Annotated in this window: 39 protein-coding genes (1 of these 39 running past the window's edge); 11 read left to right on the forward strand and 28 right to left on the reverse strand. The window is 38.7% G+C overall.

All coding sequences use genetic code 11. The features are described 5' to 3' along the window. Window positions 1–86: 86 nt before the first annotated feature. The 14 genes from ASE74_RS14925 to ASE74_RS14990 form a co-directional block, all read right to left on the reverse strand. Window positions 87–1,829 (reverse strand): RagB/SusD family nutrient uptake outer membrane protein, encoded by a 1,743-nt coding sequence (locus tag ASE74_RS14925; RefSeq protein WP_055910749.1) that lies wholly within the window; start codon window positions 1,827–1,829, stop codon window positions 87–89. A 9-nt stretch (window positions 1,830–1,838) separates the two neighbouring features. Continuing rightward, entirely contained in the window at window positions 1,839–4,919 is a 3,081-nt protein-coding gene (locus tag ASE74_RS14930; protein WP_055910752.1) for a TonB-dependent receptor, read from the reverse strand. Between the two features lie 33 nt (window positions 4,920–4,952). Continuing rightward, a complete protein-coding gene (locus ASE74_RS14935) occupies window positions 4,953–6,653 on the reverse strand; it encodes a RagB/SusD family nutrient uptake outer membrane protein (RefSeq protein ID WP_082458793.1) in 1,701 nt (566 codons plus the stop codon). Between the two features lie 11 nt (window positions 6,654–6,664). Further along, window positions 6,665–9,679 carry a SusC/RagA family TonB-linked outer membrane protein gene (locus ASE74_RS14940; RefSeq protein ID WP_055910757.1) on the reverse strand — a complete coding sequence of 1,005 codons (3,015 nt, stop codon included), beginning with the start codon at window positions 9,677–9,679 and terminating at the stop codon, window positions 6,665–6,667. 427 nt (window positions 9,680–10,106) lie between these two features. Beyond that, window positions 10,107–11,942, reverse strand: a complete 1,836-nt coding sequence (locus ASE74_RS14945) for a beta-galactosidase (protein ID WP_055910758.1) — start codon at window positions 11,940–11,942, stop codon at window positions 10,107–10,109. Window positions 11,943–12,053: 111 nt separating this feature from the next. Continuing rightward, window positions 12,054–13,175: a glycoside hydrolase family 43 protein gene (locus ASE74_RS14950; protein ID WP_200912311.1), complete on the reverse strand. Its 1,122-nt coding sequence runs from the start codon at window positions 13,173–13,175 to the stop codon at window positions 12,054–12,056. 75 nt (window positions 13,176–13,250) lie between these two features. After that, window positions 13,251–14,498 carry a DUF2264 domain-containing protein gene (locus tag ASE74_RS14955; protein WP_055910762.1) on the reverse strand — a complete coding sequence of 416 codons (1,248 nt, stop codon included), beginning with the start codon at window positions 14,496–14,498 and terminating at the stop codon, window positions 13,251–13,253. A 14-nt stretch (window positions 14,499–14,512) separates the two neighbouring features. Beyond that, window positions 14,513–15,646, reverse strand: coding sequence for a glycoside hydrolase family 88 protein (locus ASE74_RS14960; RefSeq protein WP_055910764.1), 1,134 nt, complete (start codon window positions 15,644–15,646; stop codon window positions 14,513–14,515). Further along, window positions 15,646–17,793, reverse strand: a complete 2,148-nt coding sequence (locus ASE74_RS14965) for a family 43 glycosylhydrolase (protein WP_055910766.1) — start codon at window positions 17,791–17,793, stop codon at window positions 15,646–15,648. Before ASE74_RS14965 ends, ASE74_RS14960 begins: the two co-directional genes overlap by 1 nt. A gap of 16 nt (window positions 17,794–17,809) precedes the next feature. Then, window positions 17,810–19,135 (reverse strand): BNR repeat-containing protein, encoded by a 1,326-nt coding sequence (locus ASE74_RS14970; protein WP_055910768.1) that lies wholly within the window; start codon window positions 19,133–19,135, stop codon window positions 17,810–17,812. A 143-nt stretch (window positions 19,136–19,278) separates the two neighbouring features. After that, entirely contained in the window at window positions 19,279–23,289 is a 4,011-nt protein-coding gene (locus ASE74_RS14975) for a two-component regulator propeller domain-containing protein (protein WP_055910770.1), read from the reverse strand. Between the two features lie 249 nt (window positions 23,290–23,538). After that, window positions 23,539–23,820 carry a SelT/SelW/SelH family protein gene (locus tag ASE74_RS14980; RefSeq protein ID WP_055910772.1) on the reverse strand — a complete coding sequence of 94 codons (282 nt, stop codon included), beginning with the start codon at window positions 23,818–23,820 and terminating at the stop codon, window positions 23,539–23,541. A gap of 1,939 nt (window positions 23,821–25,759) precedes the next feature. Continuing rightward, complete coding sequence (locus ASE74_RS14985; RefSeq protein WP_055910774.1) at window positions 25,760–30,610, reverse strand: chemotaxis protein CheB; 4,851 nt, start codon at window positions 30,608–30,610, stop codon at window positions 25,760–25,762. A gap of 4 nt (window positions 30,611–30,614) precedes the next feature. Continuing rightward, window positions 30,615–32,144 carry a GAF domain-containing protein gene (locus tag ASE74_RS14990; protein ID WP_055910776.1) on the reverse strand — a complete coding sequence of 510 codons (1,530 nt, stop codon included), beginning with the start codon at window positions 32,142–32,144 and terminating at the stop codon, window positions 30,615–30,617. A gap of 336 nt (window positions 32,145–32,480) precedes the next feature. Here ASE74_RS14990 and ASE74_RS14995 point away from each other — a divergent pair, with 336 nt between their 5' ends. After that, window positions 32,481–32,894 (forward strand): SRPBCC domain-containing protein, encoded by a 414-nt coding sequence (locus ASE74_RS14995; RefSeq protein ID WP_055910778.1) that lies wholly within the window; start codon window positions 32,481–32,483, stop codon window positions 32,892–32,894. Here ASE74_RS14995 and ASE74_RS15000 read toward each other — a convergent pair. Together ASE74_RS15000 and ASE74_RS15005 are read right to left on the reverse strand one after the other, a co-directional pair. Continuing rightward, entirely contained in the window at window positions 32,869–33,984 is a 1,116-nt protein-coding gene (locus ASE74_RS15000) for a PepSY domain-containing protein (RefSeq protein WP_055910780.1), read from the reverse strand. The two genes, ASE74_RS14995 and ASE74_RS15000, sit on opposite strands and share 26 nt — an antisense overlap. A gap of 3 nt (window positions 33,985–33,987) precedes the next feature. Continuing rightward, on the reverse strand, window positions 33,988–36,339 hold the full coding sequence (locus ASE74_RS15005; RefSeq protein WP_055910823.1) for a TonB-dependent receptor: 2,352 nt from the start codon (window positions 36,337–36,339) through the stop codon (window positions 33,988–33,990). Between the two features lie 156 nt (window positions 36,340–36,495). On the opposite strand from ASE74_RS15005, the gene ASE74_RS15010 reads away from it, so the two are divergent. The 4 genes from ASE74_RS15010 (at window position 36,496) to ASE74_RS15025 (ending at window position 39,814) form a co-directional block, all read left to right on the forward strand. Beyond that, entirely contained in the window at window positions 36,496–37,284 is a 789-nt protein-coding gene (locus ASE74_RS15010) for an SDR family oxidoreductase (protein WP_055910782.1), read from the forward strand. Between the two features lie 408 nt (window positions 37,285–37,692). After that, a complete protein-coding gene (locus ASE74_RS15015; protein WP_055910783.1) occupies window positions 37,693–38,499 on the forward strand; it encodes a phytanoyl-CoA dioxygenase family protein in 807 nt (268 codons plus the stop codon). 134 nt (window positions 38,500–38,633) lie between these two features. After that, a complete protein-coding gene (locus ASE74_RS15020; RefSeq protein ID WP_235526109.1) occupies window positions 38,634–39,350 on the forward strand; it encodes a CDP-alcohol phosphatidyltransferase family protein in 717 nt (238 codons plus the stop codon). Then, window positions 39,347–39,814 (forward strand): GtrA family protein, encoded by a 468-nt coding sequence (locus tag ASE74_RS15025; protein WP_055910785.1) that lies wholly within the window; start codon window positions 39,347–39,349, stop codon window positions 39,812–39,814. The genes ASE74_RS15020 and ASE74_RS15025 overlap by 4 nt, the downstream gene beginning before the upstream one ends. 282 nt (window positions 39,815–40,096) lie before the next feature. Here ASE74_RS15025 and ASE74_RS15030 read toward each other — a convergent pair whose 3' ends face one another. Together ASE74_RS15030 and ASE74_RS15035 are read right to left on the reverse strand one after the other, a co-directional pair. Next, window positions 40,097–41,188, reverse strand: a complete 1,092-nt coding sequence (locus tag ASE74_RS15030; RefSeq protein WP_055910787.1) for a phosphotransferase enzyme family protein — start codon at window positions 41,186–41,188, stop codon at window positions 40,097–40,099. 100 nt (window positions 41,189–41,288) lie between these two features. Then, entirely contained in the window at window positions 41,289–42,641 is a 1,353-nt protein-coding gene (locus ASE74_RS15035; protein ID WP_055910789.1) for a Gfo/Idh/MocA family protein, read from the reverse strand. Between the two features lie 808 nt (window positions 42,642–43,449). On the opposite strand from ASE74_RS15035, the gene ASE74_RS15040 reads away from it, so the two are divergent. From ASE74_RS15040 to ASE74_RS15055, 4 genes are all read left to right on the forward strand, one after another. Beyond that, a complete protein-coding gene (locus ASE74_RS15040; protein ID WP_055910791.1) occupies window positions 43,450–45,264 on the forward strand; it encodes a type VI secretion system Vgr family protein in 1,815 nt (604 codons plus the stop codon). A gap of 1 nt (window position 45,265) precedes the next feature. Beyond that, window positions 45,266–45,454 (forward strand): hypothetical protein, encoded by a 189-nt coding sequence (locus ASE74_RS15045; protein WP_055910793.1) that lies wholly within the window; start codon window positions 45,266–45,268, stop codon window positions 45,452–45,454. Between the two features lie 89 nt (window positions 45,455–45,543). Then, window positions 45,544–46,398, forward strand: a complete 855-nt coding sequence (locus tag ASE74_RS15050) for a hypothetical protein (RefSeq protein ID WP_055910795.1) — start codon at window positions 45,544–45,546, stop codon at window positions 46,396–46,398. Window positions 46,399–46,480: 82 nt separating this feature from the next. Further along, window positions 46,481–46,864: a hypothetical protein gene (locus ASE74_RS15055; protein ID WP_055910796.1), complete on the forward strand. Its 384-nt coding sequence runs from the start codon at window positions 46,481–46,483 to the stop codon at window positions 46,862–46,864. A gap of 13 nt (window positions 46,865–46,877) precedes the next feature. On the opposite strand, the gene ASE74_RS15060 is transcribed toward ASE74_RS15055, so the two are convergent. The 9 genes from ASE74_RS15060 to ASE74_RS15100 form a co-directional block, all read right to left on the reverse strand. Continuing rightward, complete coding sequence (locus tag ASE74_RS15060; RefSeq protein ID WP_055910799.1) at window positions 46,878–47,690, reverse strand: helix-turn-helix domain-containing protein; 813 nt, start codon at window positions 47,688–47,690, stop codon at window positions 46,878–46,880. A gap of 554 nt (window positions 47,691–48,244) precedes the next feature. Continuing rightward, the gene (locus ASE74_RS15065; protein ID WP_055910801.1) at window positions 48,245–49,594 is read right to left on the reverse strand and encodes an alkaline phosphatase family protein; all 1,350 of its coding nucleotides are present in this window, start codon (window positions 49,592–49,594) and stop codon (window positions 48,245–48,247) included. Between the two features lie 4 nt (window positions 49,595–49,598). After that, complete coding sequence (gene eboE, locus ASE74_RS15070; protein ID WP_055910803.1) at window positions 49,599–50,780, reverse strand: metabolite traffic protein EboE; 1,182 nt, start codon at window positions 50,778–50,780, stop codon at window positions 49,599–49,601. A gap of 4 nt (window positions 50,781–50,784) precedes the next feature. Beyond that, window positions 50,785–52,029 (reverse strand): 3-dehydroquinate synthase, encoded by a 1,245-nt coding sequence (locus tag ASE74_RS15075; RefSeq protein ID WP_255352045.1) that lies wholly within the window; start codon window positions 52,027–52,029, stop codon window positions 50,785–50,787. After that, on the reverse strand, window positions 51,974–52,858 hold the full coding sequence (gene eboC / locus ASE74_RS15080; protein ID WP_235526106.1) for a UbiA-like protein EboC: 885 nt from the start codon (window positions 52,856–52,858) through the stop codon (window positions 51,974–51,976). Before eboC ends, ASE74_RS15075 begins: the two co-directional genes overlap by 56 nt. A gap of 5 nt (window positions 52,859–52,863) precedes the next feature. Continuing rightward, window positions 52,864–53,811, reverse strand: coding sequence for a TatD family hydrolase (locus ASE74_RS15085; protein WP_235526108.1), 948 nt, complete (start codon window positions 53,809–53,811; stop codon window positions 52,864–52,866). Between the two features lie 66 nt (window positions 53,812–53,877). Continuing rightward, on the reverse strand, window positions 53,878–54,741 hold the full coding sequence (locus tag ASE74_RS15090) for an EboA domain-containing protein (protein ID WP_157255437.1): 864 nt from the start codon (window positions 54,739–54,741) through the stop codon (window positions 53,878–53,880). Window positions 54,742–54,751: 10 nt separating this feature from the next. Continuing rightward, window positions 54,752–55,132 carry a transmembrane 220 family protein gene (locus ASE74_RS15095; protein ID WP_055910808.1) on the reverse strand — a complete coding sequence of 127 codons (381 nt, stop codon included), beginning with the start codon at window positions 55,130–55,132 and terminating at the stop codon, window positions 54,752–54,754. A 230-nt stretch (window positions 55,133–55,362) separates the two neighbouring features. Further along, window positions 55,363–55,653, reverse strand: a complete 291-nt coding sequence (locus ASE74_RS15100) for a hypothetical protein (RefSeq protein ID WP_055910810.1) — start codon at window positions 55,651–55,653, stop codon at window positions 55,363–55,365. A 171-nt stretch (window positions 55,654–55,824) separates the two neighbouring features. Between ASE74_RS15100 and ASE74_RS15105 the strand changes: the two genes are divergently transcribed. Both ASE74_RS15105 and ASE74_RS15110 read left to right on the forward strand, forming a co-directional pair. After that, a complete protein-coding gene (locus ASE74_RS15105; protein ID WP_055910812.1) occupies window positions 55,825–56,679 on the forward strand; it encodes a helix-turn-helix domain-containing protein in 855 nt (284 codons plus the stop codon). Between the two features lie 75 nt (window positions 56,680–56,754). Then, on the forward strand, window positions 56,755–57,447 hold the full coding sequence (locus ASE74_RS15110; RefSeq protein WP_055910814.1) for a hypothetical protein: 693 nt from the start codon (window positions 56,755–56,757) through the stop codon (window positions 57,445–57,447). A 14-nt stretch (window positions 57,448–57,461) separates the two neighbouring features. On the opposite strand, the gene ASE74_RS15115 is transcribed toward ASE74_RS15110, so the two are convergent. Further along, window positions 57,462–57,671, reverse strand: the 3' portion of a protein-coding gene (locus ASE74_RS15115; RefSeq protein WP_055910816.1) for a hypothetical protein. The gene runs 135 nt beyond the window's last position; only the last 210 of its 345 coding nucleotides appear in the window; the start codon falls outside the window, past its right edge — the gene reads right to left on this strand; it ends in the stop codon at window positions 57,462–57,464.

The following is a 57,671-nucleotide window of genomic DNA, read 5'->3' on the forward strand; positions in this document are numbered from 1 at the left end:
GTACCTGCTCCTGTAAGCCGATACCGAGGGGCCTACCCTCATCAATCAGACAGCACTGATTTGCTCGCGCAAATCATTCATGTCGCTCAATAACCCGGATTTTGCAAATATGAAGGAAGTTTCAAAATTTCACTTTGTGGAATAGGAAGAAGATAATTTGCCGGCCGGAAGTTGTGTCTTCTTATCGAGTTGGCAATTTGATAGTTATAAGAGGTACCATCGGTAGATGTAGATGTGGTGCCGGTTTTAGGAGTAATCAACATTACCTTGTTAAAAGCATTCTCCGTTACTTCGGCAATTTTCCATCTTCTCTCATCATAAAAACGCATATCTTCAAAAGCCATTTCGGTACGGCGTTCCTTAATAATCAAATCTCTGAGTTCTGATTGGCTGATATTCGCCTTTATGCCAAACCTTGCATCGGCTCCAGGTAAAATACCTGCACGTTCTCTAATTTTAAAAATATAAACAAGGGCATCATTGCTTTGTCCGGTTTCGTTAAGGGCCTCAGCGTAATTAAGCAATATTTCTGCGTAACGCATTAACGGATAACCCCTATCTGCGTTGGCACTGCCTCCATAACTTACATTTACATCGCACATTTTACGGCCGTAATACCCTGAAGTTGTTCCTATTCCGTTACCATCACTTGGCGCGTTAACATAAGTAAAAACTGGCGTTTGGGCACCGCTGTTGTTTGCATAAGCAGAACCGTTGTAAATAACAGTGTATCCAAACCTCGGATCGCGGTTGATGTACGGATTTGCAGCATTGTAACCGGAAGTTGGATCTGTAATTTGTTTACCATTACGCATATCAAACTGATCGACTAAATTTTGCGTAGGTGTAGAGTAAAATCCTCCACTGCGCGATGGCGGTAAAAAATGACCTTCAAAATCTTTATTTGGAGCTTGCGTAAAAGTAAAAATCATTTCATTGTTGGCGCGGCTGATAAACGTTTTATAAAAACCAAAACCCGGCGCGGTAGTGTTATCTACAACAAGCTCGTATTTATTCATGTCTATTACATCTTTTGCAGCCTGTGCCGCTTTTGCCCATCGGCCTGCATCATAAGTTGGGTATGCAATTATATTGGCAATTGCTCCTGTTTTAACTATGCCCCCTCCATTAAATAACGGACTGGCAGCCGTAAGCAATACCCTTGATTTTAATGCAAGGCACATTCCTTTGGTAATTCTGCCATAGTCTTGATCCAATTGATCTAACGGAAGGTTTGCAGCCGCAGCATCACATTCGCTTACAATGTAATTTACACAATCTTCATATGTGTTTCTTGGAATATCGATAATGTCATCTTTATCAAACAATTTATCGCCTAAAAGAGCTATGCCACCAAAAGATTTAACTAAATAATGGTAATACCATGCACGTAAAAATCTGGCTTCAGCAGCAACCCTTTTCTGTGTTGAAGGGGCTAAAGGCGTTGTTGGCAATTTAGACAGAAATAAATTTACTGCACGTATCTGCAGATATGGCTGTATATAAAAATCAGTCGTTGTACCTTTTACAACATTGAGTGGGTTTACGTTGCCCGAATACAGAATTACAGCATATTGGCCTGAGCCACTGTACCGGTATTCAGCATCATCTGTAGCTTCCTCAAGGTTGCCATGGCTATCCCAACGGCCTTTATTAAAGGAAAAGCCCCTGCCCTGATAAATACCGTTTAAAAAACCCAGTGTTCTTACACTATCGCTAAACACAACTGTAGCATCCTGACCAGCATTTTGCTGATCGAGATAACTGGTTGCTTTTTTGCAGGACGCTAATCCTACCAATATTAAAACAAATAAAATATATCTTTTCATGGTTAAAACTTAAAATGTTACCGATAAACCCATATTGTATAGCCTTTGTGGCGGATAGTTGGTGTTGGTATTGTTACTCGATATTTCTGGATCGTACTCATATAACGAGCCAAGCTTTGTCCAGGTAATTAAGTTTGTACCATTAACATAGATCCTTGCCCCTTTTAAACGAACTTTATTTACCCAACTCTGTGGAATTCCATAACTCAGTTCAATCGATTTAAGACGTAAATAATCTCCTCTTACATTCCAGAAGTCTGAAGGTGCTGTAGGAATAGAAATCGCATTTGGAGACGTTGATAAAATTGGATATTTGGCATTCTGACCAAGTTCTGGTGTCCAGCTTTGTTGGTGGATGGCCTGTAAATTAGAACCAAATGCCTGGATAGATTCACGGATACCCGCAACGTTAAAATTTAATGCTCCCTGAAAAAGTACATTCAAACTCAGCGTTTTGTAGTTTGCGCTTAAATTAAAACCTACAATTGTGTTAGGCGTATTTGAGTAACCAAAGTAAGATTGATCGGCATCGGTAATTGCACCGTCGCCATTTAAATCAGCATATTTAATATCGCCAGGTTTTACACCGGTTAAAGGTTTGGCACTGCTGGCAACATCTGCTGCATCCTGATAAAAACCTAAGAATTTAAACTGCCTTGGTGTGTTAATCGGGTTACCTGTATATTGCTGATATGGGAACAATGGTAAAGCTTCATCCTGAAAAACAATTTTATTTTTTGCCACAGAGATATTGCCACCAACACGGTAATTAAAATCTTTACCGATCTTATCATTATAGGCAATTTCGAGTTCAAAACCCCTGTTATTTGTTTTTCCTAAGTTAACAGGAGGCAAAGATTGACCAAATACATAAGATACTGTTCCTCTATTGGTTAAAATATCGTACCTGTTATCGTTAAACACATCTAATGTTGAGGTAACACGACCTTTAAACATGCTTAAATCCATACCGATATTTAACTTCTTAACCTTTTCCCAGGTCACATCCGAGTTGGCTAAACGTCCTTCAAATATGGCATTGTATGCATTGTGCGATGTTCCAAAAGATACGTTACCACTGTTATTATAGGTTTGTAGGTATGCATATGCATAGTTACCAATATCATCGGTACCAACAAGACCATAAGAAGCCCTGAATTTTAACCGATCTACAAACTTGATGTTATCTTTGAAAAACTTTTCTTCAGAGATGTTGTAACCAATTGATCCGGCAGGGAAAAAGCCATATTTTTTACCTGAAGCAAAAACCTCTGATTTATTGTAGCCAGCATTAAATTCGGCCAGGTATTTCCCTTTATAATCGTAACCCACACGACCTGAAAAACCACTTGTTGGAATAGGGATAAAGTTTAAAATCCTATTGGTGTTGGCAGGATCACGATAGCCGAAAAAACTCCTGTTGTTATATAATGCCAAACCTGAAATGTGGTGTGCACCAAAAGTACGATCGTAATTTAATGAGGCTTGAGGGTTAATTGTTCTTGTGGTTGAACCTGGACTATAATTTAGTGAATAAGTACCCACCCTGAACACATTCGGATCTTTTGGTGTATAACTTCCATCAACTGGATTATAAATGAAGGCAGGAAAAGTTCCTCTCGATAATCCTCTTGAATAGGTATATGTACTGCCATAAGCAATAGCCCCTCTTAATGATAAGCCCTGTGTAATAAAATCAAGCTTTTGTGTTGCGGCGGCATTGATATTCATATTGTTTTCGAAATCTCTGCTGTATCCGCCCAGCGTTAATGCCTGTACAATGTTGGGTGATGAATAACGGTTTGGTTGCGCATAGCTGTAACCATAACTTCCATCGGGGTTATTAATGGGGTAAGCAAAAGGAGCCAGTGTTAAATAACTGTTATAAAAATAAAAGATGTTCTGAATGCCATTAATATTTGGAATTACCGGATTATTCCGTTCACCAATATTACCAAACAGATCCAGCTTAACGTTTAAGGTTTTGGTTGCCTTAATATCAATGTTAGAGCGGTAATTATACCGTTTGTAATAGAAATTGTTATTTACATCTTCACCTTTCCCAAAATCGTTTAAAATACCATTTTGCGTAACCATTCCTAATGATGCAAAATACTTAACCACATCGTTACCGCCGCTAATGTCGAAATTATTGCGCCATTGGTAACTAAATTTGCGAAAAAGAACTTCTTTCCAATCCACATCCGGGTGCCCGTATGGATCATCACCCGTTCTCCAGTGTTCAAGGTCGGCATCGGTATATTGTACGGCAAGGCCATCATTTATCCGTGCCTGGTTAAACAGCTTGGCAGATTCGTAAGCATTCAGAAATTTAGGCAATCTTGTTGGTTGAGATAGTGCATATTCAGTACGGAAGGTAATGTTGGGCGGCCCAACTGCCCCACGCCTGGTAGTTACCAAAACAACGCCATTTGCCCCTTTAATACCATAAACAGCCGTTGTTGATGCATCCTTTAAAATACTTAGGCTTTCAATCTCATTTGCATCAAGGCGTGCAAACTGGGCATAAGTAAATTCAATATCATCAACAATAATTAGTGGTTGGTTAGAGCCTGTGTAAGAACCTGTTCCACGGATAAAAAATGTTGCTCCATCCGATCCTGGCTGGCCACTGGTTTGTTGTGAACTGAAACCTGGCAATCTACCAGCCAATGTATTTTGCAAACTTGCCGATGGGTTTCTTCTGATATCCTGCCCTGATACCGAACTAATTGCTCCTGTTAAGGTGGCTTTTTTAGTGGTTCCGTATCCTACCACAACCACTTCTTCTAAACCTTTTACATCAGATTCTAAAGCTATGTTAATGGTAGCCGACTGGCCAACTGTTACCTCTTTTGCAAGATAACCGATAGCATTAACCACCAATATCCGGCTTTTACCCCGTAAGGTAATTCGGAACTTACCATCCGTTCCGGTAGATGCCCCGTTACCCGGAAAATCTTTCTCAATAATGCTCGCTCCAGGAATTCCGCCATCCTTATCGCTAACCTGGCCTTGTATATTAACATTTTGCGCAAAGAGTAACTTCGACAAAATGGTAAATGCTAAAAAGAATATATATTTTCTCATAAATGCTTTCAGTTTTAACTTAATTGTTATTAATTACCAACCCTCGTTCTGTATCAGGCTTCTGTTTGTAATTACCTCTGAATATGGGATAGGCATTAGGTAAAACCGCAGATTAAATGTGGTATTGCTTACCGTAAAAGGTGTATAGGTTAAAGTACCCGTTGCTGCTTTTGTTATTTGTGTACCATGGAGTGAACCATTTAACACCTGGCCTGCAATTTTCCAACGTCTGATGTCCCAGAAGCGCTGTTCTTCAAAAGCCATCTCCACCCTTCTTTCATTTTGGATAAAAGCACGCATATCTGTTTGAGACATACCGGCTTTAATTCCATAGGCATCTGCACCTGTACCAGCTGTAATTCCAGCCCTTAAACGCAGTGATCTTAACGGTGCATAGGCATCTGCCGTTCGCCCTACCTCATTTAAACATTCTGCATAATCGAGCAATATGCCACCGTAGCGAAAAATAATAAAGTTATGATCCTGCGTAGCATAGGCCGTTGCAGCAGAAAAATCTGCCATGTATTTCTTTAGGTAATAGCCTGTTCTGGTTTGTACAGCCACCCCTCCAGGTTTATCTTTACCACCATCAAAAGTTTCTACATTACGGCTCAACCACCTAATTCCGTTATAAAAAACAGTATTATCCAATCTTTTATCCCTTCCTGCATATGGGTTAGCAGCCACATAACCAGAAGCCGGATCTGTAATACTCAACCCGTTCAGCATCGGAAATGCATCTACAAGTTCTTGCGTCGGACTCGTAAAGCCATTACTCAGTGGTGTGGTATAACCTATAGGTGCATTGTTGGTTTCCAGATCGAAAGTTTTAGCTCTTTGTTTGGCCAATATTACCTCTGTATTTTTTCTGCCAATAAATGCAGCATTAAATGTTGATGTAAGCTGATAAGCATTTAAATTGATTAAATCTTGCAGTGCATTTAAAGCCAAAGTCCATCTTCCGGCATCATATGTTGGGTAACCTGCCAGTGCTTTTCTGGTTGCATCAGCTGCAATTCCTCCACCATTAAAAAGTGGACTTGCCGCATATAGCAATACTCTTGCTTTTAGTGCATAAGCTGCACCCCGTGTAATTCTGCCTAAGTCAGAATCTGCAACCGGCTCTACTCGCAATAAGCCTTTAATGGCATCGCATTCGCTTACCAGATACGTTACACATTGCTCAAAAGTATTACGTGGAATCTGTAAATTATCGTCAGGAGATAATACTTTATCACCTATTAACGGTACGCCACCATATCTTTTAATCATTTCGAAATAATTAATCGCTCTGATAAAACGTGCTTCAGCTTTCCAATATTGAAGCGTTTTAGGCGCATTAGCATCAACAGGAACAACATCTATATTGGCTAAAAAATCGTTTGCGGCACGAATTGCCCGGTAAGCATTTTCCCAGTTATTATCTGGATTATTGGTTGAATTAAGCCTGCCATTGGTGAAATATTCTACAACTTTATTTGGTCTTGATGGAATTGCATCATCACTGCCGGCATCAAGAAAATCACCAACGGTACCATCACCGCTAACCCTGTTAAAACCATCAGGAAGTGAAGTATATAAATCCGACAGTACCTGCCTGGCATAATCGCCATTTTTATCCAAAGGATCGTAAACATTGCCCTTATTAATTCCCTGTAATGGGGTTTCTTCATATTTTTTACATGATGCCATGGCTACTAGCGCAATCATGAAAAGTATTATTCTCGTATTCATCTGTGATGAGATTAAAATTTAACGCTTAAACCGCCATTAATTACCCTCTGAATGGGATATACTCCACCATTGGTTTCCGGATCAACCCGATCAAACGAGGCACTTGTAAACAAATTTGTACCGTTTACAAATAATCTGATGCTCGAAACTTTTATTTTATTGGTAAACCGCGATGAAATGGTATAACCCAGTTCGATGTTTTTTAACCGCAAATAATTTCCACTGTGCATCCAGAATGAAGAAACAATATTGTTATTGAAGTTATTGCCAACGGTAACTCTGGGATAGGTGGCTGTTGCAGCCGTTGTTGGCGTCCAACGCTCCAAATTATGCTCATAAGCTTGCCCAAACCCGCCGTTCTGAAATTCCCATTCACTGTTGCCCGTTAACAATAAGTTCCTGTTTGCAACTCCTTGCAGCAACACACTAAAATCGAAGCCAGAATAAGAAAAACCAATGTTTGCGCCATAATAAACCAAAGGCTTATCGGTGCCTATTTTGGCTTGATCAAACTGATCGATTACGCCATCACCATTAAGATCTTTATAGCGGATATCTCCCGGAACTGGATTATACCCTGTAATTTTAGCAGCTGAATTTATTTCTGCCTGCGATTGAAAAAGCCCGTCGGCAATGTAACCAAACTGCTGCCCAACCGGCTGGCCGGTACGGCTTTGGTAACTGTATGCTCTATAAACCTCGTTTTGATAAATTACTTTTGATTTTAACGTACTTGCATTACCAGCTATGAAATAACTAAAATCTCCAAAAGATTGATGCCAGTTTAATTGCAGTTCTACACCGCTATACCTATTGATACCTACATTCAGGTTTCTTAATGTTGTACCCACAATGGTAGATAAATTTGGCGAGGTAAGCAGATCTGAATATTTGTTGTTAAAATATTCTGCCTGCATAAATAATTGGTTCTTAAATAAGGTAGTTTTTAAACCCAGATTCAGCTTATCGCCTTTTTCCCAAGTAACATTAGGGTTGGCCAATACATCCTGGCGTAAGGCAGAACTGCTTGAAGCACTTGTACCAAAGAAATACGAACTCGGACTGCCTACATAAAACTGTTGGAAAACAAAATAACCTGCCGCATCATTACCCGTACGGCCATAACTTGCAAATAATTTTAAATCATTTAACCATTGCAGCTGAGGCATAAATTTTTCCTTGGTTAATGTCCAGCTTAAACCCACAGCAGGAAAAAATCCCATCGGAGAATCTTTTGGATACCTGTTGGTTTTATTTAATCCAAACGCTACCTCAGCGGTATAACGCTCATCAAAACTATAAGCCGCCCGGCCCGATCCTCCATAATAATTCAGACCAAGGTCTCCCCCATTATTAACATTATCGCTGGTGGCCCTAATTTGTGCATCAATCTGGTGCAAACCAAAATTTCTCTTATACCCAACTGCGCCTTCAATGTATGATTGCCTGTTTTGGTAATCGGTAGAGGTATTGTTGTTCTGAGTTCCGTTTGTTCCAAAAAGCTGATAAGAAGCTGTAGAACCTGAACCATTCTGTTTATAAACCGCAAATGATTTGCTTCTATCCGTATTTTCTGATAAACCCGAGTAAAATGATACCAATACCTGTACCCATAAACCAGGTACAATGTCATCTAAATTCCGTCTCAAAGTTAAGTCTGTAATAATATCCCTTCTGTAATTTAAGCGATAACCAGAGTTAACAGTTTGCGCATAAATATTATTTTGGAACTGTGTGTTGCCTCCATAACTACCATTCTCATTGTAAATAGGATATGCATTATTTGGAGTGTTCAATATAGAATTAAAAATGGTGGCTGCGGTGTTTCCAGGTTGGGTGTAATTACCAATCCTTCCAAAAAGATGAAGTCCGAGTGTCATTTTTGGCGTAAGATTAATATCTACATTAGAGCGTACAGTATAATTGCTAAAGCTTGTATTGGTAGAGTATTCGTTTAAATCACTTTCGTTAAACTGGCCTTTTTGATTCTGGTATTCCAAGCCAACATAGTACCGTGCAGTATTACCACCGCCTCTGAAATTAAGATCGTAACGGCTAAATGTAGATTTATCTTTTAAAACCTGATCTTGCCAATTTACATCCGGATGCCCAATAGGATCAGATCCGGTTCTAAATGCATCAAGGTCAGATTGTGTGTAAACCGGCTGGTCGCCACTATTTCGCCTCGCTTCGTTATATAAGTTAGCATAATCAAAAGCACCTAATGTTTTGGGTAATTTAAGTGGACTTTGAATACCCGCCTGTGCGGTTAGTGAAATTTGCTGCGCACCAATAAAACCTTTCTTTGTTGTAATTGCAATTGCACCACCAGATGATCGAAGACCTAACATTGCAGTAGAAACAGCATCTTTAAGTACAGTTACAGATTCAATTTCTTCCAGATCGATCATCGTAAGATCTCTTGGTATTCCATCAATAAGTACAATCGGATTCTGCCCCCTCAACAATACAGATACCTCATCAAGCCCGGGGCGACCGCTGCTTTGATTGGTGTATAAACCTGCCAAACGACCTGTAAGTGCATTTTTAACACTTGTAACTGTTGATTTTATCAGATCGTTATTGTAAACAGCCTGCGTAGATGATGTTGTTAAATTTGCTGCCAGTTTAATATCATTGGTTAATACCACTTGCTTTTGTAACTTAACAAGAGTATTGTTACCATCGATTCTGATAATTTGATTTACATTGCCGTTAGCCGTATACTCTTTTAACAGTTTACCTTTATATTGGATGCGTATAACATCATTATTCTCAGCATTTAACTTTGCTGTTCCGGTACTATCTGTTTTAATGGCATTATTTAAACGGACATTGATTACATCAGCCCCTATTAATGGGAAATCATTCTCATCAAGGATGGCAAATGTGATGCGCTTAAGCTGCGAAGTATCCTGACGGAGGATTGAATTTACCGAATTGCCATAACTCAGGTTGCCAAAATTCAGAAATGCCCAGGATACAAGGACGAAGCCCAGGAGTTTGAGTATTCTTTTTTCACTCATAATTTTATATTAGTTAGTTGGTTACACAGCTTGCAGCGGTTTCGAATTAGGGATTTCGCAAACAGTGTTGATAAAAATTAGGCACCAAAATGACTATAGCCATATTGGTTTAGCGTATTTAATCACCCGGTAACAATTGGTAAAATTGTTAGAGATGATAATTAAAACCGACTAGCGCAGTAGTAAATATTTTTTCATATGATTAATAGTTTGGGATTAGGGATAAAATAGAGGGGGGAAATTAATGCGGTACAACCGCTTAGTCTGATCTGCTGTGAAAGTTACTCATGAATAGGGATTTGGTTATGGCAAAGTAACTATTAAAAAACCCCTCTATTGAGGGGTAATACGGTAATAAATAGGGGTTAAATCGTTACTTTTTACTTGATTTTAGCCTTTAACCCCTATTTTTAAGATTTTTAAACGTTTAATCTACGTTTAACTTTTTGAGTGTGTTTAAAATTGATTCGTCAATTGCCTTTAACATATTTTGATCAGGTTTGATCAGTTCTAAAACAGTAACCTCATTCTTCCCTTTTTTTAACCACTCTTGCGGAACATATAAGGTTTGTTGCGGCCCAATAGCCCAGTACTTCCCTAAGTTGTGTCCGTTAATCCAAACCACACCCTTACCCCAATCGCTCATGTCTAAATAAGTATCGGCTACCGTCGAAATCTCGAAAGATCCCTTTTGTAAAGTTGGTCCGTTTCCATTTGCCTTGGCTGTTGTTTTAGCAGTTAAGCGGTCGTTACTGAAAGGGAAACCATACATTAACCAGTTTTTAACCTCTGCACCTGCAAAAGTTACCTGCTCGGTAATGCCTTTTTTGTTTTCCAGTAAGTATTTACCAAAGTTTACCCTACCCATGTTTTCAACAAAAATATCGAGCTGTACATCACCTGCCGGAAGGGTTAGTGTTAAGGTATTCTGGTTAAGCCTGCGGTCTAAAATGCCTGCCCTTTTCTGATTGATAAAAACCAAAGCATAATCACGGAGTTGCTTCAATTGCAATTCGCCTTTTTTACCACCTTTAATAGTGGTACGGTACAATACATAACCATAATCCTGGCCTAGTGCTTCAAAAGTAAGCGGGTTAATATTTTTTACGGGTTGAGGAAGCACATTAAACAAAGCCACCTTGCTGCTCAGTTTAAAAGGTGCAACAGCAATACTCGGTTTAGCAGCCGGTATAGGTGGTAAACTTTGCCCGGCAGGTAGATATTTTTCTATTACACTTCTAAAAGCTTTAAATTTTTCAGTTACATTACCTGCTTCGTTTAAAGGCGCATCATAATCGTAGCTGCTAGTTTGTGGTTCATAAGGCGAAATGTCTTTATAATTGGCACCATTCATAAAATCGCGGGTGGTACCACCATGAAACATGTACATGTTAATCGAAATGCCTGCTGCCAATACCGAATCTAGTTTTTTGGTATAATGTGCCGCCGGAACAGTATGATGAGGCGTTCCCCACCAATCGAACCAGGCAGGATACCATTCGGCAATAAAATATGGCCCTTTACCATTATGGTTCTCATTTACAAGCTGTTTGATTTTTGCCGGATTATCAATTCCGTTTACGGCGGGCAATAAGCCGTTTAAATGGCCATCTTTCACATCTGCCGCAGGGTCACAAGTGTAAAGCAATCCGTCAAAACCAGCTTCAATAAACAGCTTCCTGTTAATATCTAAATAGTTTTTATCGGCGGCATAAGAACCATATTCGTTTTCTACCTGTACCATTATAATGTTGCCACCATGGTTAATCTGCAATGGAGCAAGCTGTTTGCCCACCTCCAGTATATATTTTTTATATTCGGCCAGGTACTGTTTTTCCGTACTGCGTACAACAAGGCCTTTTTGTGTTTGCAGCCAATACGGATATCCACCAAATTCCCATTCGGCACATACATACGGGCTGGGCCTTAAAATAACCCACAAACCTTCCTGCTGTGCAATTTTAACAAATTCGGCAATGTTGTTGTTGCCAGCAAAATCGAATTTACCTTTCTGTGGCTCATGCAGGTTCCAGAAAACGTAAGTGCCAATGGTATTAAGGCCCATGGCTTTGGCCATTTTCATACGGGCGCGCCAGGCTTCTTTTGGTACACGCGGATAATGTAACTCCCCGGAAATAATTTGAAAAGGCTTTTCATCCAACAGAAAACTGTTATCCCCTAACTTAAAACTGTGTTTGGCTTGCTGACCAAAAGCCGATAAGGAGAAACATAGTGCCGCCAGCCATACTAATCTTGTTTTCATTTTTAATTTTTTTTATGAGATGATTGGCTTTTATCAGGCAAAAAGAATCCGATTTGCGCATTTCTACGCAATCCATCAATCCCGGTTTATTATATTAAATGTGTTTTTTCTTTACTTTTTAAATACGCTCAGATCCCATTGATCCATCCAGTTAATTGAAATTTTATCGTTATCAAATTTGATAGGCAGCCATAAATAACGACCATCGATCGCATTTTTTGGTTCCCACTTATCTGCCATAAAAATGAATTGCCCTTTTTTACCCGGTGCAGGCAATACATGAGTACTTTGACCGCCATAAGTTAATTTAGCACCCTCTCCCTCGCACGGATTGCCCATGTATGTCCATGGCCCCCAAATTGATGTTGCTTTAAACCACCTTGCAGGGTTTGGTGCCCAACCTGTACAGCCAGAACCAATCATATAGTATATTCCATTTTTCTTAAATAAAGCTGGAGCTTCAGTTTGCTGTCCGACATAAATTCTGATAAATTTTCCGGTATGGCTCAGGTAATCTGGGGTCAGCTCTGCTAAATGAAGCGTAAAATTCTCTTCCGAAGAAAATACATGATAGGCTTTCCCATCATCATCTACAAAAACGGTCATATCTCTTGCCATTTGGCCACCAGGTAAATCTCTACAGAAAAAACCATCACTTTTATTTGCTGGCTTTTCGCAGTTTACCTGATCTTTTTCAGGCGTTCCGGCTGCATAAAATGGCATTTTGCCAGCATTTGGGCGATAACTTTTAATAAAAGTATATGGCCCGGTTGGTTTATCGGCCACTGCAACGCCCGATCGTGCTGCCGCATAACCTTTACCCAACAACTCCAGGTGGAACCACATTACAAACTTTTTGGTTTTCTTGTTGTAAACCACTTTAGGGCGTTCCAGGATAGATCCCCTGGCAATATCACTCTTCAGATCATCTGAAACCGGCAACGCAATGCCCTCATCCTTCCAGTTATATAAATCTTTAGATGAATAACAATGCACGCCAACCTGCGCACTATTTCCTTTTTCGCCTTCTATTTTATGCTCTCCAAACCAGTAATAGGTTCCTTTATATTCTACAATACCGCCACCATGTGCGTTAATGTGAACACCTTTATCATCTTTCCATATTTTACCCGGATTGAAAGAGCTATAAGCCTGCTGCGCCGATACATGGGTGTTCAGTAATAAACCGAAGACCATAAATCTCAAAATAAAACTGATTCTCTTGTTCATCATTTAATTAATAATTTTTAACGTTATATAAACTTTATTTCAATCAACTATCTTATTTATACAGTTGGCTGTATTTAGTTATTTTAAACTTGCACTGTGGTCGTTTTCGAAGTTTTCGCCACTCCATATTTTTTGCGCACTCCATTTCTCAGCCGGATTGGCCCAAAATGGATCATTTTCAGGTAATCCCAAGGGCAAAAAGATATTGGAAGCAATGTATGGGCTACCCTGATTGTTGTAAAAATCGCCCAGATTTGGTTGATCTCCATATAAACCAATCGTTAGCCAGCCATTTTTATAAGTGGTTGGGCTTTCTAAAGTTTTCTTAATCACGGCAGTTAAAGCGCAACGTACCTGGGCGGCACTCAGTTGTTTTGGTAAAGCTTTCCGCCAGGCCATATCGGCTAAATGATGAAAGGCAGCACCACGATAAATGATGGAGCGGCCTGTGGCAGGGTAAGAACCATCTGCATTGATTAACCTTTCCTGTATAATTGCATAACGCTCATTGCGTTTTTTAATCTTTTCGAACATCTCTTTATAACTGTTCGTTTTGGCACCTATAATGTTGGCCAGTGTAGCCAGGTAAGGATGAATTACATAGCTGTTGTAATAATCAAATGCGAAAGATGTGCCATCAGTGTACATGCCATCACCAGTATACCATTGTTCCATTTGTTGCAGGGCATAATCAACACGCATAGGGTCCCAGTTGTAACCAAACCTCGCCAAAAAAGCTTCGTTCATGGCCGAAAACAATAACCAGTTAGAAAACACAGGTTTAAATCTTCTGGTAGTTACAATAGATTCCATCATCAGCTGCTGATTTTTCTTATCCAGGTTTTCCCAAAGCCATGGTGCACGTACTAATGCCAGGGCTACATAAGAAGCATCTACCAATTGTTGGCCGCCGATATCGAAATTCATAAAATCTTTGGCGTTAGAGTCAAGCGCATTTTTTAATCCCTGAATCGCCCATTCGCGATACTGTTTCCGGAGGGATACTTCTTCAGCCGAACCACCTTCTAACTGTAACCACGGCGCAATACCACTTAAAACCCTTCCTAAAACTTCTACATACTGCACCTTAATGCGGTGTTCTTTATTATCAATATGGATTGAGGTAACTTTCGGCATTGCAATGCGGAGACTATCTTTTGCCAGATTGTACAATACAGGCTTAACCATCTTATCCATTTGCTGCAACCAAAACTGACGGTCGTTTAACACTACGTTTTTGGTATTTTTAGTCTTTTTTTGAGCAAAGGCAGATCCCCCGACCGAAACAATCAGTAATAGGCAAATGCAGCTATTTTTTAAGTTCATTTTTGTGTTAATGTTTAATTGTTATTTGATAAATGGCGGTACATTTCACATCCCGCAAGTAAAAAAGCACCCACACCAAAGTTTGCTGTAGAATTTGCATCAACCACCTGGCCCGGAATAGCTTTCTCTCCTATTGGCTGCACATACCCTAATTTTCCATTGGGTTGCAATGCTGTTTTAGTTAAATAGCCCCAGGCTTTTTTTGCGGCAGGCAGGTATGTTTTTTCCTTTAAATAACCATTGTTAATGCCCCAAAGCAAGCCATAAGTAAAAAATGCTGTACCACTGGTTTCAGGTCCGGGTGCGTGCTGCGCATCGAGGATACTCCTGGTCCAATACCCCTCGGGCTGCTGGCTTTTAACAATTGCCTTTGCCATGTTTAGGTATTTGCTTAAGTATTCATCACGGTGTACATCATTGGCAGGAAGATCTTTTAACACTTTTGCCAGCCCTGCAAAAACCCACCCATCGCCCCTAGCCCAAAAATCTTTTTTACCATTGGCACTTTTGTGTTCTGGGTAAACATACTTGGCATCGCGGTAGTAAAGTTTTTCCTTTTTATCGTACATAATGCTATTGGCGTACATAAAATACCCGTACAGTTTATCAAGATACTTTTGATCGCCGGTAACTTTATACAGTTTGGTCATTACAGGCATTACCATATACAAACCATCAGCCCACCACCAGTAATCGTTATTTGGGGTACTCATTTCGTACTCCATTACCGCTTTGGCCCTTGCAATTTTATAGTCTTCCGGTTTTAAGTGATAGAGGTCTATATAGGTTTGAAAGCAGATTTGCCAATCGCCAAAAAGTACATGGTCATCCGTTTCGCCATATGTATATTTCCATTTCGATTGATCTTTAGATTTTGCCCCCATCCATTTATTATATTCAGCCCAATCTTCAGAATATTTACGATAAGCCTCATTTTTGGTAAGTGCATAAGCTTCCATATTTCCGGTATGGTAGGCAGCATGATCCCAAAAAGCGCGAACCTCTGGTTTATTATTGCTTTGCCAGTATACATTTGCCCTGTTGAGCATTTCAAGTACTTCTTCTTTATTTACCTTATTTTGCGCTTTAGCAGCGATAGTAGATAAGAAAAGCAGCAAAAAAAGATATTTATATAATTTTATTTTCATTAGTGTATTGGTTTAATGCCATTAACGGTTGGTATTACAGGTTTAATGGTGCCATCGGGATTAAATTCCATCTTATCAATGCACACTTCGCGGTTATAACCTGCGGCCTGGCCCATCGAAATCCCTTTTGGCCAGGTAAACCGGTGGTAAACCATATACCATTCATCTTTCCCGTTAACCTTAATTACACTGTTGTGCCCCGTACCATAAATGCCCTGTGCAGCATCTTTCGCCAGGATGAGGTTATGCTCCGGAATTGTTATTTTACCTGTAGGAGAATCAGAAAAGCCATAACGCACCCGGTAATTTTCGCTCCGGGTATCATCTTCCGACCATAAAAAATAATATTTACCCCCGCGGTAAAAAACCTCGGTTCCTTCTCTAAAGCCCTTGTTTGGTGTAATGATTTTAACCGCATTGGTATCAATCGAAATCATATCATCATTTAAGGGTGCAACAGCCATGTATCCATTGCCCCAATACAGGTAGCTTTTATTTGTTTTAGGATCGTTAAATACATCAGGATCTATCTCCTGGCCACCTTTAATTCCTTTAGGCTTACCCGAAATCAATGCCTTGCCACTATCTTTAAACGGACCAGTAGGGGCATCGGCAACCGCTACACCGATTTTTTGTGCCGCTGTAAAATAATAGTAATACTTGTACACGCCATTTACCTTTTTCTCGATAATGGTTGGTGCCCAGGCATTCCTTTTCGCCCATGAAACATCTGTCTCCAGGTCTAATATCTTTCCTTCATCCTTCCAGTTTACCAGGTCGGTTGAGGAGAAACATTTAAAATAGGTACCGCTCCAGTTGTTAAAACCATCGCTGGTGGGGTAAATGTAATACTTACCGGTTTTATTGGAATATAACACTTCCGGATCGGCGTAATAGCCCTTTAACACCGGGTTATTGGCCACAGCAACGCTTACCGTGTAGGTATTTGACTCCTGATTGGGAATTATTACTTTAATTTTTTGCGGACCTTTAGAAAAATCGAGTTTACCTTTTGGATTAACACCGATCTGATTAAACTGACCAAACTGCGGATCGAAAGCCTTCAAATCAGTTCTATAATTTACCGGTAGATACAGTTTTTGATTTGTACTATCCAAAACAATATTGTTCTGATTGATGGATGCATTTAATGGGTTTTGCAAAACTGCTTCTGCGCTGTACCATTTGCTTAACAGGCGGTTTAACTCCTCCTGTTTAATCGGCATAACCGTTCCATGCCTGGGATGAAAATCCATCGAAATATCCTGATCCACCACGCTAAAATGCTCCAGATCTTTACTTTTAGTAAACTGGTAGCGGCCTTTCATGTACACATCATACATCAAAATATATCCTGTACCATTGTTCAATTTAAAAACGCCAGCACCCTCTACCGCATCTTTAGTTTGTTGCAGGTATTGATCCTGCAATACATAACCTTCAGTTAAGCTGGTAGAAACTGCTTTTTTTATGCCGTTACCATTGCCTTCTGTTTTAAAGAACAGGTTGTATTTTCCATTGTCGTAGATAATGTCGCCATCAATACAAGAGCTGTTGGTTGGACTATAAAAGAGTTGTTTTGGTGTTGTTTCAAGGTCGGTAAAATCGGCATTGGCATAAGCGTAATAAATTTTATCAGGTGCATTACCATGTTTCATCGACCAATAAACCATGTATTTTTTTGTGGCTTTATCGTAAATGGTTTGCGGTGCCCAAACCCGTAACAAATCTTCATTATCAGGAAAGCGTTTTTGAATATTAACCACAGCCGAAGTCCAGTTAATCAGATCAGTGGATTTTAACAATACCATGGCCCGGTTCGAATCCCAGCCATTTGCCGAAACCATATCCGTTGCCACCATATAAAAGGTTTTGCCATCTTCGCCACGTAAAATATGTGGATCGCGCACACCGCCTGTACTGCTAATCTGCGCAGATGAAACAATTGGATTATTGTTATTTAAGGCCCTGAAACGATATCCATCGGTACTTACCGCAAAACGGATGGCCTCTTCTGCTTTGGTATTTCCGGTAAAATAGGCAAATAAATATGCGGTATTTTTGGTTTGCGCCTGTAGCAGCTGTACTGATAACAGCAACGTAACCGCCAGCAGAGCGAGTTTATTATTTATATGGGGATATTTCATTTAATGGGCTATTTTGCTATTTATAATTAGGTTTCCAATCCAATACCTGCACTTTTGTTGGTGCCTGATCGGCTTTTCCTTCACCATCTACCTGGGTAACATTTTGCAGAAACAGGCTCAGTATCTTTTTACTTTTCCATAATTCGGTATCGTATGTGGGTTCCCATTCACCCATGCTTGTTTGAGAAAGGTCTTTAATGTTCCAATTTTCTGATCCAAGTGCTTCATTTATAGCAACAGAAACTTTGTTGCCGCGCTCAGCATCTCTAAAAAGTAAACCCGCAGCATATTGTTTCCCTTTCGACCAAACCACAATCTGTGGCCTCGAAATCGGAATCTTTTTAGTACCCGTACCACTTAAACTGAATGCTGTTTTTCTAAATTTGAGGTTACTCACCTTCCAATCCTCTCCGGTTTTAAAAACCAGGTGATATTGTGGTACGCTTTCATTCACATCATGCCAGTAACCAGCAATAAATACATTGCCTTTTGCATCAGCAAACATTGATGTTTGGTTAATGAGTTCGCTTTTTTGCGGAATTTTAAGTGCATATTCTGCATTGGTTGCTGTAATGGGCATAGCATACTTTTCGCCAGTAGATTTTAACCACGTTAAGCCACCATCGGTAGATTTTGCATAACACAAATCATGGTTGCTCGCCACATCAGGACTTTCGCGCCAAACCCACGATAAATGGATTGTACCAACCAGATCTACAGCAACCTGCCAGTATGCATTGCGCTCCCCTTCTCCGTTAATCATCCCATCCTGTACCCTCGTCCACTTTTTGGTTTGCAAACTATACCGGTTAATCATCAGGTTTCCATTGCCCGATCCGCCATCACGGTAAAAGAACAACAAATCGCCATTGGCCAGTTTGTAAAACTCAGGGTAACTCACTTTATTTTCTTTAACCGAAAGCATCGGTTGTTTATTGCCTAAAGTGAGCAAGCCCGCAGAAACCGATTTGGCGTAATTTAAATTATTGTTGTGCTGGCCCCAGGCAATATGCAAAAAACCATCACCATCAACCATAATACTGATTGATTTATGCGCATCGGTAGCATCGCCTTTATAAAGTGTGGTTTGCGTAATCCAATTGGCAGTGCCACTTTTCCGTTTCGCCAAAACAACATGTTGTGCGCTATCGTAGTAAGCAGCATATTGAAAACCTTTAAAAGTGACCAAAGCATTTTTACGGAAAATAACGGTATTAACCGAGTTGTTGGCCCACCCGTTACCGGCAATGGTACTGAGTTGTGCATTTTGCGCAACGCTGATGAAGTTTATGCCTATAAAAACGCAAATTAAAAATACACTTTTGGTGAGGGATGGATACATTATGTGGTTTGGGGATGCTCGGTTTTTTACATTTGGTAATGCCGAAGTACCGAAATTTTTAAATTTTATACAGGGGGTTAAATCATACTTTGCAGGGGGCGTATTAGCATAAGTGCCCTTTATAGCCTAAAATAGCGTAACTTTTATGTGGTAGCATTAATATTATAATATTTATGAAAACTTTTGCGGTGCTTTTTAATAAACTCAGACGGGGTAAGTTTAAACAGTTTTTGAAACTGCTCCCTAAAATATTTACTGTCGTTAATACCTACCCTAAAAGCAGCTTCGTTAATGTTCAGGTTGGTATTGATTAACAACTCGGCAGCCTTTCTTAACCTGATAAACCGGATAAAACCGTTAATAGATTGGCCTGAGGTTGCCTTAACTCTTTTGTAAAGGTTAGAATGGCTCATACCAAGTTCAGAAGCTAATATTTTAACATTAAAACTATCTTCCATCAGGTTTTCCTCAATCAAAGTGATGCATTTTTGAAGGAAACCTTTATCCTCCTGAGAAACCTTATGGGCATCGGATTTTAAAGTAATTTCATTATAAAAATAAGATTGAAGATTGGTCCTGTTTTTAATGATGCTGTTAATTTTTGCCGTAAACAATTCTTTATCGAAAGGTTTGGTAATAAAATCATAAGCACCCACTTCAATTCCGCGGAGTTTTACTTCAGGACTAGGGTCTCCTGTTAACAATATTACCGGGATGTGGCTTAAAGCCGAATCTTCTTTAATTGCTTTGCAGAGTTCGATACCATTTAATCCATCCATGTTTACATCAGAAATTACAATATCAGGTAAATATTCTTTGCAAAGTTTTAATCCTTCGGTACCATTTGCGGCACGGTATATTTTAAAGTTATCCTGAAAAATATGTTTAATGTAATCGATAATCTCAGGGTTATCATCAATAATTAAAATCGAATGCAGATCAGAAATTAACAGTTCCAGATTGCCTACATTTTCACTGTCGCTACTTTCGGCCTCCTCCTCCTGGGCAATCAATTCGTTTACGTAGGTTAATTCATTTTGAAAAACGACACCCTGTTGCAGGTTAGGCTCACCAACCGGAATATCAATCAAAAATATGGTTCCTTTGCCCTGGTTGGAACGGAAAGATATTTTTCCCTTATGCAGCTCCACAAAGTTTTTGGCCAGGTATAAACCAATGCCAAAACCCATTTTTAGCGATTCGTTAGACATTACCTTATAAAACTTATCGAATAACTTTTCTCCAACATGTACAGGAATGCCCGGCCCGCTATCGCTTACCTCTACCTGCACGCGCATGCCCACCGTTTTAACACTAAACTTTACAAAACCGCCTTTTGGTGTAAATTTCAATGCATTGGAAAGCAGATTGAAAAATACAATTTCAAGTTTATCCTTATCGGCAAAAATATCAAGCTCCAGTTCATCACATTCAAAAGTATAATCGATGTGGTTTTGCTTGGCCAGGTAATTAAAACAGAGAAAAATTTCGTGGGTAAACTTGTAGAGGTTAATCCGTACAATTTTTAACACATCGTTTTCGCTTTCCGTTTTTCTGAAAAGCAATAACTGATCTACCAAACTGAGTAAACGCCTGGAGTTGCGGTAAACCACATTCAAATCATTTTTCTCCGGCCCGGCATCCTTTTTAGTAATAATATCTTTAATCGGATTCACAATTAAGGTTAAGGGAGTTCGGAGTTCATGAGAAATATTGGTAAAAAAATTTAGTTTTTTCTCGTTTAAATCCTTCTCCCGCTCCATTTTAAGGTTGGTTATTTCTACCTCATGTTTCAATCTCCGCTGGCGGTTGCGGTACGTTTGAAAAAGGTAAAACAAAGAAGAACCTAAAATAACATAGAGGGTATAAGCCCACCAGGTGCGGTACCATGGTGGTAAAATTTTGATGATTACCACCTTTTCGTTATCGCTCCAGGCCCCTTCCGTATCGGTACTTTTAATGTGCAATTTATACTGCCCTTCATTTAACCTGGAGTAATAGGCCGTACTTAATTTATTTACATAATTCCAATCCCTATCCCATCCTTCCAGGTAGTAGGCATAAGAAATCTGCTCCTGAAACGAAAATTCGATCGCCGCATAATCCACAGAAATTACTGCGGCACTATAAGGTATTTCTATCTTCGCTAAGTTTACCACCGATATGTTTTTGTATCCAGAATCCTGATCGAGGGGAATATTGTTGATCCTAAAATCGGTAAGCACCATTTTGGGTGTGCGTTTATTCTTTTTAATGTGATCTGGCGAGAAGAGGTTGAAACCGCCAATGCCACCAAACAAAAAGTTGCCATTGGCAAGCTTTAAGGCTGCATTATAATTAAACTGGTTGCTTTGCAAACCATCGGTAGCATAATAATTTTTAAAGGTATGGTGTTTTACATCAAATTTAGATAGCCCGTTATAGGTACTGCACCATAAATTACCAGCCCCATCCTGAAGAATATTAAGCACCGAATTGCTCGGTAGTCCGTCGCTTTGGATATAGCGTTTTATTTTTTTGTTTTCAGGGTTGAAAAGCAATAAGCCACCACCCTCAGTTCCGATCCAGATCTGGTGGTTAAAATCTTCCTGAATGGCCCTGATTGCAAAATTGATCTTGGTATACTCGTGCTTCCTATTTACAGGATCAATTTTAATCAGTTGTGTATAGTTACCAGCCCAAAGCCTGCCTTTAGCATCCTGGAATAATGTATGTATATCTTTTAGCTGATGATCAAAAAGCTCGAATTTATCAGTGCTTTTATTGTATCGGTACAGTGCGCCACCTTTGGTAGTACCTGCCCAGATGTTTTGCTGTTTATCCTGATAAAGTTTCCAGATGTTGATATCATCTACCCCCTTAAAAGTATTGTAACAGTTGTAATGAACAAATTTTTTGGTGGTTTTATCAAAACGGTCTATCCCGCCGCTAAAGGTAGCCACCCAGGTATTCCGATCCGAATCGCTTAAAATACTCGTTACAAAATTACTTGTTAAAGAATTGGGATCGCTGTTTTTTGCATAATTGGTAAAGGTATTCAGCTTCTTGTTCCAAACACTTAATCCGCCGCCATCAGTGCCTATCCAAATGTTATTGTATTCATCCTCACTGAATGAAAGTACGAAATTGTTAATGAGCGAATTGCTTTTTAAAGGATCATGTTTGATAGTACTAAACTGCTCGCTTTCCTGATCGATGATGTTTACCCCACCGCGTAAAGTGGCAATCCATTTTCTCGATTCACGGTCTTCATATACCTGCGCAATGGAGTTGCTGCTTAATAAACTTTTTTCTTTACCGGCCGATAAATAATTGATTTTATGGGTTTTGGTATCATAAACCGTAATTCCACCCCCGTCTGTCGAAATCCATAGCTTTTGTTGTTTATCAACCAAAAGGTTCATGATGTTCTCATTGCCAAGATGCTGGTTAAAGCGGGTTAAAGTTCCATTAACGGTATCAAACTGATAAAGGCCGCGCTCCGTTCCAACCCATATATTTTGCTTATCGCCTTTTGTAATACTGGTTACCGAACGCAGTGAAGCATTTACCAAACGGAGGGTATTTTTGCCAGGATCGAACCGGCACAAGCCTACATCTTTAATAAAAAGCCATAGCGTTTGTGCTTCATCAACATACAAGGCTTTAACAGAGAAGTCGCTGTTTTTTCCGAAAGGAATGCGCTGAGCAATTTCACTGTCTTTTTTAAGCATAAACAATCCCTTTTCATCTGTAGCAACGTAAACCACTGTAGCCTTACTAACCGCAATAAAAGTGATGGCATAACTTACCTCGTTTTTTTTCCCTTTTTCTTCATAAATAAGCTGATGAAATTTAGAATCGGCATAATCATAGTATGAAATTCCCTTTTGTGTACCTACCCATACCCGGTTTTCCGCATCGCCGTTAAGTACCGTAATGTGGTTGTTTACCAAAGAATGCTCGTCGCCCCAACCATTCCTGAAAACTTTAAAATGGTAACCATCGTAACGGTTTAAGCCATCGTAGGTACCCATCCACATAAAGCCAAAACGATCAAGGTATAAGGAGTTTACCACATTATTAGACAGTCCGTTTTCTACCCCCAGATATTTAATCGGAATAGTTGAAGGCTGGGCAAAACACATACCTCCATGCACCCATGCAATAAGCATGAAACATATGGAAATCTTTTTTAGGTTAAACATAGGAGAACAGTACTGGCATATACGTGGTATGAAACGAATATACATATTTTCCTAAAACTGTTACATGGACGTTTATTTAGGATTTAATAGTAAAAACCATGAAATTTCTCCTACAAGGAGTATTTGAGACGGTATTTTTTAAGTTTATAATCAGGATCGCTTAATAAAGTAAATGATTATAAAGTGGTGCTGAATAAGCTGATGCCTTAAGCAGGGCTATTTAATATCCGAATGACCGAGATGCTTTGAAGGATTTACCTCATCGCGGATAAGCTGTTTCAGCTCTTTAATTTCGGGAAATCGCTGCATTTCTTTTCTATCGAAGATGATCTTTTCGCCAACCAATACAGTAAAAACACCAGATGTTTCGCTTGGCATTAAAACCACACCTTTTACCTCATCAACAAAAGTGGTTAAAATTTCCTGTGCCATATATGCCGAACGTAACATCCACCCGCATTTAGGGCAATAAGTGATACTGATGAGTGGTTTTTCCATTGTAGTATTTTTACACAAGTTACAAAAAATGGTGAAAGAGGTAAATTGGAAGGGACTGCAAGTATAAAACTATTAATTTTCTTTTTGACACAGTTTATTGAACAGACCCGAACTACCTACTGCGACTTCAGAACTACCTACTGCGACTTCAGAACTATCTACTGCGAGTATAGAACTATCTACTGCGACTTCAGAACTACCTACTGCGACTTCAGAACTATCTACTGTGAGTATAGAACTATCTACTGCGACTTCAGAACTATCTACTGCGACTTCAGAACTATCAACTGCGACTTCAGAACTATCAACTGCGACTTCAGAACTATCTACTGCGACTTCAGAACTACCTACTGCGACTTCAGAACTATCTACTGCGACTTCAGAACTANACTGCGACTTCAGAACTATCWACTGCGACTTCAGAACTATCTACTGCGACTTCAGAACTACCTACTGCGACTTCAGAACTATCTACTGCGACTTCAGAACTACCTACTGCGACTTCAGAACTATCTACTGCGAGTATAGAACTATCAACTGCGACTTCAGAACTATCAACTGCGACTTCAGAACTATCTACTGCGACTTCAGAACTATCTACTGCGACTTCAGAACTATCTACTGCGACTTCAGAACTATCTACTGCGACTTCAGAACTATCTACTGCGAGTATAGAACTATCTACTGCGGGCGTTGTAGAAACTTGGTGATAGCTAATCCAAAGATCTCTCCACTACGGTCGAGATGACGGATGAATGCGTTCTCTAATAGTTTGAAAAGAATCAATTTACGGATGCCTGTATCTGCGCTTCGCCATTTGAACCTCGCTATCTCCTCCCTGCTATCTGCTCCCTGCTATCCGGCATAGGAAATGATGGAAGGAGAAAACGTTAAAGCTTTATCATTACCTTTCCTTCTATCGTTGAATTGAGGCAGCACACACTTTCCGCCCCCTTCGGCGGAACTTGTGCTGACGACCAAAAAGCTTTAACGAATTTATCCGACATCAGTTCCAAGCCTTGGACTTTTGTTACTTTTGGGCCAAGCCAAAAGTAAAAGCCCTTCGGTGGCCAACCTGTACCGATTTTACATCGGTAACCGAGGCAAGACTGAGCGAAGCGAAAGCATTACGATTCCCGCATGCGCGAGAATGACGACCGTGTTAGAAACATTACAACAAAGATTGCTTCAGCTCGCTCTCTCCCAGCTTCGCAATGACGGATTTAACGCATTTCCTGCATCATGCTATTTGCACCTCGCTATTTGAATTATGCTATCTCCTCCCTGCTTCCGGCATAGGAAATGATGGAAGGAGAAAACGTTAAAGCTTTATCATTACCTTTTCTTTCATCACTGAATTGAGGCAGCACACACTTTCCGCCCCCTTCGGCGGAACTTGTGCTGACGACCAAAAAGCTTTAACGAATTTATCCGACATCAGTTCCAAGCCTTGATTTTTGGTTACCTTTTTATCAAGAAAAAGGTAAGAGCCCTTCGGTGGCTAACCGAGGCAAGCCTGAGCGAAGCGAAAGCATTATGCACGCGCGAGAATGACTAACCAAAAAATCCTACCAAACCATCACCTCCTCTTCTCTCGATCAGGCTTAAAAATAATATAGAAAACAAATATACCTGCCAATAAAAATATAATCCCTAAAATTAAATTTGCCCTGTCGTCCATACCTAAACAACACCACTATTAATGAATAGTTGAGAATTATATACAACCTGAGAGGGTAAGCAAGACTGATAACTGAACAAAATGAACTAAACAACTGCTTACGTAAACTGTTGTCAAAATAGAAAAGGGTAACCATATCCATAGTTACCCCTTTCTAATTACTCCCGTGTTAGAGGAATTATAATTACATTTATTAAGCACTTTTTGTTTGCTTCATCTAGATCATCATACATCGTTGGTCTGAAAATAAATACACGCTTATTTATCCTTTAATGGAATCTTAAACCAGAATACCGAGCCCTCACCTTCTTTACTGTTTACTCCAATTTGACCTCCATGGCGCTCTACAATTTCTGCAGAAATATATAATCCTAAACCAAGACCAGAAAAACTATAAGAAGAAGCTTCCACACGGAAAAAACGATCGAACACAAACTGCGATTTATCCTGAGGGATACCAATTCCAAAATCCTGTACCGAAATCATCAGGTAATTACCTTCTGTTTTGGCCTGCACAATAATTTTATCAGCATCTGGCGAATATTTAATCGCGTTAGACATAAAATTGCTTAGCACCTGCTCAATACGGTTTCGGTCCGCATGCACCTCAACATCAGTAATATCCTGAATAATGTTATGCCCATGCATACTTTCCTGTAAACCATCAATAGCATCTTCAATAACACCCGCAATGTTAAAATCAGAGAAATTGAAAGTCATTTTACCAGCCTGTATTTTAGTTACATCCAATAAATCCTCAACAAGGGCAGTCAGTTTTCCAATCTGGCGGTTTGCTTTATCTACAAACTCATAAATTTTCTCAAACTTCTGCTGTTCAGCCATTCGCAAAGCAAACTGCAAAAAGCCTTTAATGCTCGTAATCGGTGTTTTTAATTCATGACTGGCAATACTCATAAACTCATCCTTACGGTGCATCAGTTCTTTGGTAGCCTGTTGCGCTTTCATTAAATCGGTTACTTCAAACCCAAAGAAAGCAATCCCGTCAATTACCCCATGATCAGAAAAAACCGGGTTTAAAATAATATCAAACCATTTTTCTATTACATTACCTGTTGCATTGTTTACCTGTTCAATCCGGTAAGCGTTAGCCACATAAGTTTCGCCGGTTTCCAATACGTTTTTCTCTATTTCCAACAACTCAGGCGATTCGAATTTAGAACCACTTCCAATTCTTGATCGCCCGATATAATCGGTACCGCCATCAAAGGTTTTAAAAGCTTCGTTAACAAATTCGTACTTAAGATCTTTTCCCCTGCGGATGGTAATTAATGCCGGAGCATTTTTAAAGATGCTGTAAAACTCATCTTGCTGTTTTTTGATCAGCTTTTGCAGTTCACTCCGTTTTTTCTCTGTATGTTTTTGTTTCGTGATATCGATTACATAAGTTACTGCACCATTCGCAACTTCCTCATCTAATAAAGCCGAACCAACCAAAACATCAACAGGGGTGCCTGATTTAGTGAGGTATTGTTTTTCGAACGGCGGACAAAAGCCCTCTTCCTTTAACAATTTAGCTGATATATTACTAATCGGTAAAAAAGATTCAGGTGTGATTTGCCTCCAATCGATATTTCCATCTTCGAAATCAGACCGCGAATAACCCAATAGCTTCAAGAAAATATCGTTTGCATCTTCAATTCTTCCGGTTTCAATATCGCTGAACAAAATACCAATCACATTTGATTCGAAAATCTTCCTGAATTTGCGTTCTGTAGAATTCAATTTCACCTCCGTATCAACCAGTTTTGAAATATCTACTATAGAGCCAACCATACGATAAGGCGTTTGCAGATCATCGAGCAAAATACTCCCACGATCAAGCAATGTAGCATAACTGCCATCAGCTTTTTCAAGGCGGTATTGGGCTGTCCACTGGGTTTCGTTGTGGTTTATAGCATCGTAAACACTATTTTTAACACGTTCCCTATCTTCCGGATGAATTTTATCAAACCAAAATGCAACACTTTCCGTTTGCAGCTCTTTCGGATAACCAAACATTAAAGTAAAATTATCACTGCGCCACATGGTATTATGTGCCAGGTTCCAATCCCAAATGGTATCGTTGGTGGCATGCGATACAAGATTGAAACGTTCTTCACTTTCTGAAAGTTTCATTGTACGCTCCTTCACCTTCAATTCGAGATCGGTGTTAAGTTGGCGTAGGTTTTCTCTTGTACCTAAAAGTTCGTTATAGTTCTTTTTCAGCTTATGTTCGGCCAACTTTTGCTGACTGATATCGGTTATTGTTGCTACAAAACCATCAGACATTTTTACAGCGATTAACTGGCACCATTGCTCTTTAGAAAACTGAAGCTCTATTTCGAGCACCTTACCGTTTTCTACCACGCCAACATATTTGTTAAAAAGATTACTTACTGTAAGCTCAGGAATCAATTTCATTATCCTTGCACCAGTTAGCTCTGATTTTGTTTTCTTTAAAATAGTTAAAGCAGAATCGTTGAAGGTGCTGCATTCAAAATCGATAATGAAATGTTTGGCATCCCTAACCGCTTTAAATGCTAAAATACCATTCAAACTTGCATTAAAAACACCGCTGATGATGTTGTTAAGCTCGGTAATTTTAGAAATATCCACAAAAGAAATCACCACACCATCTGCCCGCTTATCTTTTCTTAAATAAGGCATCACCCGCATCAGGCAGCGTGTATTGTTTTTCAGTTGCACCTCCTTTTCAATCACATGCCCGTTCAGCAACACCTTTCTAATGTCGCCGGTAAGGTTTTCAGCTTTAATGTTATTCGAAATATGCTCTATCGAACGGCCTATATCAGCCTCAATAAGGTTTACCATACTTATTGCCGCAGGGTTAAATTTGCGGATAAACATGCCTGAATCCAGAAAAATCTGTCCGATATCAGTACTCCTGAAATAATTGTCCAAATCATCATTTAGCTCAATCAGTTCTTTGATTTTTAACTGGTGTTCAGTATTTAAGGTATGCAGTTCTTCGTTTAATGATTGCAGTTCCTCATTGCTCGATTGCAGTTCTTCATTGGCAGAAAGCAGTTCTTCGTTGCTCGATTGGAGTTCCTCATTTGTGGTTTCCATCTCTTCTACAGCCATCTGTAGGTTAGAGCGGGTTTCGTTCAGTTCCGCTTCGAGCTCAAATACATATTCAGAATGCGTTGCATCATGGAAACCAGGCACGGCAGATTCATCCCTGTCGGCAACAATTTCTAAAAGATGCTCTGCAAAAACAACCATCGTGAAACCATTGGTATGATCTGTGGATGCAGGCACTATGGAAATATCCACAAAAACATCTTCAGCACCCTGCTTAAAGCGAATCTTTTTTAACTCTATTTTAATGTTTTCTTTCCAAACTTTTCTTAAACCCGTATTGATTACAATAGATACCTCACGCGGTACCATTTTTAAAATATTAAGTTCGATACTTTGCTCAGGCAAGGATAAATATTTGCGGTAGTCGCCAACGGCATCCTGCATTATGTACCCTTTATCAATAAATACCGCAACATAACCAAGATCTGATGAAAGAAAATCGGCCAAACGTTTTTCCAATAGACTTTGAATTGCTTCGGTAATACTTCCTTTTTTACGCTCCTGGCCCAGGGCAGTTTTAGCACCCGTATTGTAAGTATTATACGTAGAATAGTTGATTTTTCCGGTTTTCTTATAAATTTTTGATTTACTCGAAACTTCTGTTAAGCCGGCCTTCATAGAAGAAGCCGTTTCACTCGATCCAAGAAAAAGGTATCCGTTTGGTAAGAGGGAGAAATGGAAAATCGAAAGTATTTTTTCCTGAAGGATGCTATTTACATAAATTAGCATATTTCTGCAGGTAACCAGGTCATTTTTAATAAAAGGAGGCGATTTAATTACGTCATGTTTGGCAAAAACCACCTGTTTACGCAAGCTGGCCACTATGCTAACAAATTTTCCTTCCTGTATAAAATACTTTTTAAAAAGTTTAGCCGGTATCTCTTTCTTTACCGAAATCGGGTATTGTCCTTTCGAAGCAATTTCGATGCTTTTCTCGTCAATATCAGAAGCAAATATTTTAATATCAATCTTTTTACCCGATCGCTCTACGCAATCGTTTACAAGAGCAGCAATAGAATATGCTTCCTGCCCGGTACTACAGGCACAAACCCAGATTTTAATTACATCACCATCTTCCTTACGGTTAACGATATCCTGAATGGCAAATTCATTAAGTTGCGCAAAAGCCTGGTCATCTCTAAAAAATTTAGTTACACCAATAAGAAAATCCTGAGCTAAAATTTTTACTTCTTCAGCATTGCTGCGCAAAAAATCAACATAACGATCGAGCTTTTTTATGCCCCGTTCATTCATTCTCCGGCCAATACGCCTGATGATGGTTGGGGTTTTGTAAAGGTTAAAATCATTGCCGCTACTGTTATGCACAAGTTTAAACACCTCATCAAGCAGTTCTTCATTAATTTTGCCGTTTTCGAGCACCTTAACAGGCTCTTCATTTACATAGCTAAAAAGTTCTTCCTGCATCCGCGAAGGGATCATTACATGATCGGTATTGCCTGATGCGATGGCAGAATTAGGCATGCCATCAAATTTGGCAGAAGATGGATCCTGAACGATAACCATCCCTCCGTTTTCTTTTATACTTTGTATGCCTTTTGTGCCATCAGTACCTGTACCTGAAAGGATTATGGCAATGGCTTTCTCTTTTTTATCTTTTGCGAGGGTATGTAAAAAATGATCAATAGCGGTATTAGGAGCTTTAATCTGCGATTTCTCTGCAAGTCTGAGCCTACCCTTAACCAAAGTCATTAGTTTATTATTTGGAATGATATACACACAATCCTGTTGAATAGCCATATCATTTGCAGCTTCGAACACCTTCATATGGGTGTGTTTACCTACAAGCTCAACCAGTAAACTTTTATAATCTGAAGAAAGGTGTTGGATTACGACAAACGAGAAACTCGAATTTGCCGGCATGTGATCAAAGAATTCGTGAATAGCTTCCAAGCCCCCGGCCGATGCGCCAATGGCAACAATATATTTGTCGTAACGCTTATTTAATACCAGTTCTTGCTTTTCCTTTTCCTGCTTGTTGTCCATTAAGCTAATTATAAAGTTGCTTTGTTCTAAATTCAAATATAAAATTCCTCAACGATTCTGCTATTTCCAGCTCATTATTATGCCATGGTAATGATTGGCCATATACAGTTTGCAGCCAGAGGTTAAACGAATTTCTTGGATGATAGTTTTTACCATCTTTATCAAAATTAATTACCTGTTCAGGATCGCCGCCCCACTTGATCTGCTGGATAACCTCCGGCCTGAAACAGATTATATAATCGCCATTTCTGCCATCAATAGGGATTACGAGAATCCCGCTTCCCAGTTTTTCGTAAGCTTTTGCCTCTTCATATTGGCCGCTCAGCTGATCGCTGAAATACACTTTTTCAATTCCTTTTCCTTCAAGCCAGAGCATCAGGTTATAAACCTCACTTTTATCGGGTATATCGCCACGCGATTCGATCCGGTTACCGATTTTTACCACAACGCCACCTGCACTAAACAAAGAAAGAATGTTTAGGTTTTCATCTTCCAGCAAACCTTCAATAATATCATCTTTAGCATAAATAAGATCCGTAACTGAAGTTCTTTTCTCAAGTCTCAATGCCGATTCCTGATAATCTTCCTGGTTTATGATAGCGGTAATCCGGTTGGAAATTTCTACCGAAAGCCATTCAAAAATATAACGCATATCCACATTTGGATGTTTTGGTTCGATGTGGTGGCAGGAAATTAAGCCCCAAAGTTTACCATCACGCAGCACCCTGATAGACATTGACGCGCTAACATTCATATTTTGCATATACTCCAGATGCACTGATGCCACACCACGCAGGTTGCAATCAGATAAATCGATAAATGCATTGGATATAGGGTTGATAACCGGGAATAACCTAAAGGCTTTATATGCCCTGTTGGAAATTAGCCTGAAGGGGTTTTTAAGGTAAAGGGCCCTCGCCTGCTTTGGTACATCAGAAGCTGGAAAAGTTTGCCCAAGATAACTTTCCAGCTCACCAGAAATTTCCTCCGCAATTACCGTCCCGTTCCAGGCAGCATCAAACTGATACATTCTTATGCCATCAAAGCCCGAAACTTTACGCAATTGCTTAATGGCAACACTACACACTTCCTCAAGCGTAGCTGCACTTTCCATCGCCGATATAAACTGCCTTACTTCTTGAAAAACATCCGAAAAACTTTTTTGTCCATCCGTTGAAGCCGCTTCTATTTCCAATAAGGTAAAATCTTTTTTTATGTGAATCAAACCGTCAAAACGCAGTTGTTTGCCTTCAATATCCGAGCTTAGTGTAATTGGAATCCTATCCTTGGCATCACCCCTAATCAATTTCGCAATCTGATCTACATCCTGTTGGCTAAACCATGATGACAAATGCTTATTCACCATTTGTGCCGGTACCTGGTTGGTAACTTCGACTAGGTTTTCACTGAGTTGAATAAGATTTAATGTTTTATTATCCAATACGAGGAGGTATCCATAATCCTGGATAGAATTGATGTGGTGAATAGGTAAATTTCCGCAGAACTCTGCATCATAGTTTCTTTTATCTGACATTTCTGACTATCTTTTTGAAGGAAATCCAATGCTCAGGGAAAGCAGAAGATTTCATTTCTCAACAATTATACTGCCAACTAAATTGGCATTTGGCGTAAAGCCGATTAAAATTACCTTTATTGAAGCATTACACAGCTAAAATATAGATTGATGCCTTTAATGAAAGAAAACCAATAAAAATAATACTCAACATACAACCAAAAGGAATATCATTTTAACCAAGCGGTAAAGCAAGGCAATAAAATTAAATAAGTTTACCCAAACAACCCCTTATTTGTCTGTAATGACCATCAAAATTAAAACGATAGCATGTAATTTAGGACATATTTTTTCAATATGAACAGAGATACCTTAACAGCAAGCATTACCATAAACCAACCAATCGATCTGGTATGGAAAGTATGGAATGAACCAGAGCACATTGCCAAATGGAATGCACCTGCTTACGAGTGGGTAAACAAGAGCATTGAAAATAACCTCAGCCTGGGCGGATGCTTTTTGTACGTTATGGCCAAAAAAGATGGCAGTGAAAATTTCGAATTCAGAGGCACCTATACTGAGATTATTGAACATCAGCGCATTGCCTATACATTGGATGATCATAGAAAAAGCCTGATCATTTTTGAAGGGAATAACCTGGTAACACTTACCGAGATTTTTGAACCCGTTGCAAATCTTGATCTTAAAATGCAACAGGAATTTTGCCAGTCGGGGCTTAATCAGCTTAAAGCTTATGCTGAGCAACTATAACAGGCTTCTTTTTAGTTTTCTTTCTCTTTTTTAACCAGATGATAAAACCTGTAATGGGTAAACTAGCTGCAATTAAAGCAGCCAAAAAGGAAAGTATTTTATTCGGCAATCCAAGGAGCCTGCCAGTGTGCAGATCATAATTGGTAGCCTCTATCAAGTCGGCACCGTTAAAATCCTTATAGAGTTTGGCCCTAGTCATAGCACCCGTAGCTTCTTCGTAAAAAAAGGTATTTTGGTTTCGTGCCCATCGATAAGGATAAACCATTCTTAACCGCAATTCACCTTTACCACGCAGCGAAAAACTGGTAGAAACCGCATCTGGATACTTGGCTTTAGCATCAGTATAAATTTTATTGTACCGTACAGGTATCGGATCAATTTGTAGGGGTTTGGCAGCAACAATAGCCTTCCCCTGACTTAATTTACTGCCTGTAAAAAAACTTGCTGCATTTTTTACACCCTTAAAGGCAAAATATAAACCACTTAAAGCAGTTACCAATAGTATTACAGATGCATAAAAACCCAGCACATTATGCAAATCGTAATTGAGCCTTTTAAAAGAGGCTTTCCTTTTAATGGTTAAAGATTGTTTTAGCAAACGCATTTGCCCGGGGAACCAAAGTATGAGCCCCGTTATCAGCATCAGCACAAAAATAACCACCGACCACTGCATAATAAATTGCCCGGTTTTACCCAATAATAGCGAAGTATGAATATGCTCAACAGTTTCCAGCCAATCTTCACTTCCCTTTTTTACCAAAGCGGCATTGTAAGGATTAAAATAATAAACCTTACCCTTTTTACTCGTTAGCTCTACCGTAGCATTTGGCAAAGCATCCTCAATCCTGATCAACCTTAGGGGATCTTTAGGCGAAAGTTTTTCGAAACTCCAAATAACTTTATCCAAGCCTATAAAAGGTTTCGGCTGAGCTTTTACATATCGGAAATCTTTTTGGGTAGCTTCCCTGATTTCTTCTTCAAAGATGTAAAGCGCTCCCGTTATACTAATAATAACAACCACCAGGCCAGTAACGAGGCCAAGCCAAAGGTGAATGTTCCTGATGGCATTTTTAAATTTCTTGTTTTTCATTGCTTAAAAAGCATAGCCGGCAGAAAGGTTAAACCTCCGGCCATTTCCGCGTACATAATTTACATTGCTGCCATAAAATTGAGATATAGCAGGATAATAAACTTTATTTAATAAGTTTTCTACCCCTAAAGATAGTTTTAAAGGTTGCGTTACCTGGTAAACCGCAGCAACATTAAATAAGTTAAAGGCCTTTACCGGTCCTTCTCCAATTAAGTATTTACCCGCAGCATTGGTTTTAAAACGGTCGCGGTTGCCTACACGCATCCAGTTTACATCCACACTTAAGTTTTTAATGCCCGAATATTTAAGGTATACTGTGGTTTTAGATGGTGGGATCCTTGTGGTATTCAGGTACACATCTTTATCGCCATCAAATTTGCCATCATTATCTACATCACCTTTACCCTCTACCTGGGCGTAATTACCACCAATGCTTAAATCGCGTAAAATTTGGTAATCTGCCTGAATTTCAAATCCATAAACACGTTCAGGTATCCGTTGAGAAATGTATGTTCCGTTAACTTCCAACAAGTTTGCACCCAATTTAGAAGTACTGTAATAGTATGCGGCACTAAAATTTAATTTGCCTATTGTACTGCTAAAACCAGCCTCGTAATTGTTTACAATAATCGGTTTGGTTTCCAATTGAGATAAAGTATTACTTTTTGCAGCCCTTAAAACCCTGCCCAGCTCAAACACCGAAAACGACTGTGCATAACTGATAAAAGGGTTAAAAAACTTGAATTTAGAATAACGCGCACCAGCATTAAATACCAAAGCATTGTAGTTTAATTTACCACCTTGCACAGCAATGCTTCCTGCGCCATTTGCACCAGTTGCAAGCGTATTAAAATCATCTACATCAATATTGATATTTTCTACCCTTAAACCACCTTTAATTGTTAAATCGTTTATTAAAGTTGCCGAAGCCTGTAAATAAGGTGCAAAGTTTATCATATTCATGTTGGGAACCCATAAACGGCCATCAGTTAAACTTTGAGCTGTTTTATCGTTCATTAAATCCAAACCGTAATTTAACTGCATTGGTACCTGTGGGGTAATGTTAAATGGTGTATTTAAGTTTACCCTTGCTCCCTTTTTAGTGGAGGTAATGGCCGATTGACCGCTTCCAAAAAATGATGCAGAATTGGAATAAATGGTATAAAAATCCTGATAATATACATTGGCCGTTAAATCGGTTTTGCCAAAAATTTGCTGGTTGGTGTACTGTAAATTGGCATTGTGGTTAAACCTTGTACCTTCATCTTCGCCCAAACGCGTACCGTAAATACCAATGGCAGGCGATTGACCATAAACACCATCTTTGGTAACATATTTAGAATGCTGCCTCGAGCTAAAATAATTGTACATTACCTGTAAGCGTTGTTTTGGCGTAAAATTAAAGCCCAGCTTTACAAAACCATTGTATGATTTGGTTTCGCCTAAACCATACTCAGGTGAAAGTACCAAACCATCTGCATCACGGAAAACGCCCGTTTTTTCGAACATACCACTTACCAGGTAATCAAATTTACCCTCCTTGCCATATAATTGCTGAGAAAAACGGTACCCTATAGTGCTATCGCCTTTTAAGTTTCCGGTGATACCGGCCTGTGTATATCCACCAAATGATTTGCCGTTATCTGCTTTCTTGGTGATATAATTGATCAAACCACCTTCTGCACCATTGCCATAAATGGCAGTTGCGCCCTTAATTACTTCAACCCGCTCAATAACCGAAGGATCAATACTGCGGATATCTCTCCCTCCTGCCCTTAAAGGTGTAGATTGTGGAATACCATCAATCAATACCAAAACATTCCGGCCACGTAAAGTTTGACCAGAGTTACCTGTTTGGTTGGTAGAAAAACCCAAACCCGGTACGCTGTAAGAAAGTATATTGGCTAAATTAGGACTGATGGTAGATTGAGTGTTAAGTTCTTTTGCCGTAAGCACCGTTACTGATGATGGTGTTTGCGATAAAGATTCAGGTCGCCTGCTTGCAGAAACAATTACATCGTTCAGTTCTGAATGCTGCTCTTTTAAAATAAAAGTAACCTGGGCGGTATCATTTGCAACAACCATAACACGCTGCTCAAACTGATCGTATCCGGTTATCGAAACCCTAACCTCCTGATATCCGGCAGGCACAGCGGCTAATTTAAAAGCTCCTGCTTTGTTTGAAGTGGTTTTTAAATTCTGCTTTTTGATCTGTACGTTGGCAAAGGGAATGTTGTTTCCTAACGAATCAACCACCTTACCGCTAATTGCTCCCTGTTGTGTTTGTGCAAATAAGGTAATCGACAATAATGTGAAAAGCGATATAGATAAAAATCGGAGGTATAAGTGCTTCATGAAGTTGGAATTTTCGGCAAAGCTAACATTATTTAGACTGGTTAAAAATAATAAGTTAAAAAAGATCAAAAGTAATTGCACAACATTTGAAAATAAATAAGGCATAAGATTTTATTTATTTGATATTTGTGCATCAACCATATTGATTTAAGAAGGATGTTGAAAACAGAAATTAAGTATGCACTGGTAACCGGAGCTAGTAAAGGCATTGGCAAAGCGATGGCCATTGCCCTGGCCAAAAGAAAAAGAAATTTGTTGCTTATTGCCCGTTCAGCTGATGAATTAAATGCGCTCAAAACAGACATTATTGCGCAATATGGCGTTCAGGTAGATATTTTACCAACAGACCTTAGTCTACCAGATTCACCACAGCTCGTATCAAACTGGGTAACGGAAAAAGGATATGCTGTTGATATTTTGATTAACAATGCCGGTTATGGTTTGTGGGGCAAATTCGGCGAGCTTAGTTTGGCCAGCCAGCTAGAAATGTGTCAGTTAAATATGAATACCGTTACCTCAATGTCTCATTTATTTCTTCCTGCACTTACACAACACCATGAAGCTTATATCCTTAATATTTCAAGCACTGCAGCTTATCAGGCGGTGCCAACATTAGCCATTTATTCGGCAACTAAAGCATATGTTTTATCCTTTACAAGGGCATTAAGATTTGAACTTAAAGATGGACCTGTTTCGGTTAGTTGTTTGAGTCCTGGCCCTGTTGATACTGGTTTTGCACACCGCGCAGGCTTGGATGCTTTTAGTAAAATGGCCGAGAAATTTAACATGAAACCGGATGATGTAGCCGAAATTGCCTTAAATGGTATGTTCGCTAAAAAATCAGAAATTATTCCAGGTTTCACCAATATCGTTAGTGTGTATGCCAACAGGATTTTACCAAAAGGGTTTATAGAAAAAATGGCCGCAGGAATATATAAGACATAAAACACTACTAGTTGGATGTAAAGAGTTGCAAGTTTGGCTTGTGTGGGTACATAAGTCAAGTCGAGATTTCGTGCTGCAAGATGTTACCTTCATGACAAATAGTCTAAGTTTAAAGGTATCCATAAAATCAATTATTCGATTATCATCGTGCCCTAAAGCAACTATCGTTTGGCCATCACTTCAATCAAGAAGAAATTATTTTTAAAATATTTTAAATAAAATTCTTTGGAATATTAAAATTATGTTACGTTTGTATTAAATACTACTAATTCTATAGACTATGTCGGATAAAACAACCCTGTTTTATTTTCCTTCAGTACCGAACCACTTGCGAATGCGAATGTGCTGTTGCTGCGCATAATTCTATTTTCTATCTATTATTTCCTTTAATCTTTTAACTTTTTACACATGGCCACATCGTATCCAACCTTCACCTTATCTGAACAATTAACAGCAGAGCAGCTCGATTTTTTTAACACACATGGGTTTATCCATTTCAAAAATTTCATTAAACCAGAAACTGTATCATCCATTATTGATGCCTCTAAACAGGTAGAGCAAAAATGGATTGAACAAGATATTAAAAAAATAAATGGCGTACCGATTAAGTATGGAAAAGATCTTGATGGCTCAGCAATTGTACAACGTTTCGCTTTTATTAATCAACAACATCAAACTTTAAGCGGATTGCTGTTAGACCCACGCTTTAATGCCTTATTGCAATTGGCTGGTGATGGTGCACGCCTGGGTACCGAAGAAAAAGACGGTATGGTTTTTAACCATTACATTAACGGACCAGATAGCAAATTCAGTAAAATGGGCTGGCATACAGATGGTTTAAGGGATATTTTTTATGGCGCAAAACTGAACCCAATGTTGAATGTTGGAATCCACCTGAGTACTTTAAAGCCAGAAAATGGCGGATTGAAGATTATTCCGGGCACACACAAACAAAGTATTTACCAGATGCTTTTCCGCAAAAAATATTTCCTGGATAATAAACCAGATGCTGAAGAAGTATCGATTTTACCAGAAGCAGGTGATTTAACCATTCATGATGGAAGGTTATGGCACAGGGTTGCAGAATCTGCAATACGTGGTGAAGAAAGTAGAAGACGTGTAATTTATGTACCGATCATTGCTGGTAAATATGCCCCAAAAAATGAGAATAGTCCAACAGTATTTTATCAGCGCTTCGCCGGAATTGTAAAATAATTTTATGTTATTTGCCCTATTGTTTACTTACCTGGTCAGATCGGGGAAGCTAAAGCGAATAACTGATTATTCTAAAGGAATTCCTAAGAAGATCAGTTTAAAATTTTACCGACCGGAAACAGCCATCCTCTTTGGTGTATTTTTGGTTGGCACTTAAATTGGAGGCTATTATTAAACTAAAAAAAGACCATCTAGATGGCAAAAGGGTATTTGCAGACCGCGAAAGAACGAATGTTTTACGCAAAGGTGAACAAGCACTGATTTTATTTTTGCTTCAAAGGGTTCCTGCGTGGATTACGCCAAATATAATGACCGGAATTGGCATATTTGGCTCACTGATTGTGTTTTTAAGCTTTATTTTGGCAAGTTTTTATGCAAAAAGCTGTTTATTAATCGGAATTTTAGGCTTTGTGATTAATTGGCTTGGCGATTCGCTTGATGGCCGATTGGCTTATTTTCGTAAAATTCCTAGAAAATGGTATGGCTTTGCCCTCGATATTGTGATGGATTGGCTGAGCATTATCTTGATTGGTTTAGGCTACTATTATTATGCCGATGGCGGCACACAGATTTTTGCGTTTCTCTTTGTGGTATTATACGGCTGGTCGATGATTATTTCTCAACTTCGTTATAAAATTACAGGCTTTTATCAAATCGATGCAGGTGCTTTAGGTCCGACGGAATTGCGGGTAATTATTTCACTTGTCTTAATTGCCGAAACCTTGTTTACAGGTTCCATTACTTATTTTGCAATTGCTATGGTAGCACTTTTACTGGTTATCAATATTAGCGATACGTTTAAGCTTTTAAAAGCTGGCGATGCTAAAGATAAAGAGGAGAAAATATCATGACCTGGGCTTCAGTTAAACTTTTCCTCAAGGCACAAGTATCGGCTTTTTCTGGTGGTGTAACCGATTATGGCTTAATGATTTTGCTCACAGAATGGTTGCACATTCATTTTACTATTTCCATTTTAATTTCAGGAACGATGGGAGGCATTGTTAATTTCTGCATCAACCGTTTCTGGGCATTTAAAAGCAATGAGGGCTATTGCAGTTCTACAAGCGGACAGTTGATTCGATTTTTTACCGTGGTTTTAGGAAGTATCTCATTAAAATCCGGTGGAACTTACCTGCTCCAGCAAACTTTAAATGTGGATTATAAAATCGGCAGACTTTTAATTGATAGCGTGGTTTCTTATGGATTTAATTATCCGTTAATGAAATATTGGGTATTCAAGATCAATAAATTCAGCGATTATGAGGCTGACGAAGAAGATTATTATGAGCAGCTTGGCGAAAAACAAAGGGCTTAATATATGCTTCTACCCTCTTCAGTACACATAATTTAGCCCCATCAAACGTTTGCGCTTTTTTCAAACCATTAGCTTATGTTAAATACGTAGCAAATGATTGTTATCGAAATGACGTAATTATTGAGCAGATTTTTCGCTTGATGAATGAATCTTAAAAGCAAGAATATTGAGTATAAGAACTTGATTTTGATGCAAAAAATCGAAATAATTAGCTAAAAAAGGCAAAAGGATGTCCAGCTCAAACGATGAAGCATAAAAAACTGAACACCTTAAATTACCTTATTAATTTAATATTGTTTTAGAATCGCTAAGTCTATCTTCGTTAATCTTTTTAATGATTTCTTCAAATTCCGGTTCTTTAGCAATGTATTTATTCAATAAATCGATCTGGTTTAAACCCCTTACCAGGTTGTGTTCAGGATATGTGGTTTTGTAGTAAATATCACCATTCAAAAAATCGGCAATAAACCGTACAGCTTGCATATAAATCATAAAATTACCAGCATAAATGAAGAACTGTTTCTCGGCAAAACCCAAAACCTGGTCCATTTCTTCCATATAACCTTTATGGATGGCTGCAAATACATCTGTTCTGATGGCTATTTTGTTAAAATCCCTTTCCTCCTCATTCGCTTCTGATAAATAAGTACGCATCATATCACCTACATCGCTAATAAAATAGCCAGGCATTACCGTATCCAAATCAATTACGCACAAACCCAAACCTGTTTTTACCTGTAAAAGTACATTGCTAATTTTGGTATCGTGGTGTATTACACGCAGGTTCAATGCGCCACTATCAACCATGTGCACATATTGTTCCTCAATGTGGTAATGTTTGATAATTTCTTCGATGGCAAATTTTGCTTTACTAATCCTTTCATTACTAGCCTGCTCCAAAGCCTTTTTAAATTGCTCAACCCGCAGCGGCAGGTTATGAAAATCTTCGATGGTGGCTTTTAACTTTTTCACATTAAAAGCACAAAGCATCCTTGTAAATTTACCAAACTGCTTTGCAGCGTGGTAAGCCTGCTCAGGATGGTGCACGAAATCAATGGAGCAAGAGTTTTCAACAAAAGGGAAAATCCTGTAAAAGTGATCATCAATCACAATAAAATCACCGCCATTTGTTGCTTCGATTGGTGCAACAAATAAATATTTTGGTGCGGTTTGATCAAGATATTTTTTGATGGTTTCTATATTATGTGCAATGTGCTGAGGTTCACGAAAAACCTCCGTATTAACCTCTTGCAAAATGTAGGCCTGCTGTTCGTTGTAAACTTTCCAGGTATGGTTAATTAAACCCGAGCCGAAAGGTTCAATTTTAAATTGTTCTGCGTTAAGTCCATAAGCACCTAATACTGCTTGAAACATAAGATGGTGATATATTTATATAAAAATAGTTCCAGGTAACTGGATAAAGTTTCTTGTTAAAAAGTGCGGGCAAGCCCTGAAGCATTGCCCGCAAACGAGACTAAAAGCCGCTATCGTCTAAAGCGAAAGTATTTTTTCTGTCTTTCCATTTTCCCTTTGTAAAATCAGGGAATTTCTGTGGCATATTTCCTTCTTTCAACGATTTTGTAGAAAGTGGCATAATTACACTCATGGTAACCGAGTCGTAAACATCAATTGGCGTTTGTTTTTTCTGTTTAACCGCCTGGATAAATCCATTAAACACAAACCAGTCCATACCGCCATGCCCGGCACCCACAGCTTCTGATTCGTATTTTTTCCAAAGTGGATGGTCATATTTAGCAAACCATTCCTGAGCCGGATCCCAAACATCATCCTTTTTCGATTTGTGGTCGATATAAACAGATTTGTTTACATCCATCCATAAACCTTTTGTGCCCTGAACCCTGAAACCAATAGAATATGGCCGCGGTAAATGGGTATCGTGACTTAATAAAACGGTTTCTCCATTTGCACAATTGATCATTGTAGTGGTTACATCACCATTTTTATAATTGATTTTGGCATTTGGGTGGCCTGGCGACATTTCTTCTACATATGCAGCCAAACCTTTTGCTTTAGAGCTGAATGAAACCAAACTGGTAAAGCTGTTACCTCTGTTAATGTTGGCGTATTGCATGAGTGGCCCTACCCCATGTGTTGGGTATAAATCGCCATCCTGATCGATGTTGAACTGGGTTCGCCATTGCGCCTCACTGAGTGCTTTAGGTCCGTACTCTACCCCACCACCATAATAATCTTTACCATTGTTAAAAAGAACATTTCGTAAATTATGCTGATAGCCACCTTCTAAATGTACCAATTCGCCAAAAAGACCTTGTCTAACCATATTTAAAGCTGCCATCACATCTCTGCGGTAACAAACATTTTCCAAAGTCATGTAAGGCATACCGGTTTTTTCGGATGTATTTACAATGTCCCAATGATCTTGTACGGTTAAACCCGCAATAACTTCGCAGCCTACATATTTACCTGCTTTCATGGCATCAACGGCTTGGTCGCGGTGAAACTGCCATGGTGTAGCAATAATTACGGCATCAATATCTTTACGCTCGATTAATTTTTTGTAGGCATCGGTACCGCCTGTATATTCGGTTGCAGCTGGTCTGCCTTTTTTGGCAATAAATGCACGGCAAACTTTAAGTGAGCTTTCTTGTGTATCGCAAATTGCAACAATTTCTACATCATCTCTTAGTGCACCTTCAGAAATATGGCTCATTCCACGGGCCCCTACTCCGATATATCCCAATCTTACTTTCCCACTGTCTGATGAAGCAAATAAACTTCCGGTTGGCAGGATGGTTAAACCAGCAGCCGTAAATGCCCCATTTTTGATAAAATCTCTACGTTCCATTTGTGTTGTTTAATATTTATTGTTTAGTTTTTTAACTGATCCCTTAATGTGCTGAACAAACGTTTTACTAACTCTGCTTTCGCGCTTTTTATTCTGCTAAATTCTTTTTAAGTGGTGTTTATTTTAAAGTATTCCCTTTAACATCTTACCTTCCATTTGCAATATCCGTCATTACAATAATTTTAATCTTTCAATTGCGTAAGTTAAGCTTGTATCCATTCCTTGCTGAAGCATTTTTTCTGACAATTAACTTCGCACAGGTTATTCCATATATTAATAATCACTAAGCCTGAACATGTTGACTGAATTGCTTCTGTCATACGGAAATGCATCAATTATATTATAGCACCGGTGTAAAGATGTTTTAAGCAAACGATAACGCATTTGTTCGGTTTTGTTGATTTGTATTTTTTAAAAGTAGAACAAGCAAATGAGCAAAACAACATAAATCACAGCGCAAACGATTGACTAATTTTTTGCAACAGCCAAAATACTTTAGTCATAATACAATTCCATAATTAAAACATGTAGAAGTATTTCCACAACTACAAACCCAATCGGGGAAAATCAGCTCCATTTGCAATAAATCTCAAAAGCAAAAATGTCAATGTTATTATTTTTTCATAGTCTTAGCAAAAGTCTATAAATACCATTTGCGAACAACAAATGAACATTTTACTGGAAATTTAGTGCCTAATTTGCTTCAAAAACGGTTTTATATCCTTCGGATTTCAAAACTGGTTAAAGGTTTGTTTAGAGATAGCTAGCAAATGATGCACACTAACTTAATTTGTTCTAACTAACGCTCATGGAAAATAAACTCATTACTGAAATTAGTATTGAAGGCAAACGCATTACCCATTTCGATTCTTTTGATTTAAAACAACAATTTAACAGTCACCACCATTTCGAACTTCGGTTTAAGCCAAACCAAATTGGCCTGCCCGGTTTAATTACCCTTGATAATAGTCGGGATTATGTTGGCAAAACACTTACCATTTCATTTGGTTATCATGCAGAGAAAATGCAGGAATTTGCAGGCCTCATTACCAAGGTGGAGCTCAGCCAAAGCCATGGTTATCATGGTGAATTGATTGTATGTGGATATAGTCCAACCATTTTAATAGATCGCGGAGCAGATTTAGGTTCCTATCTTGGTAAAGATTTAAATGAAATTGCTGTCTTAATTGCAAAGGATACTCCTGTTAATGACCTTAAAATTGTTTGCAATACACGGCGCAAAACACCTATAGATTATATTATCCAGTATAAGGAAAGTGATTTTGAATTTCTTAACCGTATATCTGGAGAGTACCACGAATGGCTTTTTTATGATGGCAAGCAACTTAATTTTGGCAAACCAGACGAACTGAAGGAAGTTTCTCTATTTTATGGTCGCGATGTGCAGCAGCTGCAATATGCCATGGAAGTTGCCCCGATCAAATCAAAACATTTTTCCTACCATCCAACCGAAGATGAAATGTTGCAAAGTGAAGGTACTATTGAAAGTGATAATCTACCAAATCTTGCTCATGCAATACAGGCATCAAATAATACTTTCAGCAAAAGCTTTAATCAATCATCATTAATTAGGGCAAATAACCATAATGAAATACAAAACCATGTAGATGATTTAGAAAAAGCGACTGTTTCGGAGCTTTTAAAAATAAATGCCAAAGGTGATAATGCTGCACTCGGCATTGGTTGTATTGCAGAAATTATAATGAGCTTTAAGCAAGATGCTGATTTCATGAACGAAAGTTTAGGTAAATTTCTGATTACAAGCATTAATCACCACATCAATGTTGCGGGTAAATACCACAACACATTTGAAGGTTTAGTGGCAACAACTGAACGTATTTCAGTTAAAAATTTCCGAAAACCTCATTCGGATACGCATCTGGCTGATGTGGTAGATAATAATGACCCACTAGGGAAAGGCAGGATTAAAGTGAAATTTAAATGGGATTGTTTAAGCAATGATGTTACCGAATGGCTGAGAATTATAACACCAGATGCTGGCAGAAGCGTACATGTAAATACGAACAGGGGCTTTGTTTTTGTTCCAGAAGTGGGCGACCAGGTAGCGGTAACTTTTGAAGAAGGGAATATTGCCAGACCAATTGTAATGGGAAGTATTTTTCATGGCAATAATGGTGCTGGAGGTTATGAAAACAATCATTTAAAATCGATTTCGACCAAAAGTGGGCATTTGGTGGAATTTAACGATACATCAGGTGCTGAAACCATTACTATAACGGATAAAAATAAGAACATCATCAGGTTTGATACCAATGCCTCAAGTATTGAGATATCTGCACCTGAAAACATTAGTATTAAAGCTAAAAATATAGATATTAATGCCCAGCAAAACATTTCATTATCAGCAGGAAACCATATTTATAACAATGCTGCAGAAAATATTGCGAGCAATGCCGGCGAAAATTATTCATTAATGGCCCAAAACATCATGATGGTTGCGAATGACAACGTTAGTAAAACTGCCACTCAAATTGAAAAAAATGCCGAAGAAATTAATATAAACAGTACTAAGGAGAACATTGAATTTCACAGTTCTAAAGAGATTACAAACAAAAGTGGTAGTAAAGTAAAGCTGTTTTAAAATGGGAACTATTAAATATATTGCTAAAACCATAACCGAAAATGCAGGAAGTATTAAATGGGTAGCCACAAATGGAAATATAAGTTTTAATGCTGCCAAAGAAGTGGTATTAAAGAGCGGAACCAAAGTTGTATATGGCGAATATGAATCTATTGAGGATAAAAGTATTGAGGAAGATGATTCAAAGTAATATGAAGAGCAAGAAGTTAAATCCAAGCTCCGACGTTGAAGGAATTTCTTTGATATTTTTAGCATAATAATATTAAACAACGAGTAGCAATGGATAGAATCTCCTACAAACCTTTTTTAAGCCCGCTAAAATTATTTTTTAATGTAGAAATCTCTGAAAAAACGCCTCTAAAGGTTGAAAATACAACAAGGCTTTATGAAATAGATATTTTACCAGATGAAACTTCTTTTTGGACAGGAAATCAGCGCGTAAAAATAATTCGAAGACTTAATTCAATAAATGATTTAGCCCATAATGTTGCTGATGCATTTATGCAACAGGTTTCTACAACGCTACATCAGATCACCCTTAAATTAGGTCATAATGGAATGCCAATAGGTATTGAACAACAAAATGAACTTTGGTTAAATTGGTTGGCTATACGAGCTAACCTGGCAGATAGCTTTACTGGAAATTGGATTGATTTTGCGCTGAAAGAGATTGATCAGAAAATGTTGCCGGGGGCAGCCATAACAAATTATATTATGGAAGATTTATTGCTTAACGAATATTTTAGGGCGGTATATGATGCCGTCTTTCAACAAGATACCTTTACTTGTAAAAGAACAGTACATGGTTTATGCCCATTCCCTATCAAACTTAATGAGAAGTGGCTACTTCAAACCTCAGCAACAGGCCATTTGATTACCTTTTCTGGTGAATGTGAAAACCTCATGAATATCACCGATTTCAATAATTGGCTTAAGAAAACGGGGAATCAAATTACTGAAATAAACTCTACAGGGTTTTACCATATAGATCACATTACTGGCTGGTGCAACGCCATGGAAAGTAATTACCTGCTAAAAGGAAACAATAGTTACGAAAAAACGCTTAAAATTATGGTTGCAACAAATTCTTTATTTATAACCACCATTAAACCTCTCCAAACTTTGGAGGAATAAAAGAATATGTATATTCACAAAAGTTTAGTGCTTATGTAGCGTATTCCATTTCACAACCGTTTAAGCTTTAAATTAATGCCTTATGAAAAAAATATTATTATCTCTCTTTGCAATTGCCTGCACTCTTTATTTATCCTGTAAAAAAACAAATAGTACCGACGGACCTGGTGAAGTTTATGGCAAATGGAAACTAACAGAAACTTATCAAGATCCCGGTGATGGAAGTGGTAAATATAGAAAAGTAATGGGCGATGCAAAATACCTCACAATTGAGAAATCAGGAAAACTTCAGGGAGATGCTCTTCCAGACTTATCTTCTTTTAAGATTTTAGACAGTGTTCAAATGGAAGTTTATAATAATACCTATAAAAAGCCGCTTATTTATCGTTACAAAGTTTCAGCAAAAGCATTGGAACTTAATCCTCCCTGCTTTGAGGGATGCGGCTATAAATTTGTGAAAGAATAACGTAAAAACAGCATTAGCTCCTCGAATTACAAATACCTTGTTGAAATTTTAAATACCTGGATGGACTTAAATCAAGGTAATGTTTAAAATCATGAATTAATTGACTTTGATCGTAAAAGCCACAACGCTCAATTACTACAAACCAATTTACGTCATTGTTATTTACAGTCAATTGCTGAACAAGCTCAACCGCTTTTAAAAAACGCATGTAACGGCCAATCTCTTTAGATGAATAGCCCAGATGATTTTTTGCTTTCATTTGTAACGATCGTTCTGATATTTTTTGCTGATCAGCGATTTGTTTCACAGGGCTAACCGCACTATTGCCAAAAGCAATAATTTGTTCGGTTAGTGGATGCCGGTTTTGGATGTAAAGTTTACTAAATTGGAGCAACTGCGTAACTTTATCACTAACCTGATCCATTTTACTTAGGCTTTCCCAAAGCATGGTGAAACAATTATCATTTAACAAATCATCCGGATGAACATGTTCAATTAGTGACGCTGTACCAAAAAAACGGAAAAAAGCATCATCTTTAAAATTCACTACCAGCATTTCACCTCCTGGTGGCATCACATACGTAAAAGCTTGCTTAACGGGTCCTAAAACCAGGCATTTATCCATTGATATTTCTTCCTTTTCTTTTGTAATAAGCGAAATTGCCGCACCAAAGTTAAATACCATTATTGATTGGAAAGTGGGCAAAAAGGTATGGATGATGGGATTGCTTGATTTGTTTTCGGCAAAGTAGAAATGTGAAATCAATTCGTCAAATTCAGCTGGCACTGGTATCCTGTAACCATTGTATTCATCACTAGTTTTCATAATCAAATATGACTATTTAACTTCAAATGATAAAGCGGATTATCTTGGTAGAAAGAATAAAAGCATTTTTTTAACCACAGATGGACACAGATTTACACGGATTATATCTGTGTCCATTCTTTTTATCTGTGGTTAAACTAAATTTGCCCGTAGCTAAGGCTTAGCACAAACATATAGATCAAATCCCATCAAGGCGTCGTTATTACTGTAAGGCTTTTTCAGCCTGTGAAGCAATCTCTCAAGCTTAAAATATAACCACAATAAAACTAAGTTTCGGTTGGCGAGGCACTAATGCGATTAAATAAGTGTTTTTTTAGCCACGGATGGACACAGATAAACACGGATTATATCTGTGTCCATTCTTTTTATCTGTGGTTAAACTAAATTTGTCCGTAGCTAGGGCCTAACACCAATCAAATAAGCATTTTTTAGCCACGGATGGTCACAGATTAACACGGATCTTACACCTGTGTCCATTCTTTTTATCTGTGGTAAATTAAGTTTGCCCGTAGCTAAGGCTTAGCACCAACATAAGCAAATAATAAAACATTTAATTATCTTATTAAACTATCCCAAATTACCTGATATACATCGGGTGCCTGTAACTTTTTATTTACCGCTTTTGAAGTCACAAGAATAGGTTTAAATGCATCTTCAACATTTGTACGACCGTGAGATCCTTTAACCAAGGTAGCATCAAGCGGAATAACGTCCATCACATAGCGGAATCCGGCTTTCTTTCTTAACAGTTTATAGCCTGCCCTGAGTTTGGAGGTCATAAACATTTCTACCGGATCATATCCTGGTTTTTTATGAATATCTACCACCCTCGCATAATCAGGGGCTTTGGCATCATCCAACCAGAAATAATAAGTAAACCAACTCCCCTCCTTCGCTACCAGCACCAAATCGCCAGAACGTTCGTGGTTAATATGATGTTTTTTCTGTTCTTCCTTATCAAGTACCAACTCAATCTCAGCAATACCTTTTAATATCGACTTCACTTTTTCGGTTACACTTTTATCGTTAATGTACACATGCGCAATCTGGTGGTCGGCCACAACAAAAGCTTTAGATGCCCCTGCATCCAGAAGTTCTAACCCTCTTTCTTCACGGATCTGTAGTAAACCATTTTCCCTCAACAAACTGTTTAAATGGATCGGGTTATTTACTGGTGAAATACCATACTCGGAAAGCAGCATAATTTTAGCACCTCTGCTTTCGTAAAAGCGCACCAGCTCTTCTACCACCTGATCAATTTCTGTGAGTTCTGTACTGATCTTCTCCAAATCCGGACCAAATTTTTGCAGGCAATAATCCAAATGTGGCAGGTAAATCAGTGTTAGTGTTGGATTATGAAGCTTTTCAGTCTCCATTGAGGCATCAGCAATCCATTTAGTAGATTTAATATTGGCACCTGGTCCCCAAAACTGAAACAATGGAAATTGCCCGAGTTTATTTTGTAAATGATCACGGAGTTCGGCAGGTTGTGAATAGCAATCAGGCAGTTTACGACCATCAGCAAGGTAATTTGGCCGTGGTGTTACCGAATAATCGGCAGTAGAGTACATATTGTACCACCAGAACATATTGGCACAGGTAAAATCCGGATCTTCTTTTTTAGCCTGATCCCATATTTTTTCGGCATTTACCAGTTTATTGGATTGCTTCCAGAATTTAATTTCTGCATCTGCATGATCGTACCATCCGTTGCCTACAATGCCATTTTCAGCAGGAAACTTACCCGTTAGATAACTGGATTGAACCGCTGTTGTAACCGCTGGCAATAAAGGTTCGATATGAGTTAAATGATTTTCAGAAATGTATTTTTGAATAAAAGGTGTATGTGCTCCAATTACGGAAGCAGATAAACCTACGATATCGATAACAACTGTTTTGTGCATGATTTTAAGATGTTAATAAATTTTTCACCCAGGCCAGTTCCCTGATAATTGAATCGTTTAAAGGTGCTTTTAAAGCAGCAGGCAAAACTTCCCAGGTATAGGTTTCTACCTCCAGGTGGTTGGTAAAGGGATTGCTTTTGTGCAAATTTAAAACCTCTGTAATGTCTGATTGTGTAGATTGGATCAATCCCATATCCTCAACAAAAATCGGCACATGAAAATGCGCTCTCCACTCCTCTACTGTTGTATCTCCTCCTTCAAGCAATGCATTGGGAAGATCGGGGTACCGCACTAAATTACCATCCTTCTTTTTGGCAATTACCTGATGGAGATAAGTTGGCTCATCAAAACCCCTTAATTGATCCAAAACTGCCGTCCGTTCAGAAACAATTGCTGGTAACTTCGCTTTCAGGGCAGCACTAATCTGTATTTTCCCAATTTTTATGCCTTTTTCGTTCAACTCATTTATGATGGCGGTATGCGGTTCGTAACCAATGGCAAAATGACAAACATCATAACACAAACAAATATGTGTTTTAACTATCGTTTCTCCATCATGAGCCTTACTGGCGGGTAAAAGTTCATTTTGATACCAGTTGATAAATTCGGCTCCCGATTCTAAAAAACCATCGGGTTCTGGCTCAATATCCAAATGGATAATTTTACCGGTTTGTTTATGCAAAACTGCTAAACCAGTGGCAACTTCTACTATGTTAGATGTTGCAGTAGTTGTTGCTGCCTGCCTTTCCTGATCATCTTTAAACCAGGGTTTATAGCTCAATGGTGAGGTAGAAATGCCACCATCCATACCTTCTGGAAGTATCTGCGTAAGGATTTCAGCCAAACGAAGTGTATAATCTACCCGTGCTCTAGTGGTCCAATCGGGTGCATGTACCTGATCTTTCACCTTTGTATTATGGAAACCACCATACGGAAATCCATTCATGGTAAACACGTAACCACCCGCTACATCAAGCCATTGCTTAAAGGTGATTAAATGATCTTCCTGCAATAGTTCTATGCTGGCCAGGTTAGATAGGCGCAAACCAATACCCATGGGTGAATCGGGCGATATTTGTGCTTTTAATATGGGAAAACTATCCCTTAACACTTCAAAATGTGCCATCCAGTTTTCGCCTGCATAAATATTGGTACAGAAAGTTAAATGTCCGGAAGTTAATTTCATGTATTTATTGTTGGATAAATAGTGCTTGATTATTTAAAATTCCGGCTGCCTTTTTCAAAATTTCGGTATCTATTTCGTGTACTTCTTCACCACTACCCAATGCCGTTAACAAAGTGATGGTTAACTCACCACCAAGATGCTCCCTGAATTCTTCCAATCCTTGCAAAATCGGACTGTTGCCTTCAGTAACCTGCAATAATGGATGGGTTAATTCGAAACCAAGCACCTGAATTAAGGCAATTACCCTTTGTGCATCCTCAGCACTGATCCTTCCTGATAAATTGGAATATACAGTGTCTAAGGCAATACCCATGGCAACCGCTTCACCATGTCTGATTTCGAAATTGGTTAAGTATTCGAGTTTATGGGCACTCCAATGACCAAAATCAAGCGGCCTTGCCGAACCGTTTTCAAAAGGATCGGCGCTACGGATATGTTCCATATGAAGTTTGGCACATTTCCAGATCTGATAATTCATTGCAGCCATATCGCGGGCCGCAAGTGCAGCAGCATTGGCCTCAAGCCATTCGAAAAATTCGACATCTTTTATCAATGCAACCTTAATCGCTTCTGCAATGCCCGAACGCCAATCGCGGTCGGATAATGTTTTCAAAAATAATTCATCATTAAAAACAGCAACCGGAGATGAAAATGTGCCCAGGAAATTCTTTTTATTAAAATAATTAATGCCGTTTTTTACGCCTACACCAGAGTCGTTTTGCGAAAGCACTGTACTTGGTATCCTGATGTGTTTTATACCTCTGTGGGCAACTGTAGCAGCATAACCCACCATATCGAGTACAGCCCCGCCGCCAATTGCAGCCACAAAAGAATGCCTGTCTATACCATGAACATTGATCGCCTCCAAAACCTGGTCGAAATACTTTGTATCGTTTTTCACCAGCTCTCCGCCTGGAATTACTAAAATATCCTGAATAAGCTGCGTTTGAGCATATTTTGAAAAATATGCTTTAAGCTGATTATTTAGGTTTGGGTGTGTGTTTGCTACGCCTTCATCTATAACAAAAAGGATTTTTTTTATGGTAACAGCTGGATTTAGGTTCACTAAGAAACTGTTCAGCAACTCGTTTTCAGGTGAGAAAAGTGCTGAAGTAAAAAATACATTGTAATTGTACTGTACCGTAAAAGATTGTTGTAAATGTTCCATTTTTATTGGATAATGTAATGTTCTGTTAAGTAACGGCGAATAATTTAGATAGCCACATGGATAGTGGCAACAATGCAGCAATTATAAAAGCTAAAATAAGGGCATCAAAAGTTACTGCCCAGGCAGCATCCATTAAAATGAGGGATATTACGCCTGCCTTCACCGCAGCACCTATATTTTTACCAACAGGCTGTTTTATTGCTTTTAAAAGAGGCTTAAAAATCATAAAGGTAAAAGGAACCAAAAACAATAGCGACCACAACAGCCTGTCGTTTACAAAAGCGAAATATGTAATGGCACAAATTACAATGGCATACAAAACTGCAGCCAGATACAAATTTTTAGTATTGCCGCCATGCACTTCTCCACGACTGGTCATGGTGATAGAAAAAATGTAAATTACCGGAATAATGGCCAAATAGTAATGGCTGTATAGCATAGTCGGAACAATGCTTAAGCCTAAAAGTAAATTAAAGCCTCTGCATAATCCCATGTTTAATGGACCAAAAAAAGAATGGTGTTTGCCAAATTTATTATAAAGCAAAGCAAAAACTGCGACTAAAACAGCAAACATGCCCGATGTAACACTATTTAATGTAGCCAAAACTATACCAGTTATCAACAAAAAGCTCCCTAAAACAGCAGCTTTTTTTAGGCTGATTAATCCGCTTGGAATTGCACGTTCGGGCCGTTCTATTTTATCAAGATCGGCATCAAAAACATCATTAAAAACGATTCCACCTCCATATAAACAGGCTGTAGATACGGCCAAAAGTACAATGGATAGCCATGGAATGGATAAACCGTTACTTAAAATGCCAGAAATAGCAATTCCGGCCAAAATATCGGCTACTGAAGTAACAATATTGGCTGGGCGCATCATGCGCAGATAAACAATTATTTTTTTCAATACGCTTAACTAATAATAATCGAAGATTTGTCTGGTTTTGGTTGCTGTCCGCCACGTAAAATGGTATTACCTTCAAATTTCTCGGTTAGGTCTACATTTTTTTGTGCATTAAAATCAGCTTCGTCAATCTGTCCGCTCTGAGCAAATGCAGTAATCGCATTTCGGTAAGTAACCAACTCGATGTCCTGATCGCTCAAACCACGCATTTTCATCAAGGCAGCTGTTTTAGGCACAGCCAATGGATCGCTGATGCCCCAATCGGCAGCAGAATTAACCATAATGCGTTCGGCTCCGTATTGTTTTACAATTTCTACCATCCTTTCATTTCCCATTTTGGTAAAAGGGTAAATGGTAAAAGCAGCAAAAAAACCTCTGTCTAATACTTCTTTTACGGTTTCTTCATTATTATGGTCAATAATTATGCTGTAAGAATCAAGGCCATGCTCCAAAGCAATATCCATACTCCGTTGTGTTCCTTTTTTCTTATCGCGGTGAGGGGTGTGTACCTGCACAGGCAAGCCAGCTTCTTTAGCCAGTTCTAGTTGCAGGCGGTAATATTTTTCTTCGGCAGCGGTTTGGTCGTCGAAACCAATTTCACCAATACCTACCACACCTTCTTTATAAATAAATAAAGGCAATATCTCCATCACCTGCTCGGCTAAACTTTCATTATTCGCTTCCCTTGAATTAAGGCCAATGGTACAATAATGTTTAATGCCAAACTGTGATGAACGGAAGCGTTCCCAGCCAATTAAACTACTATAATAATCTCTAAAGCTATCCAATCCTGTACGTGGCTGGCCTAACCAAAATGCAGGTTCTATCAGCGCAACAACTCCTGCATCGGCCATCGCCTGGTAATCATCTGTTGTTCTAGAAGTCATATGCACATGCGGATCGAAAAACTTCATCCCCTTAACTGCACTGATATCAAAAGCCTCAGGCGTTCCCATTAATGCTTTATCTCTTTCAATTGAACTACTGCAACACATATACTATCTATTTTGATTTTTTAATCTTTAAAATGAATTCCAGTTTAACTGCCCATCAGCAAGAGCGATTTTAAGTTCCGGAAAAGTATTTATATAATCCTTAGCAGGTTGATACTCAGATTCATCAACTGCAAGCGCTATGGCACGTTGTTCGGATTGATTATAACGCTGTAAACCAATTTTTAAGGCCTCAAAAATTTCTGCATTGATAAATTTGCCCACAAGGCGCCATAGTTGTGGGTTTACATCTCGCCCTGCTGCCCAACGTTCTTTTGCATAATCGGTAAGCGTTAAAGCCAGTGCTAAATTAGCACGTTCTTGCAAACCAACAATCAGTTTAACATTTTTTTCGGTAAAAAAGGCTTTTAGCACCAATTGGTTCCAGGCGGCTTCATTAAGGTTTTCTGATGGATATGGATTGTTTTCCATAATAGCTTCCAATACAGAACCGATATTGCTTCTGATTCCTTCTGCACAACGCTTTACCCAAATTTCGGGATAAGCTAAAAACGGTAATGCTGAATATAATGCCACGGCCTCATTCATCTCGGCCGATAAAAACAACCTATCTATGGTGGAATATAACTGATCCTGATTTTCTGAATTTAAAGTACTTAATAGCCATACCCTGCTGAGTCTATCAATTGTCCACGTATCAATGTAGCCGATTCCAGCTTTATCCAACGAAACTTTTTGTGCATCATTAATTTTAATACTGGCTTTCCCTGTCTTTCGCGGCACCATTACAAAAGCCTTGCTAATCTGTGCATTGCTATCGGTTGATTGCAGGGTTACCTCAAGCCAGTTTTTGCACTCATCGTTTACGTTACTTTTTACAATGTCCGATAAAATTTCATCGATCAATTTCTTATCATCCGCTCTCATCATCATAAACGCTTTTTTAACTTGTCATTCCGGCTGAAACAAAATAATTGATCAGCAAAGCTCCTGCAATAATCAGTAGGCCAAAAAATTCACGTGTTTGCTCAATATAGGGTTTTGTTGCCTGCATGCTTTGCACTAAACTTTCGCGCCTGTATTTTGTAATCCAATCGCGTACCCCATCCTTTGCAAAAAAAAGAATGATGGCATAAATAAGGTAAAAGGCGATTAAAAAAAGGTATACAAAAGGATAAAATTTACCTGCAGCAGCCAATCCACATGATATAGCGGCACTTAAGTAGATGGAAACCCAAAGAAAAGCATCGTTATCATTTAAGTTTACATAAGCAAAACCTAAAAACGAGATACAAAAAATAATGTTAAGGATAATTAAAAGCATTTTAAATTATTTGGTTTAAAACAAGCTAAATCGATTTCCCGATTCTTTATTCAAAAACAAAGTTATTTAAACTGAATGCTTTTTTTGCATTAAAATATGTAAATTATATACTGCTATTTAATATTTTGTTAACAACCGCTAAAAGCGGCGATTTTTTGTACTTTGTTGAACCTGGAACTGCATAAATAATTTGTGACTGACTTTAACAGATTATCAGAATTCAATTAGCTTTATTCTGCCTTTTGTTCTTTGGGATCTTTATCTCCAAGATAAGATTTAATCTTTTTCCGAAAGCGTTCAAGCTCCTTGATGGTTGAGTTAGATTTCATCAATTTTAACTTCGAAAACTTTTTCAATAGCTTTGATAAAGGAAGAAGAAATTGCTCGGTATGGCGGTGCATGGCGCATAAAACAGCCTCATTAATTGCACTACTTACCTCAAGCTGTTCGTGCCCATCTTTGCAAGAAAGTTCCATAAGGCATTCAAAAAGTAGTTTTTCTGCACTGATCAATTTGTTCATAAAGTTTATTTGCTCTTCATTTACTTATTCATAAACCATGCCAATATGTGGTGAATTCACCTTAAAGTTTATATCGTTTTAGAATCAAAAATGTGAATTTGTTAATCGATATGGGGAATCAAATTCAGTTAATTAGAAATTAATTAGCGTACAAAACAAGTAACTTTGGGCATGAACTACATCCCGGTACATTCGTTACAGGACAGAACTGCACATGGCTTGCAGATTAAACATTTTAATAAAGATGAGCTGCCGAATGATGATGCAATAACACTTGGTGCGCACCGTGATGACCACTATATTTTCTTTCTGCTGGAAGAAGGTATTGGATCATTAATGATTGATTTTAATGAAGTGCACTTGTCGGGAAATATGCTATATTATGTTTTACCTGCTCAGGTGCATCACCGAATCCGGAATGAAGCTGCAACAGGATGGTTTGTGGCTGTAGATACTTCCCTCATTCCACGAGAATGCAGGAATGTTTTTGAGGGGCAGTTATCACTTCAGCAGCCCTACCCACTCAATACCAACGAACTGAGGCAATGTCACGAGCTATTGCTTCTTCTTACCGAAAAGCAAAGTGATGATACCAACAGTCCGTTTTACACCACCATTGTACATTCTTTATTTCAATCCTTTATCGGGATGGCGGCAGGCTGTTACAGTCAACATACTGGGTTAAACCTTAATTTGTCACGTCCGGCGCAGATCAGTTCGCAGTTTAAACAATTGCTGAGTGCTGAAATGCATTCTAATAAAAGTCCGGCAGCGTATGCCTCGCTTTTAAATATTTCTGAATCTTATCTGAGTGAAGCCCTTAAAAAGCATACTGGTTTTCATGCAAGTTATTGGATACAGCAGGAAGTGATCATGGAAGCTAAAAGATTGTTATACTACAGCGAACTCACAGTTAAAGAAATTGCCCATAGTTTAGGTTATAACGATCACTCGTACTTTTGCCGTTTATTTAGAAAGGTAACGGGAACCCCAGCAATAGCGTTTAGACAGCAATACCGGAAATAATCCTATCATTACAACGATTCGGCAATTTTATCCATCTTAAAAACCAGGTTTCTTTGTAGTGTAAAAACATACGAAATGGAAACCTCTATATTAACACAAATCAGAAAAAAGGCAGGAAGAATAATTGAAAGCCAATTGCTTAAACCAGGACGCGTATTGGATGTGCGGTATTGGGAATCTTCTGATATGATTGAAATTGATCTCCACCTTCCCTATGCAGAAATGCAAAATTGGAACCAGATTCCATACATCAAACTTTGTGTGGATGATTTTACTTTTCGTGACTATACACCTTTTGGCTGGGATGTAGAAACAGCAACCTGCTCGCTATTGATTGATACTGATCATGACGGTCCGGGGAGTCGTTGGGCAAAAGCACTTCATAACGGTGATACCATTCACTATTTAAAAATGGAAAGTACGCGCCAGGCACCACATCCAACAGATTTTGTGGTGGGATTGGGCGATTCCAGCAGCCTTGGTCATCTGCTTGCTTTGCAACAACTCACCATGCCAAAAGCCCGTTTTGAGGGTGCTGTACTGCTTCCAAACCTAAATTGCGGGAAATTGCTATCTGAATATTTTTCTGTATCCTTAAATACCTTAACCACAGTTACAGAAATTACAGATTGGCTGTTAAAACAAGGATATTGCACAACACACACCTGGTTTTACCTTGTTGGTAACCACCATTTCGTTACGAAATTGCGCAAATTATTAAAAAGCTTAGGGCATGCCAATATCCGCATTAAGGGGTTTTGGTCTTGATTTACAATTTATTTTTACGAACCTGCTTCATCATCGTTGGAAGCAACACCAAGATTCCTGACTACGTTTAGTACTCCTGTTCGCCAATGCAGATAACCCAGGTTGCCACAGATTTCGATTACTTGCTCTTCAATTTTTGCAGGCACATCATTTACAACGCGAAAACGTATTTTATACTTAGGATTATAACTGATATAGATAATAAGGTCTGCATTACGCTCTCC

Source organism: Pedobacter sp. Leaf216 (assembly GCF_001421515.1).
In the GTDB taxonomy this organism is placed as follows: Bacteria; Bacteroidota; Bacteroidia; order Sphingobacteriales; family Sphingobacteriaceae; genus Pedobacter.

Bases quoted from the DNA above. Each gene is read 5' to 3' on its own strand.
- ASE74_RS14925 (WP_055910749.1), bottom strand. From the start codon at position 1,829: ATGAAAAGATATATTTTATTTGTTTTAATATTGGTAGGATTAGCGTCC.
- ASE74_RS14930 (WP_055910752.1), bottom strand. From the start codon at position 4,919: ATGAGAAAATATATATTCTTTTTAGCATTTACCATTTTGTCGAAGTTA.
- ASE74_RS14935 (WP_082458793.1), bottom strand. From the start codon at position 6,653: ATGAATACGAGAATAATACTTTTCATGATTGCGCTAGTAGCCATGGCA.
- ASE74_RS14940 (WP_055910757.1), bottom strand. From the start codon at position 9,679: ATGAGTGAAAAAAGAATACTCAAACTCCTGGGCTTCGTCCTTGTATCC.
- ASE74_RS14945 (WP_055910758.1), bottom strand. From the start codon at position 11,942: ATGAAAACAAGATTAGTATGGCTGGCGGCACTATGTTTCTCCTTATCG.
- ASE74_RS14950 (WP_200912311.1), bottom strand. From the start codon at position 13,175: ATGATGAACAAGAGAATCAGTTTTATTTTGAGATTTATGGTCTTCGGT.
- ASE74_RS14955 (WP_055910762.1), bottom strand. From the start codon at position 14,498: ATGAACTTAAAAAATAGCTGCATTTGCCTATTACTGATTGTTTCGGTC.
- ASE74_RS14960 (WP_055910764.1), bottom strand. From the start codon at position 15,646: ATGAAAATAAAATTATATAAATATCTTTTTTTGCTGCTTTTCTTATCT.
- ASE74_RS14965 (WP_055910766.1), bottom strand. From the start codon at position 17,793: ATGAAATATCCCCATATAAATAATAAACTCGCTCTGCTGGCGGTTACG.
- ASE74_RS14970 (WP_055910768.1), bottom strand. From the start codon at position 19,135: ATGTATCCATCCCTCACCAAAAGTGTATTTTTAATTTGCGTTTTTATA.
- ASE74_RS14975 (WP_055910770.1), bottom strand. From the start codon at position 23,289: ATGCTTATTGCATGGGTGCATGGAGGTATGTGTTTTGCCCAGCCTTCA.
- ASE74_RS14980 (WP_055910772.1), bottom strand. From the start codon at position 23,820: ATGGAAAAACCACTCATCAGTATCACTTATTGCCCTAAATGCGGGTGG.
- ASE74_RS14985 (WP_055910774.1), bottom strand. From the start codon at position 30,610: ATGGACAACAAGCAGGAAAAGGAAAAGCAAGAACTGGTATTAAATAAG.
- ASE74_RS14990 (WP_055910776.1), bottom strand. From the start codon at position 32,144: ATGTCAGATAAAAGAAACTATGATGCAGAGTTCTGCGGAAATTTACCT.
- ASE74_RS14995 (WP_055910778.1), top strand. From the start codon at position 32,481: ATGAACAGAGATACCTTAACAGCAAGCATTACCATAAACCAACCAATC.
- ASE74_RS15000 (WP_055910780.1), bottom strand. From the start codon at position 33,984: ATGAAAAACAAGAAATTTAAAAATGCCATCAGGAACATTCACCTTTGG.
- ASE74_RS15005 (WP_055910823.1), bottom strand. From the start codon at position 36,339: ATGAAGCACTTATACCTCCGATTTTTATCTATATCGCTTTTCACATTA.
- ASE74_RS15010 (WP_055910782.1), top strand. From the start codon at position 36,496: ATGTTGAAAACAGAAATTAAGTATGCACTGGTAACCGGAGCTAGTAAA.
- ASE74_RS15015 (WP_055910783.1), top strand. From the start codon at position 37,693: ATGGCCACATCGTATCCAACCTTCACCTTATCTGAACAATTAACAGCA.
- ASE74_RS15025 (WP_055910785.1), top strand. From the start codon at position 39,347: ATGACCTGGGCTTCAGTTAAACTTTTCCTCAAGGCACAAGTATCGGCT.
- ASE74_RS15030 (WP_055910787.1), bottom strand. From the start codon at position 41,188: ATGTTTCAAGCAGTATTAGGTGCTTATGGACTTAACGCAGAACAATTT.
- ASE74_RS15035 (WP_055910789.1), bottom strand. From the start codon at position 42,641: ATGGAACGTAGAGATTTTATCAAAAATGGGGCATTTACGGCTGCTGGT.
- ASE74_RS15040 (WP_055910791.1), top strand. From the start codon at position 43,450: ATGGAAAATAAACTCATTACTGAAATTAGTATTGAAGGCAAACGCATT.
- ASE74_RS15045 (WP_055910793.1), top strand. From the start codon at position 45,266: ATGGGAACTATTAAATATATTGCTAAAACCATAACCGAAAATGCAGGA.
- ASE74_RS15050 (WP_055910795.1), top strand. From the start codon at position 45,544: ATGGATAGAATCTCCTACAAACCTTTTTTAAGCCCGCTAAAATTATTT.
- ASE74_RS15055 (WP_055910796.1), top strand. From the start codon at position 46,481: ATGAAAAAAATATTATTATCTCTCTTTGCAATTGCCTGCACTCTTTAT.
- ASE74_RS15060 (WP_055910799.1), bottom strand. From the start codon at position 47,690: ATGAAAACTAGTGATGAATACAATGGTTACAGGATACCAGTGCCAGCT.
- ASE74_RS15065 (WP_055910801.1), bottom strand. From the start codon at position 49,594: ATGCACAAAACAGTTGTTATCGATATCGTAGGTTTATCTGCTTCCGTA.
- eboE (WP_055910803.1), bottom strand. From the start codon at position 50,780: ATGAAATTAACTTCCGGACATTTAACTTTCTGTACCAATATTTATGCA.
- ASE74_RS15085 (WP_235526108.1), bottom strand. From the start codon at position 53,811: ATGGGAACGCCTGAGGCTTTTGATATCAGTGCAGTTAAGGGGATGAAG.
- ASE74_RS15090 (WP_157255437.1), bottom strand. From the start codon at position 54,741: ATGATGATGAGAGCGGATGATAAGAAATTGATCGATGAAATTTTATCG.
- ASE74_RS15095 (WP_055910808.1), bottom strand. From the start codon at position 55,132: ATGCTTTTAATTATCCTTAACATTATTTTTTGTATCTCGTTTTTAGGT.
- ASE74_RS15100 (WP_055910810.1), bottom strand. From the start codon at position 55,653: ATGAACAAATTGATCAGTGCAGAAAAACTACTTTTTGAATGCCTTATG.
- ASE74_RS15105 (WP_055910812.1), top strand. From the start codon at position 55,825: ATGAACTACATCCCGGTACATTCGTTACAGGACAGAACTGCACATGGC.
- ASE74_RS15110 (WP_055910814.1), top strand. From the start codon at position 56,755: ATGGAAACCTCTATATTAACACAAATCAGAAAAAAGGCAGGAAGAATA.